Source organism: Ramlibacter aurantiacus (genome assembly GCF_016722895.1).
GTDB classification, from domain to species: Bacteria; Pseudomonadota; Gammaproteobacteria; order Burkholderiales; family Burkholderiaceae_C; genus Ramlibacter; species Ramlibacter aurantiacus.
In genome coordinates, this window is the sequence record NZ_JAEQNA010000005.1 from 166,096 (window position 1) to 219,887 (window position 53,792).

Below are 53,792 nucleotides of genomic sequence, written 5' to 3' on the forward strand. Positions count from 1 at the left end.
GTGGCGTACGAATAGGTGGTGGCCGTCATGTCCATCAGCCATTCGCGCGTGATGGGCTGGCCCGGCAGCAGGGTGGTGCCCCAGCGGAAACCGGGCGAGAAGCCGATCTCGGCGCCCTGCACCTCCATCAGCGCGTCCAGCAGCAGCTGGTCGCCCGAGCCGTTGAAGTTGCCGCGCCGGTACAGCGTGCCCTCGGTCACCGCGAGCTGCTCGGCCAGCCTGGACTCGTAGGGTGCGCGCAGCTTCTGCACCAGCGCGTCCATGGCCGGGTCGGCCGGCAGCATGTTGGCGAACACCGGCAGCAGGCGATAGCGGAAGTCGACCACCCGCTTGTCCTTCACCTCGAAGTCCATCACCGCCAGGAACTTGCCGTTGGAGCCGGCGTTGGTGACCAGCGTCTTGCCGCTCTTGTTGGCGACGACCGAGGCCACCGGCATGCCGTCGTGCGTGTGGCCGCCGAGGATGGCGTCGATGCCGGTCACCCGGCTGGCCATCTTGAGGTCCACGTCCATGCCGTTGTGGCTGAGGACGACGACGACCTGGGCACCCTTGCCGCGAGCCTCGTCGACCATCTTCTGCATGTTGGCGTCCTGGATGCCGAACTCCCAGTCGGCCACCAGGTAGCGCGGGTTGGCGATGGGCGTATACGGGAAGGCCTGGCCGATGATGGCGCAGGGCACGCCGTTGATCTCGCGGATCACGTAGGGCTTGAAGACCGGGTCGCCGAAGTCGTTGGTCTTGACGTTCTGGGCCACGAAGTCGACCTGGCCGGCGAAGTCCTTCTCGATGATCTCCTTCACGCGGTCCATGCCCAGCGTGAATTCCCAGTGGCCGGTCATCACGTCCACGCCGAGCAGCTTGCAGGCGTCGACCATGTCCTGGCCCTTGGTCCAGAGGGATGTGGCCGAGCCCTGCCAGGTGTCGCCGCCATCGAGCAGCAGCGCGCCCGGCCGGCTGGCCTTCATGCGCTTGACCAGCGTGGACAGGTGCGCAAAGCCGCCGACCTTGCCGTATCGCCGGGCCGCTTCCTCGAACCGCAGGTAGGTGAGCGCATGCGCCTCGGCGCTGCCGGCCGGCACCTTGGCCACCTTGAGCAGATGCTCGCCCACCAGGTGCGGCAGCCGTCCCCTCATGTCCGCGACGCCCAGGTTGACGCTGGGCTCGCGGAAGTAGATCGGCTTGAGCTGCGCGTGGCAGTCGGTCATGTGCAGGAACGACACGTTGCCGAACCGGGGCACCTCGTACAGGCCTGCCGAGGCGGTCTGGGCATCGGCCGAAGCCCAGCGCCCGAGCCCCATGCCGGCCACCGAGGCGGCGCCGAGGACCTGCAGGAACTCTCGCTTGGAAAGGTTCATGGTGGACAGGAAGGCGAGCCCGGTCCGGCCCCTCGAGGAGGTGCCGGCCGGTACGCGCGAACGCTTACTTGTTGACGGGCGAGGCGGGGTCGAGCAGCAGCGCCATGATGTGCTTGACCTGCTGCTCGTTCAGGTTGCCCATGTGCCCCGACCGCGGCATGTTGGAACAGGCGTTGTAGGCCTTGGCGTTCCAGATCTTGCCCCAGGTGTATTCGACGATGGGCTTGGCGGCCGGGCTGTTCGGGTCGGTGACGCCGCGCAGCTTGCCGTAGTTGTAGAGGCTGGGACCGATGGTGCCGAAGGAGATTTCCTCCTTGCTGATCTGGTGGCAGTTGTAGCAGTTGCCGCCGTTCACGGAACTGGCGGTGTCGGTCCAGGTCTGGCCGCGGCCGCTTTGCGCGATCTGCTCGCCCTGCTTCCAGTCGCCCAGGAACTTGCCGTCACTGGGCCACTTCACCAGCTTGAGGTTGGCGGCTTCGAGGCGCTTGGCGACCTCGGGGTCCAGCGGCTTGCCGGCCACGTCGGCCGCATTGCAGGCACGCAGCGTCTCGTCGATGGCGGTGACGCGGTCCAGGGTGGCGATGCCCTGGGTGCGGAAGCCGGCCTTGACCATCTCGGCGGCCACGCGGTCGGCGTCGGTGGTGGCCGACGTCCGGGTGGTCGGCTGGGTGTTCGCCTGGCTGTTCGGGCCCCCGGCCATGTGGGACCGGGTGGCGCTGCCGCAGCCGGCCACGACGGCGGCCGCGGCGAGCGACAGGATGATGGCGCTTGTCTTGTTCATGCCCGCTCCTTGGTCAGCGCTTGATGGTGGGGGCCGCGGACTTCGCGCCCTTGGCATTCACACCGAGGTAGGTGGACAACGCGGTGAGCGCGTCGCTGCCGAACTCGGGGTACGGGAAGCGCTGCTGGCGGAAGCAGTCGTTCAGGCGAAGCTGCATGCTCCACATCTGTCCGTTGGACACGCGGTAAGCCGGCCAGGCGGCGAAGCCGACGCCGTCACCGGGGTTCTTGGTGAGGTTGGGCAGGTCCTGCAGGCGGATGCGCTTGCCGTCCTCGCCGTGGCAGGAGGCGCAGGCGAAGTCGTGGGTGCCGCCGCGCATGAAGAACAGGCGCTTGCCGGCTTCGTAGAAGGTGCGCTCCTGCGCGTGGGCCTGCGGCAGGTCGAACGGCAGGCCCTTGGATTGCGCGGCGACATAGGTCGCCAGCGCGGTGACGTTGGCCATCTCGCCGCGGCCGAAAGGCGTCTTGGCGATTTCGGCGGCGTTAAAGCCCTGCAGCCGTTCCATGCAGGAAACCAGGCGCGTCTCGAGGTCCTGCACCTTGCCGGTGTCGGCGAAGTAGCGAGGCAGTTCGACGAACGCACCCTTGACCACGCCCGGGCCCTTGCCCAGGTCGCAGGCCTCGAGGGATGCGTTCTTCGGTCCGCGCTTTTGCTTCCAGAGGTCTTCGCCCTTGGCCTCGAAGAGGTCGGCGGGGTTGCCGTCCTCGAGCATCTTGCGGTATTCCTCGATCGCCTCGGCGCTGCTCTTGGGCTGCTGCTGCGCGCCGGCCAAAGCCGCCGCGCCGCCCAGCACGAGAGCGGCCATTACCTGGGTGGTCCGCATTCGTGTGTCTCCTCTTTGGTTTTGATGGCCGTTGCCGGTATCAGCTGACCGTGGCTTCGTCGGTGCGGGTGTCGCCCTTGTTGTCTTTCCAGGTCACGGCGATCTTGTCGCCGGCCTTGGCGCCCTTGACGGTGAACTGCAGGAACGGGTTCTTGGCCACGGCCGGGCCCCACTCGGCGGTCAGCACGGGCTTGCCGTTGTGGGCGGCGGTGACCTCGGTGATGTGCCAGGCGGGGATGATCTTGCCGGCGCTGTCCTTGCGCTGGCCGGTTTCCATCTCGTGGCTCATGAGGACACGCACGAGGGCGTTGCCGCCCTGGGATTGCGCGCGGATGCGCATCGGGTCTGCCATGGGGTACTCCTTGATCGTTGAATTCAGGACGGGCCGGGATCAGCCGCCGCAGCCGCCGAGCGTGACCTTCACTTCCTTCTTGGCGTAGTGGGCCTTGCCATCGCTGGTGATGGCGACGGCGTAGACGTCGGAGGTCTGGCCCATCTTGGCGCGGGTGGCGACGTTGGCCTCGATGGCGTCGGTCACGTCGAACTTCGCCACCAGCGCGTTCGGGTTCTTCTCGACCAGCACCAGCAGGTGCTTCACGTTGGGCAGCGTGGAGGCCGCCGCCATGGGCACGACCGCGCCGTTCTCGGCGATGTCGGGCGCGGTCAGCGTCACGCTCTTGCTTTCCACCGGCGCTGCGCCGCCGTAGGCCTTGACCGCGTCGGCGATCGTCTTGGCCTCGAAGGCCGACTTGTTGAAAGCGGCCCACGCGAACTGGGGGAACAGTCCGGTGGCGCCCAGCAGGCCGGCAACGGCCAGCGACTGCTTGAGGACTTCACGACGTTGCTGCATTGCTGCTCTCCAAAAAATACTTAAGTCGATACTAATTAATCTTCGCCATTCGAAGATCGGGGGATTCCCTCACCACATGAGATGCTCATCAAGGTGCTGCGCCCGTGGCCAGCCATTCGGCGATCTTGCCGGCTTCGGCCGCGCCGATGGACTGCGGCGGCATGGGGATGTTGCCCCACACGCCGCTGCCGCCTCCGCGGATGCGGCCCACCAGGTAGTCGGCCTTGCCCGCATGCTTGCCGGCTACATCGTTCCAGCTGGGTCCGACCAATTTGCGATCGGGCGAGTGGCAGGCGGTGCAGCTGTTCTTCTGCAGCAGCTCGACCGGCATTTTGCCTGCCGCCGGAGGCGCCGCTTGTGCGACAGCCTGCGCCCTGGCCGGCTGCGCACCGGGCGGACGCGTCGTCTCGGTGCCGCGCTGGGCGCCCACCAGCCGGTTCTGTTCGGCCAGGTTGCCATGCGCGTTGCGCGCGTGGTCCGGCAGCAGCGAGGTGACCTTGGCCTCGACCTTGCAGTTGCTCATGCAGGCCGTGGCCGCCACGTCGGGTTTGGTCGTGCCCTTGAGCTCACCGCCCGGCCAGAGCGCATGGGCGGTGGTCATGCCGTTGCGATTGGGCATGCGCTGCTGCACCTGCGCGATGTTGGCGTCGCTGAGCACGAAGTTGTCCGGGACGATGCCGCCCAGGTTCAGCATGTACGCGGTGACCGCGTACACCTCCTCGGTGCTGAGCGACTTGGGCGCGTCCCAGGGCATGGCGCGGTTGATGTAGTCCCACAGTGTCGACACGGTGGGTACCTTCATGAGGGTGGTCCGGCCCGGGTAGTCGGTTCGCTTGAGGTTGGCCACGCGGCCGGTCTTGATGTCCTCGTCGGTGGTGCCGCCCACCAGCGGGTTGAAGACCTCGTTGGATTCGCCGAAGACGCCGTGGCAGCTCGCGCACTTGCCTTCCCAGACCTCCATGCCCTTGGCCACCGAGCCCGACCCCTTGGGCAGGCCCTGGAAGTCGGGCCGCACGTCGATGTCCCAGGCCTTCACCTCGGCCGGCGTGGCGGCGCGGCCGATGCCGGGAAAGCGGTCCTGGGCCTGCGCGGCCACGGCCACGGCACCCAGTGCCGCGGCGAGCAGCGCCTCACGAAACCTGGACATTCTTCACCTCCCCGCTTTCCTGCACCAGCCACGACTGCACCGCGTTGTTGTGGTAGATCGAGCGCGTGCCGCGCACCTCGCGCAGCTGGCGCAGGGACGGCTGCACGTACCCCGTGTCGTCCATCGCGCGGCTCTGGATGATGGCGGGCTTGCCGTCCCACACCCAGTCGATGTTGAAGCGGGTCAGGCACTTGCTCATGACCGGGTCCTGCAGCCGCGCGGTGCGCCAGTTGCGGCCGCCGTCGACCGACACGTCGACCCGCTTGACCTTGCCGCGGCCCGACCAGGCCAGCCCGGAGATGCTGTAGAAGCCTTTGTCCAGCAGCACCTGGCCCCCGGACGGCGTGGTGACCACGCTCTTGCACTCCTGGATGCTGGTGTACTGGCGGTGCGTGCCGTCGGGCAACAGGTCGACGTAGTGCACGGCCTCGTCCTTGGTGCCCCAGGGCTGGTCGCCCAGCTCCAGCCGGCGCAGGTACTTGACCCAGCTCACGCCCTGCACGCCGGGCACCACCAGCCTCAGCGGATAACCGTTTTCCGGCCGGAGCATCTCGCCGTTCTGGCCGTAGGCCACCAGCACCTCGCCGGAGCGGACCAGGCTCATGGGGATGGTGCGCGTCATCGACGAGCCGTCCGCGCCCTCGGCGAGCACGAAGCGGCCCTTGTTCAGGTCGGCGCCCGCGAGCTCCAGCAGCGTGATCAGCGGCACGCCGGTGAATTCGCTGCACGACAGCATGCCGTGGGTGTACTGGCAGGTCGGCACCGCGACATTGCCCCACTCCATGCCGGTGTTGGCGCCGCACTCGATGAAGTGGAAGCGCGACACCGAGGGCAGCCGCATGATCTCGTCCATGGTGAACACCCTGGGGGTCTTCACCAGCCCGTTGACCATCAGGCGATGCCTGGACGGGTCGATGTCCCACCAGCCCTGGTGGTGGCGCTCGAAGTGCAAGCCGCTCGGGGTGACGATGCCAAACAGCGACTGCAGCGGCGCGAAGGACACGCTCGCCTGCCGGGTCTGCGTCAACCCCGGGCTCTGCCGGCGCTGCACGTTGGCCTCCCACTTGGAGGGCTTGCCATAGCCGTCGGTCACGACCGGCTGGCCCAGGCCCCTGGAGTGCTCGGGCAACTCCAGGATCGCCGGGTCGCCGTCGCCCGGCGTCGCGGCCCTGGCCATGCCGGCCGTGGCGACGCCGGCGGCGGCCGCGAAGGCGCTGCGGATGAAATCGCGCCGGCCTTCGCGCGCTTCGGCGAACACCTGGCGCACGCCCGCCGTGTCGATGAAATTCTCAGGCGCCTTGATCAGCCTGCCCGATGTCTGCCTGGAATCCACGTGTCCTCCTCGTCGCCCGTCCCGGACTGATAAATCATCAGCCGTGAATATAAGGATAGGCGAATGTGAAGGCCCGGCCCCCCCGCCGATGCTCGGGGATTTCCCTTAGCCGGCGGCTGCGCGATTGGCGGTTTCGATCCGCTGGTCCAGGTAGGCGCCGTAGAAATCGGGGTTGCCCACCCCCACCAGGCGCGGGGCCAGCTCCGCCCCGCCCCGGCCCAGGAACAGCAGCGTGGGCGCCACGCGCACGTTCCACTCGCGCACCAGCTGCTCATGCGTCGTGGGGCGGCCCTGCGGGTCGGCCACGGGCGCGGGCAGGTTGAGCTCGATCTGCACCACCGGCTGGCCTTCGGCGCGCAACGGCAGCAGGTACGACTCGCGCACCAGCTTGCAATAGGGGCAGCCTTCCAGGCTGACCATCAGGACCAGCGACTTGCGACGGGCCCCTGCGCGGGCGATCTCGGCCTGCAGCGAGGCCGGTCGTGGCAACGACGGCACGGCGCCCGATGCGCCGGCGCGCAGCGGCCAAAGCGCGGCCGCCGCTGCCGCCACCGAAACGCGCAGGACGGATCGCCGTGTGCCCGCCGGGTTCATGGCACCTGCCGCTCCATCAGCAGGTAGGTGTTGTAGGCGTTCATGCGGTTGGCCGCGCGGAACAGCGGCAGGTGCTCGAAACGCGACCAGTCGGCCCGGGCATAGGCCTCGTCGAAGGGCTCCATCTCTTTCGCCGCCTTGCCCATGGTCTCGCGCAGATAAGCCAGGTAGTCGCGCGTCAGGCGCAGGTCTTCGCGGGCGGTCGTGGACAGGGGGCCGTGGCCGGGCACGACCACCTGGGGTTCCATCTTCAGCAGGGTGTCGAGCGCGGCGATCCATTGCCGGCTGTCGGCCTGGCCGACGAAGGGAATGCGCCCGCGGAACACCATGTCGCCGGCGAACAGGACGCCTTCGGACGCCAGCAGCACGACCAGGTCCTCGGGCGTGTGTGCCGGCCCCACCGGCTGCAGCAGCAGCCGGGTGCCGCCCACGACCAGTTCGCCCGGCCCGTCGATCCACTGGTCGGGCACGACGAGCTCGGTGCGCTCGTCGATCCAGGGCGCGAGGTCCGCCCGCGAGGCGCGCAGGCGCGACGCGGCGGTGTCCGAGTGGATGTACTCTAGCGCCGCCCGGTGCGCCACGATGCGGGCGCCGCGCTTGCGGAACTCCTGCAGACCGTAGATGTGATCGGCGTGGTAGTGCGTGACGACCACGTGCGTGACCGGGCGTGGCGTGACCCGCGCGATCTCGTCCAGCAGCTCGCGCGCGAGCTGCGGCGAACCCAGCGCATCGATGACGACCACGCCCGCCGGCGTGACCACGAAACCGGCGTTGGAGATGAAGTTGCGGTTGGCCGGCGTGCCGAGCGCCGCATCGCCCTGCACGAACCAGGCCGAGGGCGACACCTGCTGGGCCACGACCCTGCGCGGCGCGGCCGCGCCGGCGAACACGGCGCCGGACAGGGTGAGGGCCGCACAACCGGCGGCGATGAGCTTGCAGAACGAGCGCAGGGCCATCGGGACTCCTTGATAAGCCGCGACTGATTTTAGGGGCCCTGGCGGCCGCCCGGAAGGACGGCGCTACTTCAGTTCGGATTCGATGGCGATCTGGGTGCAGACCGCGCGGCAGAGCGTGACGACCCGGTCGTTGATGATGCGGTAGAAGATCTGCACGCCTTCACGCCGCCGGCCGATCACCCCCGCCTGGTAGAGCGTGTTGAGGTGCTGCGACATGTTGGGCTGCGTGGTGTCGATTTCTTCCAGCAGCTGGCTCACGTTCTTCTCGCCGTTGCACAGGCTGCTGATGATCTTCAGCCGCATCGGGGCGGACATGACCCGGAAGATCTCGGCCGCGGTTTCGAACACCTCGTCGGACTCGATGCCGCTGCCGACGTCCTGGACCGCCTGTCGCCTTGCCATATGGGTTCTGCCGTTGCCGCTGGGAATGGAGGCCGTATCGTAGCGGGCGGCCGTCGCACTTGGCCCTCGAGGGTCAAGGCTTGATGTAGGCATATCGTTCGCGCGACTGGAGCTGGCCGATGCGCGCCACCCCCGACGGGGTGAATTCGGCGTCCATGCTGAACTGGTCCTTCTTCAGTTCGCGATTGCGCAGCGTGATCTCGCAGACCTCGAAACGCACGCCGCGGGCCTTGAGCGCGCTCACCAGCGAGGCGTAGTCGATGTTCGGGTTCTTCTTGTCCTTGGCGCCCTCCATCAGGAAGTCGACGCCGTTGGCGTGCGTCACCACCATGATCTTGGTCTCGGGGGCCACATCGAGATGGTTGCGGATGTTGCGAAGGCCCTTGGTGGCCTGGGTCTCGGCGTCGTCGATGTGGTAGACGACCTTGTCCTGTGCGAAGGAGGTGGCCGAGAACAGGAACAGCGCGGCGGACGCCGCCAGCAGGCGCAGGAATCGGGGCATGGGGTTCTCCAATCGGGGGGGGGGCGAGCAGCGTACCCCAGCCGGCAGGGCGACAGGGCCGCGCCATAACCCTGATCGGGGACTTTTCCTATCGATGCGAGGGCGACCGGGACCCAGCCCCGCCACTACACTTTGCAACCACCTGCCGACTCCTGGAGCCCCGCGCTTTCCCGCCGGCCTTCACCACCGACTTGCCCCGATGCACCCCGACCTCGACCCTTCCACGCTGGCCCTGATCGTCGTCTGGGGCGCGCTCATCCTCGGGCTCGTGCTGGGCGTGGTGGCCCAGGCCAGCCGCTTCTGCGTGCGCGGCGCCATCGCCGACTGGGTGGCGTTCCGCGGCCCCGCGCGGCTGGTGTCGTGGCTGCTGGCGGTGGCGGTGGGGGCGGTCTGCGTGCAGGCGCTGGTGAGCGGCCAGTTGCTCGACGCCGGCCGCACGATCTACTGGAGCGAGCGCTTTCCCTGGCTGTCCTACGGGGTGGGCGGGGTGCTGTTCGGCTACGGGATGATCCTGGCCGGCGGTTGTCCGCAGCGCTGCCTGGTCAAGGCCGGCCAGGGCAGCCTCAAGGCCGCGATCACGTTGGTGGTCGTGGCCATCGCGGCGCTGATGACGCTGCGCGGTGCCTTCGCGCCGCTGCGGGTCCATGGGCTCGATGCCTTCGCGCTCACGCTCACCGGGTCGCAAGACCTCGGCGGCGTGCTCGGCCAGGCACTGGGCCTGTCCGCCAACGGCATCCGCTGGGCGGTCGCCGCGGTCGGGGCGGCCACGGTATTCATGTTCGCCTGGCGCCTGCGCTCGCGCCTGGAGCCCGCGCACTGGGTCGGCGGCATCGCCGTCGGCGCGCTGGTCGGTGCGGCGTTCTTCCTCACCGGCACCATCGGCTTCGTGCCCGAGCACCCCGAAACCCTGGAGGCGGCCTGGCTGGGCACGCAATCGAAGCGGCCCGAGGGCCTGTCGTTCTCCGCCCCCATGGGGCACGCGCTCGACCTGCTCACCCTGTGGTCCGACAAGGCCACCGTGGCCACTTTCGGCGTGATGGTGTCGCTGGGCGTGGTGCTCGGTGCGTTCGCCAGCGCCAAGGCGCGTGGCGAGTTCCGGCTCGAGTCGTTCCGCACGCCGCGCGAGTTGCTCGAGCACGTGGGCGGCGGGCTGCTGATGGGGTTCGGCGGTGTCACCGCGCTGGGGTGTTCGGTCGGCAACGGCGTCACCGGACTGGCGATGCTGTCCACCGGGTCCATGCTGGCGGTGCTGGGCATCTCGGCCGGCGCCTGGCTGGCGCTCGCGCAGCAGATGCGGGCAGCGGAGCGGGCCGAGCGCGCAACGGCCGCGCCGGCGCGCGCCTGAGCGCGATGCTTCAAGCCAGGATGCGCTGAAGCAAGTCCGCCAGTGCCTCTGGCGCCGTGACGTGCGGGCTGTGGCTGGCGTCGATCTCGTGGCAGGTCCAGCCCGGCTCCGAACGCGCGCGCTGCGCGAAGGGGCGGAACGAATCCGCCGGGCCGGCACGACGGCAGTAGATGTAGGTGCGCGGCACCGGCTGGCCGCCGGCCAGGCGCACGGGCTGGCGCATGGCGGCCAGCGGGTGCATGACCCGCAGCGGCAGCATCCATTGCGCGTCGGCTGGCGGCGTGTCCGGCGGCAGCGCCTGCGGCGGCACGCGCCAGCCTTCGCCCTGCGCCTGCGCGGCGGCCTCGAAGGCGGCGCGCTGCGCCGGGGGCGCCAGGTCGAACAGGCACTGGCCATCCCGGGGTACGAAGGCGTCGAGGTAGACCACACGGGCGATGCGCTCGCGGGCCCGGTCCTCGACCACCGTGGCGACCATGCCGCCATAGCTGTGGCCGATGAGCACCACGTCCCGCAGGTCTTCGTGGCGCAGCACGCCCAGCACGTCGGACACGTGCGTCTCCAGGTCGACCGCGGGCGAGGCCAGGTGGGCGCGCTCGCCCAGGCCGGTGTAGCTGGGCGTGAACAGCTCGTGGCCCTGCTCGCGCAGGAGCGGGCGCATCTTCTTCCAGCTCCAGCCGGCGGTCCAGGCGCCGTGGGCGACGACGATCGTGGCCACTCAGGGCCTCGCCCTACTCGGGCTTCAGGCGGGACACCCGCACCAGGGTCGCGGCGATCTCGCGCTCGCGCCGGCCGAACTCGGCGAACTCCTCGGGCGTGTTGCCCACCGGCGTGTAGAACTGCGGCGTGAGCACCTGCTCGCGGAACTTGGGGTCCTGCAGGATCTTGCGGACCTCGGCCTGCATGCGGTCGATGATGGGCTTGGGCGTGCCGGCGGCGGCGAACAGGCCGAACCAGGCGCTGGGCTTCAGGTCGAAGCCTTCCTCGGCCAGCGTCGGCACGTCGGGGAGGAACGGCGAGCGCTGCGGCGCCGGCGCGACGATGGCCTTCATGCGGCCCGACTTGATGTGCTGCAGCACGGCGCCGGTGGCCATGTAGGTCATCTGCACCTCGTTGGCGAGGGTGGCCTGGATCACCGGCGCGGCTCCCTTGTAGGGCACGTGCACGATGTCGACGCCCGCGCGGTCCTTGATGTACTCGATGAACATGTGGGCCGTGCTGCCCTCGCCGAAGCTGCCGAAGTTCAGCTTGCCGGGGTTGGCCTTGGCGTACGCCACCATGCCCTTGAGGTCATTGAACGGCACCGACGAGTTGGCCACGATGTGCCCGTCGGCGAACACCAGGTTGGTCACCGGCGCGAGGTCCTTCACCGGGTCGTAGGGCAGGTTCTTCTGCAGCAGCGCGTTGGTCCAGACGCTGCTGCCGGTGGCGCAGAAGGTGTAGCCCGTGGGTTCGCCGCGCGCGCACACGCCGGTGCCGATGGCGGTGTTGGCGCCGGCCCGGTTCTCCACCACGAAAGGCTTGCCCAGCGATTCGCTCAGGCGTTGCGCCAGCGGCCGCACCAGGCCGTCGAGCACGCCGCCCGGGGCATACGGCACGACCAGGGTCACCGGCCTCGTGGGCCAGTCCTGGGCGGGGGGCTGGCCCTGGGCCCAGGCGGTGCCGGCGAACGCGAGGCATAGGGCGGGAAAGAGCGCGAGCTGGCGCAAGGTCTTGAAAGGCATGGTTGTCTCCTCGGAAGAAAGCGTTTCAGGCGCGCGGCGGGATCACCGGCACCAGCAGGTGCGCGTCGAACTCGCCGCCGGTGTGCAGCACATGCTCGCCGGCATTGCGCAGCGGCCCATGGGCCATGGTCGGCCCCATGTGCGCCGGGCCGTAGTCGATGTCCCGGCCCTGCACCACCAGCTGCAGGCTCTCGCCGGCGCGGTACAGCATGCTCGATGGCCAGATCTCGATGTCCACCGGCACGATCTCATCGGGCTGCAGGCGCAGCTCGCGCTGGTGCGCCAGCACCGGCTGGTGCGGCGTGGAGCGTTCGGGGTCGAGCTCGCGGTGCGACACGCGCAGCCAGCCCATGGCCACCGGCCCTTCCTCGAACACCGAGAAAAAGCTCAGCGGCACCTGCCGGCCGTCGGCGTCGAGCTTGTAGACCACGATGAACAGGTCCATGTCGTCGCCTTCGGTGGTCTGCACCCACAGCCGCAGCTTCATGTGCCCGGTGAGTTCGGTGTCCTGCCCGAAGCGGTGCTGGAACACCGCCCGGCCCGCTGCCGGGTCGTAACGGGCCTGCGTCGCGGCATCGAGGCGAGCCGGCCCCAGGCCGCCGCTGGCCGCGTCGAGGTACAGCGGGGTGTACGCGGTGCGGGCGAGCGGCCACTCGGCCTCGGCTCGCATCGGCCCCACGTAGAAGCGCTCGCGGATCTCCAGGTTGACGGTGGGCCAGCCCAGCACCTCGTCGCTGCTTCCCTTGAGGAAGTGATCGAAGAAGGCGCGCTGCTTCTCCACCATCTCGGGCCGCATGAAGTGCTCCCACTTCTTGCGGCCATGCACCTCCAGCCACTTGTGCCTGGACGAGATGCGCTTGAAGCCTTCGAGCGTGCCGCGCGTGTGCAGCCCCTGGTCGGACCAGCTCGCCACCACATAGGCCGGCACCTCGATCATCGACAGGTCGGGCGCCTTGCCTTGCCAGTAGGCGTCGTAGAACGGGTGGCGGCGCCTCATCTCCAGCACGTCCTCGACCAGGCCCTTGGCGTACACCGACTGCTGCAGCCAGCGCGGCATGAACCGGTCCTCGGGGATGCCGCCGTGGAAGGCGCGCTCGCGGTACGAGTCGCTGTAGCCCTCCCACGGGTTGATGGCGGCCAGGTGAGGCGGGCGCAAGGCGGCCACCTGCCACTGCGCGATGGTGAGGTAGGACACGCCCGTGAGGCCGATCTTGCCGGTGCACCAGGGCTGCACCGCCGCCCACTCGATCAGGTCGTAGAAGTCACGCGCCTCGTCGGCGGACCAGAAGGTCGCGTCGCCCCCGGAATTCCACAGCCCGCGCGGATCGACGTGGATGATGGCGTAGCCCATCTGCGTCCAGCGCACCGGATCGGGCGCCTCGAACGAGGTGTACTTCGACATCCATTCGGGCCGCACGCCGCCGTTGTTGGCGAAGCGCTCATACACGCCGCGCGGCGACTGCTTGCCGTACGGCCCCCAGGCGATCAGGGCCGGCACCGGCTGGCCGTGGTCGGGCCGGAACACGTCGATGAAGATCTTCACGCCGTCGCGCATGGGCACGCCCACGTCCCACTCGATCAGCATGCCCTCGTCGCGGGTCTGGCGCCAGCCGTGCTCCCACTTGAGGATCTCGGAAGGGTGCCGTGCGCGGCACCACGCCATCTCGAAGGGCTGGTCGGTCGTCATGTCTTGCTGTGCTTCCGGTTGCGCACGGCCGCCAGCGCGCCGTGCCGGGTCGTGTCCGGCGCATTCTAAGGTGACTTGTCAACTCAACCTGGCCGCGCTTGCGCGCGCCACGCGCGTCATGTAGGATTCACTTAACTTTCATGTTGTGCCCGCTACATCAAAGGCGCGCGCTGGCCAAGGAGACCGGATGACCCACGTCGTGACCGATTCGTGCATTCACTGCAAGTACACCGACTGCGTGGACGTGTGCCCGGTCGACTGCTTCCACGAGGGCCCCAGCTTCCTGGCGATCGACCCCGACGAGTGCATCGACTGCGCGGTGTGCATCCCCGAGTGCCCGGTGGGCGCCATCCATGCCGATTCCGACATCCCCCCGGAGCAGGCGCATTTCCTCGACCTGAACCGCCGCCTGGCGGCGCAGTGGCCGACCCTCACCCGGCGCAAGCCCGCGCTGCCCGAGGCCGAGCGCTGGAAAGACGTGACCGGCAAGCTGGCCACCCTGCAGGACCCTTCCCTCCAACCCCTTGCGGAGATCAAACCATGAGCGCCTTCAACGAAGAACGCGTGCTGAGCGTGCGGCACTGGACCGACCGCCTCTTCAGCTTCACCACCACCCGCGACGCCTCGCTGCGCTTCAGCAACGGCCACTTCACCATGATCGGCCTGCGCGTGAACGAGAAGCCGCTGCTGCGTGCCTACAGCATCGTGAGCCCCAACTACGAGGAGCACCTGGAGTTCCTCAGCATCAAGGTGCCCGACGGCCCGCTCACCTCTCGCCTGCAGCACATCCAGGTGGGCGACACCATCGTGGTCGGCCGCAAGCCCACGGGCACGCTGCTGATCGACTACCTGCTGCCGGGCAAGCGCCTGTACCTGTTGGGCACCGGCACCGGACTGGCGCCCTTCATGAGCATCGTGCGCGACCCGGCCACCTACGAGAAGTTCGATCAGGTGATCCTGGTGCACGGCGTGCGCCAGAAGGACGAGCTGGCCTATCGGGAGATGCTCGAGGAGCAACTGCCCAATCACGAATTCCTGGGCGACCTGGTCACCAGCCAGCTGCGCTACTACCCCACCGTGACGCGCGAGCCCTATCGCAACATGGGGCGCATCACCGAGCTGATGCAGACCGGCAAGCTGTTCAGCGACCTGGGCGTGCCCCCGCTCGACCCCGAGGCGGACCGCGTGATGCTGTGCGGCAGCCCCGAGATGCTGCGAGACCTGAAGCACCTGCTGGAAAGCCGCGGCATGGCCGAGGGCAACACCTCCACGCCCGGTGCGTTCGTCATCGAGCGCGCGTTCGCCGAGCAGTGAGAAATCCCGGGTCGGGGACATTGGGTGCGGGCACAATGCCCGGCTCATCCGCCGCCGTCCGCATGCCTGCCACCGCCCGCACCAAGACCCCGAAAGCCAAGCCGCCGCAGCGAGGCGCCGGCGTGCGCGAGCAGGCCGCGCAGGCCACCCGCGAGACCATCCTGCGGGCGGCCACCCGGATCTTCGCCAAGAACGGGTTCTCGGGCGGTCGCATCGAGCAGATCTCCAAGGCCGCGAAGTCCTACGACCGGATGATCTACTACTACTTCGGCAGCAAGGAAGGCCTGTTCGTCGCGGTGCTGGAGGACATGTACCGGCGCTTCAACGAGGCCGAGGAAAAGCTGGTGCTGCGCGGTGACGACCCCGAGCAGTCACTGAAGGCGGTGATCACCTTCATGTGGGAGTTCTACCAGCGCAACCCCGAGTTCATCACGCTGCTGAACGACGAGAACCTGCACCGCGGCAAGCACATCGGCCGCTCGCTGCGCGCCGCCGAGTTCTCGTCGCCGGCCGTGCGCATCCTGGAGCAGGTGATCGAGGCGGGGGTGGCCAGGCGCGTGTTCCGTGACGACGTGTCGGGACGCGACGTCTACCTGATGATCGCGGCGCTGAACTACTTCTATCTCTCCAACCGCTTCACGTTGTCGGCGTTCTTCGGGGACAAGCTGGACACGCCGGCGGCACTGAAGCACTGGCATGACTTCGTGGTGGATGCGGTGGTGAGGAAGCTGCGGGCCTGAGCCTGCGTCAACGGCGCCCTCCGTCTCGCCAGAACCGGGCCAGCAGCCGGACCGCCTGCGATGGTTCGCCGGGCCGCTCGACAAGCCGCTTCGACAGCACGGGTCCGCCCCAACTCATGTGCGAACCCGCACGGGTGCGAAGCGCCATCGACCATTCCGGGAAGGCCCGCCGCGCGATGGGCTCGTGCGAGGTGAGCTGCAGGTCGGTGTGCAGCGGGTCCTCCAGGATGATCCGGTAGATGTGGTCGATGCTGGCCGGCGGCCCTTCGATGCACTGGGCGAAGGCGCCAGCGCAGAACAGCAGCGCCCCCGTGACCTGGTACTCGCTGTTGCGTGCCTGCGCGCGGACCAGGAGGTGCTGCAACTGCACCGCCAGCGGCTCGCTGACCGCGATCGAGGTGTAGGTCAGCGAAACAAGCGCCATGCTCGGGCCGCTCCCCGGTCAGCGCCCGTCCGGCAGCGGCGCCGGGATGGTGGGGACGTTCCGCGGCGGCACCACCCGGTTGGGCAGCCATTCGACCTCACCAGGGGCGCTCGCGGGTGCGGGCCTTGAGTGCTCCCGCAGGCAGCGCTCCATCAGGCCGCGCACCGACAGGTCCGCGGGCGAAGACTCGCAAAGCCGAAGCACGGGCACCAGCATCACGTCCTCCGAGCAGACCTCCAGCTCGAACGAAAGGCCCTCTCCGAGCTTGGCTTGCAGCACGTCCACCGCCGCCTGCCGACCCAGGCCCGGGAACAGCACCACGAACGAATGCCTGCCCGTGCGCACCGCCAAGCCGCCGCGGCCGCAAGCCTGGCGCAATCGGGTGCCGATCAGGCGCAGCATGCGGGCACGCACGGCCGGCGGGTAGAACGTCTCCAGTTCACGCAGGTCGTCCACCTCGAAATGCGCCAGGGTCGCGGGCCGGGCGCGGTCCGCCAGCAGCAGGGCATCGCCGATCCGGGCCAGCGCCGCGATGGACGCGAGCTGGGTCGAGCGGTCCAGCAGGCCCTCGAACGTCGCCTGCGCCATGGGCGAGCGCGCCGGGCGATCGATGCACCAGAGGGTCACGCAGCCGACCACCGTTCCCGCCACCAGCAACAGGACGGCCGCAGGATCGGACACGCCGAGCTGCCAAAGCCCCCCGGCGAGCGCCGACACCCCCACCACCTGCAGCAGCCTGCTCCTTCCCACGGCCAGCAAGAGCCGGCCGACCTGCCCCTGGGGGGCGACCGATCGGAGCTGGCAAAGCCACGCTTCCATTCTTGACCTCCTTGACAGTCCGGAACAACGGACGAGCTGGAGGGTAGCCATGGCCGTGTCGACGGGGCAGTCCTCCAAAAGCGAACGCGTTCACCTGGCCGGGTGTCCCGTCCCGGCAGGTGGAGCGAGCCGGAGGTCCCGCGCATCACGCGCCGGGGGCGGCGTCGGACACCTGGTCGGCGGTTGAACCCGAGAAGAACCTGCGCACGCAGTCCCGGAAATGTTGCGCCGGCGCCGCAAGCTCCGAATCGGCGAGCACCACCAGCACATGCCGGCTGCTCGGCAGGCGAAAACCAGCGATCTCCACCGGCTCGAAGCCCCGGGCCTTCACGCGCGGCAAGCTCGTGGCCGGCACCACGGCCACCGCATCCAGGGCCCGGGCCAGCGACAGGGCCATCATGGGATCGCTCTCCAGCACCCTCCCGGGCGGCGCAGCGCCCGCGGACCGGAAGGCGGCCCGCAGCCTGGCTTGCTCCTCGCTATCTGGACGGCCCCGGCTGATCCATCGCAGCACGCCCAGCCCTTCGATGGTCGGGTTCGACAGGATCGGATGCCCACGGCGCACCACCGGCACCCGCGCAATGGTGGCCAGCGGCTCGACCACGAAGCCCTCGCCCACGTCCGCCGCCGCGTCGACGATCGCCATCTCGACCGAGCCGTCCTGCACGCGACGGATGGCCGTGGCCGACTCCGCATGCTCCAGCGCCACGCTGACTTCGGGAAAGCTCTCCCGGAAGCTGGCCAGCAGCAAACCGATTTGCAGGTTGGCGACGCCGGCGGTGACGCACGCGCTGACGCGCCCGCCCGGCTCGCCGCGGATCCGCTGCAGATCGGCCTTCAGGCCTGCCACCCGGTGCAGCACGAAGCGCCCTCGCGACAACAGCAGCTCGCCGGCCGGGGTGGGCGTGATGCCGGTGGCCCGGCGGACCAGCAAAGGCAGCCCGGCCGCCTCTTCGAGCGACTGCAGGCTCTTGGCCAGTGCGGCCTGGGTGAGACCGAGCGTGCGCGCCGCTGCCCGGATTCCGCCCGAGTCCACGACCGCCACCAGCGCCCGCAGGTGCTGGATCTTCAGCTCCACGAGATGGCCGGATCGGCGCTGGGCTGCGCGGCCGCCTCACGGATGCACTCGGCGAGGTACGCGCCGGCCGAGGACAGGGGCAGGTCACGCCGGCGCACGAGGGCCAGGTGCAGAGGCTCGGGCGCGAGCGGCGGCAGCTCGACGCTGGCCAGGCTGCCGTCACCCAGTTCGTCCAGCAAGGCGTCGGGCCAGACGCTCAGGGCGTCGCTGTCACGCAGGATCTGCAAGGCCATGAAGTAGTCCGACTGGTGGACCCGCCGCGGCCTCGCCACGCCGGCCTGGTCGAACAGCCCCAGGAACTTCTCGGTCCCGCCAGGCGACCGGCCACCGCTACAGACCCATTCCTGGGCATGCAGCGCGCCGGTGCCGCCGTGCCGAAGAGGATGGGCTCGGCGAGTCACGATGGAGCGGGCGTACGAGCCCACCGGCTCGTGCTGGAATTCGTCTTCCCTGGACGGCGGCACGTCGTCGACCACGGCGAAGTCCAGCTGCCCGCTGCGCAGGCCGGCGATGGCGTCCACGCTCGACGGGTCGTAGAGGCTCAGGCGGGTGTCGGGAAACCGGGCGTAGAACCACCGGACCGCCTGCGGCAGCGCCGTGCAGCCCAGCGGCTGCGCCACCGCCACCGCCACCTGCTGGCGACGCTGGTCCGCCAACTGCTGAAGTTCGACAGCGGCGGCATCGACGCCGGCCACGACCGCGCGGGCCGAGGCGAGGACCACCTCGCCGGTGGGCGTGGCCGTCAGGCGCCCTTCGCGCCGGTCGAACAGGGGCTCGCCGATGGCGGCCTGCGCTTCCTGCAGGGACCTCGTCAGCGCCGACTGCGTGATGCCGGTCGCGCGGGCCGCGGCCCGGATGCTTCCCTGATCGCCCACTGCGAGCAGCGATCGGAAGTGATGTAGTTTGAGATCCATGGAACCGCTCGGACATCGGGCACCGGCCAGAGTTCCGGGGTGATCGGGGATAAAGGGCGGCCAGTATCCCCGAAGTCCGTTCCGCCGCAGGACCCGCCTCGTGAGCGACTGGTTCCGCGGCCAGGGCGGCTCCTGCTGGATCGCTTGAACCGGCCCGGCGCCCGAGGTAGATTGGCCGCGTCACCCGCATGCCCGATCGACCAGACACACCTTTCGCCGTGCTCTATCTGCACGATGGACACGAGGCCGCTGCCTGCGCGACGGCCGACATCCTGACCATGCACGGCTACACCGTGCACACGGCGCGGCCAGGCGAGGAATGGAAGCAGGCACTGGCGACGTTCGTTCCCGACTGCGTGCTGCTGGAACTGCCCGCGGGGCAGGCCACGCAGGTCTGCCGGTCGCTGCGGAACCACGCCGGTTGCGAGCGCTCGCGATTCATCGCGGTCTGCGACGACGGTGACGAGGCGGCCCTGCAGGGCGAAGGCATCGCGCGGGTGCTCCCGTCCCGCGCCAGCACCCGGGAGTTGCTGCGGGCCCTGCGGCCGTGAGCTTGGCGCGCCGATCGCCGGCCGCTCGGAAGCTGTGGATGAATTCGGCGCGTCCGGGAAGCTTCTCAGCGCAACCCGTCCTTGCCTTGGATCTCGCTCACCTGCAACCCACCCACCCGCGCCAGCGGCCGTCCGCTGTCCGTCACCACCACCGCCACCACGATCTCCTGCGGGCGCGGCGCATCGTTCACCCGCGCCTCCATCGCGTCGAAGTGGCTGCGCACGAACGCTGCGTCCTTGTGCCCCAGGGGCACGTCGACGGCCGTGCCCAGGCCGCCGCGCTTCTTGCTCGAGGGCACCAGGGCCGCGCCCTTTTCCACCGCCTGGCGCAGGGGCGCCCCCAGCTTGGGGTGCAGGATCGCCGCCGCATGCTCCAGCTCGCCGCCCTCGCCGACGATGGCCGCCTTGCCGTAGCTGTGCGCCTGGCCGGGGACGATGCCCAGCGCCTTGACGCACTTCTCGCCGAGCAGCCCGCCCAGCTCCTCGCCGATGGTGATCAGCTCGTCGAGGTTCTCGCTGTAGCGCCCGGCGTACGGGTTCTCGATGACGGCCATGGCCAGGGCCTTGCGCGTGGGCGGCTCGACCGGGCGGCCGGCCTCCAGGCGCGTCTCCTCGACCTGGACGATGAGTTTGCGGATCTTGGCGTTCATGTCTGTTTCCTCGAATCGTTGGTTAGCGCAGGCCGTCCCACTGCTTGATGTCCTGGGCCTTCAGGCCGCCCACCCGCGCGTGCACGCGCGGCCCGGTGCTCATGGCCAGGATGAACACCACCTCGTCGGCGGCGGGCGACCCGGGCACGCGCACCTCGATGGCGTCGAAGTGGCTGCGCACGTAGGAGGCGTTGATGTGGGTGAGCGGCACGTCCAGGCCGGCTCCGGGCGGGCCCACCTTCTTGGTCGAGGCCACGATGGCCAGGCCGTTGCCCGGCTGTCCCTTGGTCGAATCGCCACGGCCGGCCTTGTAGGCGGCGGCATCCCCCTTCCACCCCAGCAGATCGCGCATGGCATAGCCGCCCGGCACGTGCCACAGCGCCCCGTGCTCCAGCTCGCCCGCGGCGCCCACGATGGCGCCCTTGCCGTAGCCCTCGATGACCTCGGGCGCAACTTCCATGGCATCGCACAGGCGGCGCGCCATGGTCACGCCCACGGCGTCGAGCTCGGCCATCATGGGCAGGATGTCGGGCTCGTAGCGGCCGGCATAGGGGTTGGTCATCACGATGGCGATGGCGCCGCGACGCAGCGGCTTGGGCGCCGGGGGGCCGAACTCGTGGTGGATGTCCTCCACATGGGTGAGGACGCGGCGGATCTCGATCAATGGTGGGCTCATGCGGGTCTCGTGTCGTTGTTCGATCAGGCAGCCAGGCCCTGCGGGGCCTGCCGCTCCAGCAGCGGAGCGGGCGCGGTGTCGTCGGTGGCGACCCAGCCCTGGCAGACCAGGACGGCCGAATGGATGATGCCGGCTTCGCGAAGCTCGCGCGCGCAGCGGATGCCCGAAGCCAGCGCGTCCTGCACCGTTTGCGTCGGCAGCAGCGGCACGTCCACGGTGACCAGGCGGTCACCGAGGTCGGTGTCGTCCTTCAGGCTGGTCGCGGGCTGGCGCAGGATCCGCGGATGCGGCGCATCGACGGCATTGGCGATGAGGGTGGCGGCGGCGTCGGCCGCGGAAGCCGTGGCCGCGCGCACGGTCACGCTGTCGGCGATGCCCATGGAGAAGCTGCGCCCGCGCCAGCCGCTGGTGGCGACGCCGCGCACGGGATCATCCGCGCGCACCTCGAAGGCCCCGTCGATCGGCAGGCCGCCGCCGACGAGCTGTGACGGATCGAAGCGCGCCAGGTCGGCGAACAAGCCAATGCGCAAGACCTGTCCCGGTGCCAGGTGCAGCGCCACGTCGCCGCCGTTGTTGATCCAGGCGCGCGTCATGCCAGGCCGCTGGTAGAACGCCACCAGTTCCTCGGCCACGGAGCCCGCGACCGCGGCCATGGGCGTGATGAAACGCGGCAGGAAAGGCAGGCAGGCCTGCCACATGCGCCGGGCCACCGCGCCCCGCGGCATGCGCGTCGCGTCCACCGGCTGGCGCAACAAGGCCAGCTCGGCCACCAGCTCGGGCAGGATGCCGCCGAAGCGCGCCCAGGCCGCCTCGTGCGCGGCCTGCACAGCGCCCGGCTCGCCCTCCGCGCCCAGCACGATGTCGATGGGCCCGTGCTGCAGGTGCCATCGCCCATCGGGCAGGCTGTTGCGGCTTGCTTGCATGGGCGCCTGGCCTCAGCCGAGCATCGGGGGCGCGCCCAGGGCCCAGCCGTTCAGCGGCGAGGCCGGCTCGATGCGACGCCCCTGCGGCGCCCCGTCGTTGTGCCAGGCGCCGCGTGCCAGCACCTCGGCCAGGGGCTTCACGTACTCCATGTGGCCGCCGAGCGCGCGGTAGTCCTGCAGCCGCATGCTGAACTCGATGGGCGCGACCAGCGCCGGCGTGGGCACGGTGCCGAAGCTGTGGTCCGGCATGCGCAGCACGTCCACCATCAGCGTGATGCCGCCACCGGGCCACAGGTAGGCCGGCGCGCCACCGCAGGTCACGTTGACCAGCGAGTGCTTGATGGCATTGGTCAGCTGCACCGGGTTGTCGGTCACGCCCGCGCGCAGGCTGCCGCCGGCCCCGCCGACGAAGAGCACGCTGGTCAGCGACGGCTCGCAGTTCTCGCCGATGCGGGCCACCGTGGCCGCGACCGCCGGCGGCATGGGCGCCTGCCGCGGCACCAGGTCGTCGTCCAGCACGAACCAGGCGGCGTGCTCGCCGGTGGTCGAGGTCATCAGCAGTCGCAGGCCCGGCCATGCCACGTCGGGGTCCCAGCTTTCGATGATGCTCATGGGGTCCTGCAGGTCGGTGCCGCCCCAGCCGGTGCCGGGGTTGGCCACCTGGAAGTAGCGGCCGGGCGTGGACTTGCGCCCGCGGATCTGGATGCCCGAAGGCCGCATGTCCAGGCAACGTCCGGCCTGGTGCTGGGTCAGCACGCCGGTGATGTGGTCGTCGACCACCACCACCTCGTCGGTCTGGCCGAAGAACTGCTTGGCGAAGATGCCCACGGTGGCCGAGCCGCAGCCCACGCGCATGCGCTGTTCGGGCACGCCGTTGACGATGGGCGCCTTGCCCGCCTGCACCACCACCTGGGAGCCGCCGTCGATGGACAACTCGGCCGCCTGCTTGTTGGCCAGCAGCGCCATCACGTCCATGGTCATGCGGCCTTCCTTCTTGCTGCCACCGGTGAGGTGGTGCACGCCGCCCAGCGAGAACATCTGCGAGCCGTACTCGGCCGTGGTCACGTGGCCGACCACCTCGCCCTTGAAGCGGATGTTGGCCTGCTCGGGACCGAGCCAGCGGTCGGTGTCGATCTTCAGCTTGAGGCTGCAATAGCTGAAGATGCCCTCGGTGACCACGGTCACCAGGTCCACCCCGTTCGCCTGCGAGGACACGATGAAGGGCGCGGGCTTGTAGTCGGGGTAGGTGGTGGAGGCGCCGATGCCGGTGACGAAAAGCTCGTTCTCGCCGGCGGCCGTGGCCTCGTCCGTGGCGGGCTGCGAAGCGGCGTCGGAAGAGGCCGGCGCCGTGTCGCCGGGGGCGGGGATCGCGAACGGGACCACGCGGGGGTCGATCGCCTCGGTCGTGCGGCGCAGCAGCACCACGGGGTCGACCCGCACCAGCACGCCCGCGCTGTTGGCATAGCGGTCGCAGGCGCCGGTCTTGCCGGGCGAGATCTGGCACAGCACCGGGCAGGCGTTGCACTCGATCTTGTCGCTGGCCATGCGCTCGTTGCGCGGTGCCGCGCGCTCGAGCACCACCGGCGCCCCGGGATCGGCCAGTCCATCGGTCTTGGTGTGTTCAATCATCTGTGACGCTCCATGCGCGGCATCGGCCCGCCGCTCGATGAATGTAGTATCCACTGAACCAACGTTATGTGTCCACTACATCGGACGATGATCCGGGAAGACCCCGGGGCGGCGCTTGCGACGTCCGGGACGCGCATGTAGGATTCTCTACAAAATCTTCAGCAACTGTTTAAACCGCCAACTGGAGCACAGCCATATGGCAGAAGTCACGAGCACGGGCAAGTCCGGCAAGGTCGTCATCCGCAACATCGGGCTGCTGCTGTCCGGCGACATCGACGCCCCCATCCTGGAGGCCGACACCCTGGTCGTCAACGATGGCCTCATCAGCGCCGTGGGCCGCGAAGCCGATTGCGACACCAGCGAGCCCGACGTGCTGATCGACGCGCGCCGCACCTGCGTGGCTCCGGGCCTGATCGACAGCCACGTGCACCCGGTGTTCGGCGACTGGACGCCGCGGCAGAACCAGCTCGGCTGGATCGAGTCGACGCTCAACGGCGGCGTGACCACCATGATTTCGGCCGGCGAGGTGCACCTGCCCGGACGGCCCAAGGACATCGTCGGGCTGAAGGCCCTGGCCATCACCGCCCAGCGCGCCTTCGACAACTTCCGGCCCGCCGGCGTCAAGGTGCTGGCCGGCGCGCCCGTGATCGAGCAGGGGATGGTCGAGCAGGACTTCAAGGACCTGGCCGAAGCCGGGGTGTCGCTGCTGGGCGAGATCGGCCTGGGCTCGGTCAAGTCGGCGCAGGAGGCGGCGCCCATGGTGGCCTGGGCCCGCAAGTACGGCATCCAGAGCACCATCCACACGGGAGGCCCGTCCATTCCAGGTTCGGGCCTGATCGACAAGGACGTGGTGCTGGAGTCCGACGCCGACATCATCGGCCACATCAACGGCGGCCACACCGCCCTGCCCGAGCGGCATGTGTGCGAGCTGTGCGAGCGTTCCTCCCGCGCGATCGAGATCGTCCACAACGGCAACGAGAAGATCGCCATCGCCGCCGCCCAGATGGCGCTGCAGCTGAAGTGCCCGCACCGGGTGATCCTGGGCACCGACGGCCCCGCCGGATCGGGCGTTCAGCCGCTGGGCATGCTGCGCATGATTTCGCTGCTGTCCAGCCTGGGCAACATCCCGGCCGAGCTGGTGTTCTGCTTCGCCACCGGCAACACCGCGCGCATCCGCAACCTCAACTGCGGCTTGATCGAGGTCGGCCGCGCCGCCGATTTCGTGTTCATGGACAGGGCCCAGCACACCGCGGGCCGCACGCTCCTGGAGAGCGTGCAGCTGGGCGACATCCCGGGCGTCGGCATGGTGATGATCGACGGCATCGTGCGCTGCGGCCGCAGCCGCAACACGCCGCCCGCGACCGAGGTGCCGGTGGTGGAGTGATCCCCCCCGAAGCGCCTTCGGCGCCTCCCCCCAGGGGGCGCAACCAGCGGCCCGGCGAAGCCGGTTCCGCGGTTGCCGCTGGAGGGGGCCTACCGCTGCGCGGTGGCCTGGAGGGGGCCCTTCGACAGGCTCAGGACAGGCCTATCGCTGCGCGGTGGCCGGGAGGGGCCGGGCTCGCCGGGCGGTCAGCCGGGGAATCCGTATACCGCGCGAGGGTTGTCCACCAGGATCTGCTTGCGCGTGGCGGCGTCCGGCACCCATTCGGCCAGCAGGTCGAACAGGTCGCCGTCATTGGGCATGGCACGGCCGTTCATGTTGACGTGCGGCCAGTCGGTGCCCCACAGCAGGCGCTGCGGCGCGTGCTTCACCAGCGCCTGCGCCAGCGGGGTCACCGAGGCATACGGAAAGTCCTCCGCCGTGCAGCGCATCGGCCCCGACAGCTTGACCCAGACCCGGCCGGTGTCCAGCAGTCTCAGCAGGCACTCGAAGGCAGCTTGCGCGGTGCCGCCCGCGGCGGGTACCGCGGCGAAGTGGTCGAGCACGATGTCGTTGGGCAGCGCGAGCAGCTGATCGGCGTAGCGCGGCAGGTCGTCGCCGCTGGGATAGAACTGCACATGCCAGCCGAACTCGGCGATGCGGGCCGCGACGCTGGCCGACAGGCGCGGCAACGCGCCGTGGTGGCCGTCGCTGACGAAGCGCGCACCGCGCACGCCGAGCCGGTCCAGCCGGTGCAGGTGGTCTCGCGTCACGTCATCGGGCAGCAGGGCAACGCCGCGGAAGCGGTCCGGGAAGACGGCCAGCACGCCTTCGAGGTGCCGGGTGTCCGGGCCGTACCCGCCACCGCTGACCACCACCGCGCCGGCCAGGCCGAGCGTGTCCTGCAGGGCGATGTTCGTCTGCGGCAAGGCGTCCTGCGAGATGTAGCGGCTGCCCGGGTGGAAGGGGTAGCGGCTGGCCGGACCGAACAGATGCACATGGCAGTCGATGGCACCGGTCGGCGCCTGCAGGGCCGGCTTCCTGGGGTGCGGGTCGGGCGGCTGCGTGACGGGCGGTTGGCTGGGTCGCTCCGGCTTCATCGCTCAATTGGCCTTGATGTCGGACTTGCGAACCAGCTGCGCCCACTGCTTCAGCTCAGTGTCGATCAGCTTCTCGAACTCGGCCGGCGTGTTGGCCACCGGCACCACGCCGTCGGACTCGAAGCGGCGTAGCACCTCGGGGTCGGCGACCGCCTTGCGCAGGCCCTGGTGCAGCGTGTCGACCACCTCGCGCGGCGTGCCGGCCGGCGCGATCACGCCCATCCAGAGGATGCCCTGGTAGCCGGGAAGCCCGGACTCGGCCACCGTGGGCACCTCGGGCATCAGCGGCGAGCGCTTGAGGCTGGCGATGGCCAGCGGCTTGAGGCGGCCCGAGCGGATGTGGCCGGCGGCGGTCGCGATGGTGTCCATCTTCAGCCCCACCACGCCGGACAGCAGGTCGTTCATCGCCGGCGCCGCGCCCTTGTACGGCACGTGCGCCACCTGCAGGCCCAGCTGCTGCAGCAGCAGTTCCATGGTCACGTGCGGCAGCGTGCCGTTGCCGGCCGAGGCGTAGTTCAGCTTGCCCGGGTTGGCGCGCGCGTAGCGCACGAAGCCGGCGAAGTCGTTGTAGGGCTGCTCGGCATTGGCCACCAGCAACTCGGGGATCTCGGCCACCAGCGACACCGGCGCCAGGTCGCGCCGGGTATCGAAGCCCAGCTTGTCATTCAGCGCCGGATTGATCGTGTGGTTGGGCGTGGTGAACAGCAGCGTGTAGCCGTCGGCCGGCGCCTTGGCCACCCGCTGGGTTGCGATGGCGCCCCCAGCGCCGGGCACGTTCTCGATGACCACGGTGGTCCCCAGCGCCGGGCCGAGCTTGTTGCCCAGCGTGCGGGCCACCGCGTCCACGGTGCCGCCGGCGGGAAAGGGAACGATGAGGCGCACCGGCTTGTCGGGATAGGCGGCCCAGGCGGGCAGGCTGGTGCCGGCGAGAAGCGTCGCGGAGAGCGCAAGCAGGCTGCGCCGGGAAAGTGTCGTTCGCATGGGGGTGTCTCCATCGGATGCTGCGGCAGGCCCGGATGTCGCCTGCGCCGGTTCCGATGATGCGAGCAGCGCCGGGTGCGCGTGATGAAAGTTTTGGCGCGATCGATGAAGCGGATTCAGCCGGCACGCGCCCCAGGCCCGCTCATGCGGTCGTTCGCACTTGCGTCCACGCCTGCCGCACCCAGGCGGCGATGGCGGCGTTCTGCCCGATCAGCGAGAAGCGCGCGTTCAGCGCGTAATCGGGCAGCGTGATCATCTCGGTGGTGATGTAGCGCAGCCGGGAACCGGGCTGCCCGGCGTGGTGGGCCAGCACCTTTCGCACCACCTCCTTGGTGGGCTCCAGCGCGTGCGCGTGCCAGGGCGAATGCCATTCGCCTTCGGCCGGGCGGGTGAACGGGTACAGGATGCCGCGGCCGGGGTCGCCGGCGCGCACCGGCTTGCTCGGGAACTTGGGCAGCGCCGCGACCGGCTTCTCCGGGTCGTGCGGCGCCCAGATGTTGCGAGGACCGTTGGGGGCCACCGAGCGCACCTGCACCCAGCGCACGATGCCCATGGCCAGCCACTGCTCGACCAGGTTGCCGCGCTCGAACGGATCGATCACCAGGCGGCCCGAGGCCACCGCCTCGCGGATGCCGGAGATGTCGAGCTCCTCGTCGTTGCCGATCTTGAAGATCACGTGGCTGTAGTCCAGCGTGAAGTTGAAGGGCACGCCGCGCCGGCGCACCGCCTCGGCCACCGGGACGATGCGGCGCGGGTCCTCGCTCCACATGTTCACGTGCAGCTCGAACGTGGGTTCCACGCCGTGGCGCATGCCCTCGTCATAGCAGCGCAGGTAGCCCTCGACGATCTCGGCGTCGCTGACCGGCCGGCCCGACGCGTCGCGCGCGTAGATCATCATGTTGTGGGTGGTGGCGCCGACGCGCGCCGAGATCTCCAGGTTCTGCGCCATGCGCGCGTCGTCGGTGCCCAACTCGTAGAACCAGCTGGTGGTGTGCACCGGCAGGCTGTAGGCCTCGATGCAGCGCTGGAAGGTGTCCACCTGGTCCGGCAGCGGCAGGCGGTCGAAGTGGTCGAACACGCCGCATCGCTTGACCAGGCGGAACTGCTCCTCGATGGAAGGCTCGGCCAGTGACACCGGGCGATCGATGCTCGAGTCCTGCACGCCCCGGCCGTTGCAGCCGATGGGCGGCAGGCGGGTCGTGTCGATGGGAGTGGGGGCGATGAAGGTCATACCTCGAGATAAGCCTTGCGGACCTCGTCGTTGCGCATCAGCTCCTGCATGGTCCCGGTGAACTTGACCTGGCCTTTTTCCAGCACGTAGGCGCGGTCGCTGACCAGTTGCGCGAAGTGCGTGTTCTGCTCGGACAGCAGCACCGTGAGGCCCTGCTTCTTGAGCTCGGTGATCATCTGGGCCATCTGCTCGACGATCACCGGCGCGATGCCTTCGGACGGTTCGTCCAGCAGCACCAGCCCCGGGTTGCCCATGAGCGTGCGCGCCACGGTGAGCATCTGCTGCTCGCCCCCGCTCATCTGGCCGCCGGGCCGGTCGGGCATCTCGCCCAGGTTGGGGAACAGGCGGAACAGCTTCTCGGGCGTCCAGGTGGGTGCGCCGGGTCGCGGCGGGCGGCGCCCGATGTCCAGGTTTTCCAGCACGGTGAGGTCGCTGAAGACGCGGCGGTCTTCCGGCACGAAGCCCACGCCCATCCGGGAGATCTTGTAGGGCGGCAGGCGGGTGATGTCTTCGCCGCGGTAGCTGACGCGGCCCTGCACGCGGTCGAGCATGCCCATGATGGCCTTGATGGTGGTGGACTTGCCGGCGCCGTTGCGGCCCACCAGCGCCACCACCTCGCCCTGCCCCACTTCCAGGTCGACGTCGAACAGGATGTGCGCCTTGCCGTAGAAGGCGTTGAGCTGCTCGACCTTGAGCACGGTATCGGTCATGCAAGCACCTCCTCGCCCTGGGCCTCGAAGCTCTTGCCCGAGCCGAAGTACACCTCCTGCACGCGCGGGTTGGCCCGCACCTGCGGCGGCGTGCCTTCCGCGATCAGCTTGCCGCGCGCCAGCACCACGGTGCGGTCGGCGTAGGCGAAGACCACGTCCATGCTGTGCTCGGTGAAGAGCACGGCCATGTCGCGTTCGGTGACCAGGCGCTTGGTCAGCGCCATGAGCTCGTTGCGCTCGCGCGGACCCATGCCGGCGGCGGGCTCGTCCATCAGCAGCAGGCGCGGCCGGTTGGCCAGCGCGATCGCCAGTTCCAGCCGCTTGATGTCGCCGTAGGCCAGCTCGCTGCAGGGCCGGTGCGCCTGGCCCGCCATGCCGATCGAATCGAGCAGCGACAGGGCCTCGTCGCGGCAGAAGGCACTCGCCGGTTTCCACATGTGGTACAGCCGCCGCTCGCGCGAGAGCAGCGCCATCTCGACGTTCTCGACCACGGTCATGGAGTGGTAGGTGGCCGCGATCTGGAAGGTGCGGCCCACGCCCATGCGCCAGATCTCGCGCGGCTTGGCGCGGGTGATGTCGCGCCCCTCCAGCCAGACTCGGCCGGCGCTCGGGTGGTGCTGGCCACTGAGCATGTTGAAGCAGGTGGACTTGCCGGCGCCGTTGGGCCCGATGATGGCCACCAGCTCGCCGGTGTTCACCTCGAAGCTCACGTCCTGCACGGCGACGAACGCGCCATAGGTCTTGGAGATGCCCTCCACTTTCAGCATGGGATTCATGAGGCGGCGGCTCCGTTGGGCGGCAGCGCGGCGTCGGTGCGCGCGGGCACGATGGGTGGCGAGGGAGGCGGCGCCGCCGCGGGGCGGCGCTCGCGCTCGGCGAAGAAGCGCTTGAGCGTTCCGATGATCCCTTCGGGGAACAGCAGCACCAGCAGCAGGATGGTGATGCCGATGGCGGCGCGCCAGTACTCGAAGGTGCGCGCGGCCAGGTCCTGCAGCCAGGTGAACACCGCCGCGCCCACCACCGGACCGGCGATCGTGTTGATGCCGCCCAGCATGATCATCACGATGCCGTCGAAGGAGCGGCCCACCGAGATGGTCTCGGGCGAGATGCTGCCCTTGGAGAAGGCGAACAGCGCGCCGGCGTAGCCGCACACCAGGCCCGACAGGATGAAGGCGGTCCACTGAACGGCCTTGGTGTCGATGCCGATGGCCTCCGAGCGCAGCACCGAGTCACGCGCCGCGCGCAGCGCGTAGCCGAAGGGCGAGAACAGCATCTTGCGCAGCAGCCAGGCGGCGAAGGCGGCGATCACCAGCGTCAGCAGGTAGTAGTGCGTCTTGTCCGCCAGCCAGTCCGACGGCCAGATGCCGGTCATGCCGTTGCTGCCGCCGGTGACGTCCTCCCACTGGAACACCACCGACCACACGATCTGCGCGAAGGCCAGCGTGAGCATGGCGAAGTACACGCCCGACAGGCGCACGCTGAACCAGCCGAAGACCACCGCCGCCAGCCCGGCGAACACCGGCCCCAGCAACAGGCTCGCCTCCATCGGCAGGCCGGCGGACTTCAGCAGGAAGGCCGCGCCGTAGGCGCCGATGCCGAAGTAGGCGGCGTGGCCGAAGGTGTGCAGCCCGCCGGGGCCGGCGATGAAGTGCAGGCTCACCACGAACAGCGCCGCGATCAGGATGTCGGTCATCAGCACCGGCGCGTAGGGCATCTGCTGCCCCAGCGTGGCGATGGCGATCAGGGCCACCGCCACCAGCGCGGTGGTGACCTTGAACGAGGTGTTGGCGCGCTCCAGCGGCGTCTCGCCGGCGGACGACTGGCGCGAGCTGGCCGCGGGCCGGCCCAGCAGGCCCCAGGGCCGCACAACCAGCACGGCGGCCATGATGAGGAACTCCACCACCAGCGTGAGCTTGGAGAAGTTGACGTCGATGCCGGCGATGCTCATCGTGCCCAGCCCGGTGCAGACCGCCTTGGCGCCGGCGATGATGATGGCGGCCAGGAAGGCGCCGGGGATGCTGCCCATGCCGCCGACCACCACCACCACGAAGGCGTCGCCCAGGGCCTGCAGGTCGAGGAACAGGCTCGCCGGCTCGCGCGGCAGCTGCATCGCGCCGCCCAGCCCGGCCAGGAAGGAGCCCAGCGCGAACACGGCGGTGAACAGCACCTTCTGGTTCACGCCCAGCGCGCCGACCATCTCGCGGTCCTGTGTGGAGGCGCGGATCAGCCGCCCGAAGCGCGTGCGGCTCATGAGGAGCGTGAGCGCCAGCAGCATGGCCGGCCCCACGAAGATCAGCAGCAGGTCGTACGAGGGCAGCTTGCTGCCGAACAGCTCGACCGAACCGGACAGCCCGGGTGCGCGCGGGCCCAGCAGGTCCTCGCTACCCCACAGCCAGAGCGCGGCGTCGCGCAGCACCAGCACCAGCGCGAAGGTGGCCAGCAGCTGGAACAGCTCGGGCACCTTGTAGAGCCGGCGCAGCAGCAGCATCTCGACCAGCGCGCCCAGCACGCCCACGGCCACCGCCGCCACCAGCACCGCGCCCCAGAACCCGAGCACGGTGCTGCCCAGTCGCTCGGCCATCGTGTAGGCCGTGTACAGCCCCAGCATGTAGAACGAGCCATGGGCGAAGTTCACGATGCGGGTGACGCCGAAGATCAGCGACAGCCCCGCCGCGAGCAGGAACAGGGTGGAGGCGCTCGCCAGCCCGTTGATCAGGAGGGCGAGCCATTCGGAAAGTGACATAGGCGTGGGGCGGGATGGGCCGGTGGGGACGCGCAGCCGTGCTTACTTGGCGCCGGCCGCCCGCATCTGCTTGACCTCGGCGTCGGTGGGCTGCAGCTTGCTGCCGTCGATGTACGACGCCTGGGTCATGTAGGCCTTGCCGTTGCGCTTGCCGGTGCGGCCCACGAAGATGCCGAAGGTGGCCTGGTTGTCCTGCGGGCGGAAGGTCATGGTGCCGAACGGCGAGTCGAAGCTCATGCCCTTGAAGGCGGCGCTCAGCTTGTCCGGGTCGGTGCTGCCGGCTTTCTTGATGCCCGCGGCCAGCGCCTTCACGGTGGCATAGCCGATGACGGAGTTCAGGCGCGGATAGTCCTTGTACTTCTTCACGTACGCGTCATAGAAGGCCTTGTGCTCGGGCAGGGTGACGGTCTCGTACGGATAGCCGGTGACGATCCAGCCCTCGGGCGCGTCGTCCTTGAGCGGGTCGAGGTACTCGGGCTCGCCGGTCAGCAGGCTCACCACCTCGCGCTTGGCGAACAGGTCGCGGGTCTTGCCCTCACGCGCGAACTTGGCCAGGTCGACCCCGAACAGCACGTTGAAGATGGCGTCGGGCTTGGCGGCTTCGAGCGCCTGCACCACCGCGCCGGCGTCGATCTTCCCCAGCGGCGGCGACTGCTCGGCGACGAACTCCACGTCGGGCTGCAGCTTCTTCAGCTGCTCCTTGAAGGTGGCGACGGCGGCCTGGCCGTACTCGTAGTTGGGGTAGACCAGCGCCCAGCGCTTCTTCTTCAGCGCCGCCGCTTCGGGCACCACCGAGGCGGCCAGGGCGTGGGTGCCGGCGCGCAGGCGGTAGGTGTAGTCGTGGCCGCTTTGCCAGACGACCTTGTCGGTCAACGGTCCCGAGGCCAGGAAGAACACCTTGCGCTGCTTGGCGAAGTCGGACACGGCCAGTCCCACATGCGACAGCGTCACGCCGGCGAGCACGTCGACCTTCTCGCGCGTGAGCAGTTCCTCGGCCATGCGCACCGCATCACCGGCGTTGGCGCCGTCGTCGCGGAACACCGTCTCGAGTTTCTTGCCCAGCACGCCGCCGGAGGCGTTGATTTCCTCCTGCGCCATCTCCCAGCCCTTGCGGTAGGGCTCGGCCAGGGCGGCGAGCGTCTTGTAGCTGTTGATCTCGCCGATCTTGATCACGCCCTGGGCGCTGGCCAGGCCCATGTGCAGGGCGCTGGCGGCCAGCAAGGCGGCGCAGGCAGTCTTCTTCAGGAAGCGCATTCGGGACTCCTAGTCGGGGGTGGGAAAGGGTTCAATCCAGGTTCAGGCCGCCACGGCGGTGGCCGCGGGCGTGGCGGCCGCCGGCACGGCCACGGCCGCTTCGGCGGCTTCGGCCGCGAGCATCTGGTCGACGATGCGGCGCATGCGGGTGTTGGAGGCGTCGAGGGCGATCTTCACGGGCTTGACGTCCGGCAGCTTGGCCTCGTTCTCCTGGATGGCCTCGAGGATGCGCTTGTCCTCGTTGAAGGCCATGCGCAGCCCTTCGATGAGCTTGCGGTCCTGCCCGGCATCGGCCGGGATGTTCTTGATGCACAGCCAGTGCTGCACGCAGGTGTCGTGGTCCACGGGCGTGATGAAGTGGCAGGCGAACATCTGGATGCAGTCGCCGCGGTTGCCATCGGGCGCGCCGGTGCCGGTGAGGGCCGAGCCGAAGTCGATGTAGGCCACGCAGGGCGCGAGGTAGTGATAGAAGTGCCAGCGGTCGACGTTGCCGTCGAAGGCCTTCAGCCCCTGGAAGATCGGGATCAGCGGCGAATCCATGACCCAGCGCCAGGTGACGACCTCGGAGCCCTTGGAGTCGAAGTGCACCGGGATATCGCCGCTCTGCACGTTCGACAACGTGGTCAGGTGCACGAAGGCCACGTGCGTGGGGTCGCACAGGTTGTCGGCCAGGTTGAGGTAGTTGGCCTTCATGTGCAGCGAGTCGCCCTCCACATAGCTCCACCCGGCGGCGCTGTACTGCGGCAGGCTGAAGACCTTGGAGGTATCGGCCTTCTCAGGCTCACCCATCCAGACCCACCACATGCCCATGCTCTGGTGCGTGGGGTAGGCCCGCACGCGCATGGCGGCCGGCGGCTTCTCCTGCAGCGGCACGCGCACGCAGGCGCCGCGTGAATCGAAGGTGACGCCGTGATAGCCGCACTCGATGGCATCGTCATCCCGAAGCCGCCCCTTGGACAGCGGCAGCAGGCGGTGCGGGCACACGTCACGCAGCGCGGCCACCTGGCCGTCGGAGGTGCGGTAGACGACCAGGTCTTCGCCGATCACCCGGCGGCTGACCAGGCTGCGATCGACGTCGCGATTCCAGGCCAACGGGTACCAGGCGTTCCTGATGAACTCATGCATGGACAAACTCTCCTTGTCACCGATCCAGCAAGTACCGGGCCAGGCGCCGGATTGCTGTTTTAAGTGTCCACTTTAAAGATGGAGAACGCACTTTACAGCCGGTCCCCGAGGGGGCTGGGAGCGGGTATTCCCGCACCCTCGGCGTGCGGTCGCGCAGTGCCATGCCGTGGCTTGGTGCGCGGGGCACCAAGCTCGTGAACAGGAGAGGCGGATAGGCGCGCGGCTGCCGCTGCCGCGTGCGGGTGATCAGGCGCGCAGGGAGGCCAGAAGGGTCTGGCTGATGTGCGCTTCCCACGCGCGGCAGCGCTCGGGCTCCATCATGTCGGCGCGCAGCCAGTGCGAGATCGTGTACGAATTGGCGACGTAGAAAAACCCCAGCGACATCATCGTCATGAGCGTGAGGCTGGCGTCGACGTCGAGGCGGAACAGGCCCTGCGCCTGGCCCTGCTTCAGGATGTTTTCCAGCAGCGCGATCAGCGGCAGCGACTTCTGCCGGATCGCGCGCGACTTCTTGATGAAGCGCCCGCGCAGCAGGTTCTCGTTCATGATGATCCGGATGATCTGCGGTCGCGAGACGTACAGGTTCCAGGTGTGGCCCACCAGCTCGCGGATGCCCTGCACCGGGTCGCCGTCGGGCACCACGAAGTTGCCCTCGGCCTCGATCATCTCGGCGTAGGCGGCCTCCAGCGTGGTCTGGTAGAGCCGCTCCTTGTTGCCGAAGTAGTAGTACAGCATGCGGTCCACCGTCTTGGCCCGGCTGCTGATGCGGTCGATGCGGGCGCCGGCGAAGCCGAACTCCGAGAACTCGTGCATGGCCGCCTCGAGGATGCGCGCCTGCACTTCCTCGGGGCTTCGCCTCGTGCGGGCCGCGGTGCGGGTGGGGCCGCCGTTGCCGGCCTTGGCCGCCTTGACGGGCGTGGCGGACTTTGCGGGCTTGGCAGCATTGGCCGCCTTGCGGGCCGGCTTGCCGGCCCCCGCGGTCGATCGGGTCTTGCGGGCTGCTGCCCCTGTCTTGCCGCGCGGTGCGGCGGCACTCTCAGCGGTGGTCTCGGATGGGGCCGCCGTCTGGTTCTTGGGCATGCTGGACAAATCGGGTTGGGCGATCGTGCGGGGGCACGGCGTGGCGCCGGCGATGGTAACCCGCGCCCCCACGGCCCGACGCCGATGCCCGACGCCGTCGCCTGATCAGGCCTGGCCCGACAGCCGCTGCACGATGCGGCGCGCGCGGTTGGCGCCGACATCGACGTGGATGTCGATCCACTCGGCCCTCGGGCCGAACGCTCGGATGTTCTCCCACTGCGCCTCGATCACGAGGCGGTCCTCGTCGAAGGTGAAGCGGGTCTGGTCCACCACCTCCTGGGAGGTGTCGGGCATGTCGGGATGCTGGTTGCTGGACATGCTCCAGAAGTAGTGGCAGGTCTCCTGGGTTTCCGGTGTGATGCCGTGCAGGCCGCGCATGTGGAAGCCGTGGCGCTGCGGGTCCTCCAGCGAGGCCGTGCCGGGAAGCGCGGCGCCGGTCCAGATGCGCAGGTGCGAGACGTGGAATTCGATCTCCTGCCAGCGGTCGCAGGCCGCGCCGAAGGGCCAGGCCGCGAGGTAGGTGGGCGGCGGCACGGAGCCGGGCATGTGGCGCACCACCTTCACGGTGTCGCCCTCGGCGGTGACCTTCATCGGCGCGTTCATGTGCAGCCGGGCGTTGCCGCCGATGGTCTTGAGGTGCACGTAGCCGAGGTGGCTCAGGTCCATCAGGTTGTCGTGGATCAGTTGCCAGGGCGCGCGGTAGTGGTAGTGGCCGCCGCCCCACTTGTAGTCGGGGTGGTCGTGCCAGGGATAGTCGGGTGCTTCGCGGGTGGGCGCCCCCCCCTCCTGCGCCGGCATCCAGATCCACAGCAGCTGGTTCTTCTCGACCAGGTGGTAGGAGCGCACCCGCGCCTTGGCGGGCACCCGATCCTGGCCAGGGATCTCCAGGCACTGGCCGTCGGGCGCGTAGAGCATGCCGTGGTAGCCGCAGCGCAGGCCCGTGGTCTCCAAGGTGCCGCAGGACAGCGGCAGCGTGCGGTGGCAGCAGCGGTCCTCCAGCGCGGCGACCTGCCCGTCTGCCGTGCGGAACATGACCACCTTGTCGTTCAGGAAGGTGCGGCCCACCGGCTTGTCCGAGAGCTCGGAGCCGAAGCCGGCCATGTACCACTGGTCACGGGGGAACGACGCGATCCCGCTGGTGGCGGGAATGGACGGCAGGGGCAGGGTCACGGCATTCATGTGGGGCTCCTTCGGATGGATGGACTTCAGAGGTCGGGGTCCTCGTCGACCTCGCGGGACGGACGGCGGCGGCGCGCCGCTGCCTCCGGGAAATGCTTTTCGATGTAGGCCTGGGTGGCGGCCTCGACCTGCGGCAGGTTCTCGTGCAGCCGCTTGAGCAGCGACAGGAACTGCTCGGCTTCCTCGGGCTCGAGCACCGACAGGAAGGCGCGCTCGCGCTCCAGGGCCACCTGGCGGATCTCATCGTGCAACGCGCGTCCTTCGGGCGTGAGCACGGCCAGGCGCACGCGCCCATCGTTGGGGTCGAGTTCGGTGCGCAGGCAGCCGCGCTCCTGCAGCGCCTTGAAGCTGCGGCTCACGGTGCCCTTGTCCATGCCGATCACCCGCGAGACGAATTGCGCGGTGACCGAGCCATGCAGGGCCAGCAGCACCAGGCACCGCCAGCTTTCGATGCCGATGCCGAACAGCGACAGGTAATGCTGCGAGGCCCCGCGCGAGAGCTTGTTCGACACCCAGGTGAGGTAGGCCGGCACATAGCGGTCGAGGTCGATCACGGCGCGGCCGCGAGCCGGTGCCCGGCGGCCCGGCTGGGGGCTGCGGGCGGCGGGCCGGCGCGCATTGGTCGGCGGATTGGCCGACGGAAGGGAAGGTCGGGGACGGGTCATGAGGGTCACTGTACGCAGCCTCCTCAATGCACGGCCAGGCCGACCCAGCGCTCGAGTGTTTCGGTGTCCTCGCGCAATTCGGCCGCCGGCGCCGCATGGACCACGGTCCCATGGTCCAGGACCAGCGCGCGGTCGGCATAGCCCAGCACCTCGTCCACCTGCTGCTCGACGATCACGACCGGTATCGACAGCTCGTCGCTCAGGCGGCGGAACACCCGCAGCAGGTCCTGGCGGATCAAAGGCGCGAGACCCTCGAGCGGTTCGTCCAGCAGGATCAGTCGGGGCTGGCCCAGCAGGGCGCGGGCGACCGACAGCATCTGCTGCTCGCCGCCCGAGAGCTGGCCGCCGCCGTTGCGCCGACGTTCGGCCAGTCGCGGGAACAGCGCGTAGGCGTCGTCCAGCGCGGCGCGCGGACGCCGCTTGAGGCCTGCGACCAGGTTTTCCTCGACGGTGAGCGACGGGAAGATGTCGCGCGTCTGCGGCACGTAACCGAGGCCGCGCTGGGCGCGCTGGTGCGGCGTGAGCCGGCCGATGTCCTCGCCCATGAAGACGATGCGCCCGTCGCGCAGCGGCACCAGGCCCATCACCGTGCGCAGCGCGGTGGTCTTGCCGACGCCGTTGCGGCCGATCATGGCCACGCGTTCGCCGGCCGTCACCTGCAGCGACAGATGGTCCAGCACCGTGGTGGGTCCGTAGCCGGCGACCACGCCCTCGAGTTGCAGCATGGGGGAGGTCATGCAGCGATCTCCGAAACCCTGCGAATCAGCCGGTATGCAGGCACGAAGTAGCCGAACACCAGGGCCACCGCGGAACCGGCTTGGCCGGGCCGCTGGTGGCGCCCGCTCGAGGAGGAGGCGGCGAAGCCGCTTCGGGGGTGTTTCATGAGTTCCCTAGGTAGGCGGCCCGCACCTTCGGGTCGCGGCGGATGTCCTCGGGCGTGCCCTCGGCCAGCACCGCGCCCTCGGCCAGCACCAGGATGCGGGTGGCGAAGCGGAACACCAGGTCCATGTCGTGCTCGATGATCAGCACGCCCAGCTCGCGCGGCAGCGCATCCAGCGCGGCCAGCAGGCGGGTGCCGTCGCCTTTGGGCACGCCCGCCATCGGCTCGTCCAGCAGCAGCACGCGCGGGCGCAGCGCCAGCGCCAGCGCCATCTCCACCAGCCGCTGCTCGCCGTAGGCCAGGCGCTCGGTGGGCGTGGCCGCTTGCTCGCGCAGGCCGAAGCGCGCCAGCAAGGCACCGGCCTCGTCCTGCAGCGCCGGGTAGGCGTCGATGCTGCGCCAGGCGCGGCCGGTGAGACCCTCGCGCTCGAACAGGGCCAGTTCGACCTGGCGCTGCACCGGGAAGTGCGGTGCCAGCGTGGTGATCTGGAAGGTGCGGGCCAGGCCGGCTCGCACGCGCTGCGCCTGGCTGCGCGTGGTGACGTCCTCGCCGCGCAGGCGAATCTGCCCGCCGTCGGGCGCCAGCACGCCGCTGACCTGGTTGACCAGCGTGGTCTTGCCGGCGCCGTTGGGGCCGATCAGCGCCAGCCGGTCGCCTTCGTGGATCGAGAACGACACGCCCCGGGTGACGTGCAGGCCACCGAAGCGCTTGTCCAGCGACTCGACTTCCAGCAGCACGGTCATCGGGTCACCTCCCCGAGGCGGCGGCGCAGCCAGGCCCAGGCTTGCCGGGGCGGCATCAGCACCACAACCATCAGCAGCGCGCCGACCACGAACAGCCAGTGGTAGGGGTTGATCGACGCGGCCGTGTGGTGCAGCAGGGTGAAGACCGTCGCGCCCACCAGCGCCCCGGTGAGACGCCCGGCGCCGCCGAGGATCAGCATCACCAGCACCTCGGCCGACAGCGCGAAGGACAGGCTGTCCAGGCCCACCACCGCCGTGGTCTGCGCCGACAGCGCGCCGGCCGCGCCGGCCATCGCGCCGGCGATGGTGTAGATGGCCAGCAGCCTTCCGAACACCGGCGTGCCCAGCGCCGCCATGCGCGCGCGGTTCTCGTGGATGCCGCGCACCGCCAGGCCGAAGGGTGAATCGACGATGCGGCGGGCCACGTAGAACAGCACCACCAGCACGGCCAGCGTGTAGAACGCCGCCACCCGGCCCTCGAGGTCGAAGGCGAAAAGCCCGAGCACCGGCGCCATGACGAATCCCGACAGGCCGTCGTCACCGCCGGTCCAGTCGCGTGCCTTCTGCGCCAGGCTCAGGACGATCTGCGCGGCGGCCACCGTGAGCATCAGGAAGGTGAAGCCCTGGTAGCGCAGCACGAAGGCGCCCGAGGCCAGCGCCAGCAGCGCCCCGGCCGCGATGCCCACGGCCAGGCCGGCCAGGGGGTCGGCCATGACCTGGAGCGCGAAGATGCCGGCCGCGTACGCGCCGACGCCGAACATCGCGGCGTGGCCCAGCGTGGCCAGCCCGGCGATGCCCACCAGCAGGTCGAGCGAGAGCACGAACAGGGCCGTGATGAAGATGCGCGTGAGCAGGCCCAGCTGCTCGGGCATGAGCGCGGTGGCCGCCAGCCCCAGCACCCCCAGCACCAGCGGCGCGCGCCAGGCGGGAGCGCAGCGCGGCGCGCTGCCCGTTTCGGCGGCCGCGCGGCGGCGCCAGGGAAGGACGATGGCATTCATCGCGTGAGCACTCCGTGGGGTCGCCAGGCCAGCAGCAGCGCCATGGCCAGGAAGAAGAACAGGCTGCCCCAGTCCGAGGCCAGGTACTTGCTGGCGGTTTCGATCACGCCCAGCGAGACCGCCGCCACCAGGGAGCCGGCGATGCTGCCCATGCCGCCGACGGCCACCACCACCAGCACCAGCACCAGGTACTTGAGCGCGTAGTACGGCTCCAGCGGCATCAGCTCGGCGCCCAGCACGCCGCCGAAGCCCGCCAGCGCGGCGCCGGCGGCGAAGGTGGCGCACTGCACCAGTCGGATCGGGATACCGAGCGTCGAGGCCGTGCCGCTGTGATCCACCGCGGCACGCAGCCAGACGCCGAAGCGGGTGCGCGCCACCACCCAGGCCGCGGCCGCCGCGACGGCGAAGCCCGCGCCGATCACCAGCAGCCGCTGCGCCGGCAGGGTGCGAAAGCCCAGGTCCACCGACCCCGACAGCGCCGGCGGCAGTGGGATCAGCTGCACCTGCGGACCCACCAACGCATTGGTCGAGGCGATCAGCACGAAGGTCAGCCCGATGGTGAACAGCACCTGCTCCAGCTCCGTGCGGCGGTACAGGTGGCGCAGCACGGTGGCCTCGAGCAGCGCGCCCAGCGCGCCGGTGGCCGCGATGGCCAGCGGCACGGCGGCCCAGAAGCTCCATCCGGCCTCGCGCACCAGCAAAGCCGCCAGGTAGCCTCCCACCATCGCGAAGGCACTGTGGCTGAGGTTCACGAAACGCATCAGCCCCAGGGTCACGGACAGGCCGACCGCGATGACGAACAGCACCATGCCGTAGGCCAGCCCGTCGATCAGGATGTTGGACAGAAGGATCACGGCCGTCGCCTGGCGTTGCGCTTACTTGGCGGCGTCCAGCCCGAAGTCCGGCTGCGGACCGAAGCTCTGGACTTCCTTGTTCACCAGCTGCATGCCCTGTTTCTCGACCTTGCGCAGGTACACGTTCTGCGTGATGTGGCGAGTCTTGGGGTCGATGCGCACCGGGCCGCGCGGGCTCTCCCACTGCAGCCCGCGGGCGGCGGCCAGGGCCTTGGCGCCGTCGCGCTTGCCGCCGGTGGCTTCGATCATCTTGTGGATGACGTGCATGCCGTCCCAGGCGCCCACCGAGGCGTAGTTGGCGACCACGTTCGCATCGCGCTTCTTCAGGGCCTCGACGAACTGCTTGTTGGCCGGCGATTCGTGCGCCCCCGAGTAGTGGAAGGCGGTGGTCAGGCCGATGGCGCCGTCACCGAACTTCTGCAGGTCGAACTCGTCGGTCTCGGCCGTGCCCAGGAACTGCACGCCGGCCTTGGCCAGGCCGTTCTCGTTGTAGGCCTTGACGAAGCCCAGGTTGGGCGGCCCGCCGGGCAGGAAGGTGTACACGGCCTGCGCGCCGCTGGCCTTGATGCGCTGCACGAAGGGGCCGAAGTCGGTGGTGGCGATGGGCATGCGGATGGTCTCGACCACCGTGCCGCCCTGCTTGCCGAACTCGGCCTTGAAGGCAGCCTCGGCATCGAGTCCCGGGCCGTAGTCGGTGACGGCCGTCACCACCTTCTTGAGGTTCTGCTTGGCCGCCCACTGCGCCAGCGGCACCGTCACCTGCCACAGCGTGTAGCTGGTGCGCAGGAAATACTCCGACTTCTCGGTGATGGACGAGGTGGCCGCGTTGAAGATGACGGTGGGCGTCTGCGATTGCTGGATCAGCGGCGCCACGGCCAGCGCGTTGGGCGTGAACACGAAGCCGCCGAGGTAGTCCACCTTGTCCTTGACGATCAGCTCCTGCACCAGCGCGCGGGTCTGGCCCGGGTTGGGGCCGCCGGTGTCGCGGTAGATGAACTCGACCTCCTTGCCGGCGAGCTTGCCGCCCTGGCTGGCGACATAGGCCTCGGCCCCGGACTTGAACAGCGCGCCGTAATGGGCGAACGGCCCCGAGAAAGGCCCGACGATGCCGACCTTGATGCTCTGCGCCTGCGCCTGCGCAGGCAGGACGGCCAAGCCGCAGGCGGCGAACAGGGCGCTGGTGATCGCGCGGCGCGAGAAGGACATGTCGTCTCCTGGTGTGGTCTGGAGCCGCGATTATTGTTGGTAAGGCAACCAGTTGCTAGGGCAACGAGATCGGGGTTTTCCCGTGCCGGGCCACGCGGTCGCTGGCGCCGCGCCCACACGTCCATCGCCCTCTTGGAAGTCCTGATGCGCTCCGACCTGCCGGTGGCGCAGACCACGAGACCGGATCGGCGGGGCCGCCGCAGCGGATCGGCGGCTGCTGCCCGGTGCCCCTGCGCGTGGGGCACCGGGGGGTCACTGCGACGAAGCACATGCGACAACGCCGAAGCGTTGTCGAGGTGGCCTACATCGCCCCGATTTCCTGCTTGAAGAACGCCAGCGTCCGCTCCCAGGCCTGGCGGCCGGCGGCCGCGTCGTAGCGGGGCGTCGTGTCGTTGTGGAAGCCGTGCTGCGTGCCCGGGTAGGCGTGCACCTCGAACTTCACGTTGGCCGCGCGCAGCGCCGCCTCGTATGGCGGCCAGGTGGCGTTGACGCGTTCGTCGATGCCGGCCTGGTGCACCTGCAGCGCCGCCTTCACCTTGGCCGCGTCGGCCGGCGCCGGCGCCGGGCCGTAGAAGGCGACGCCGGCGTCCAGTTCCGGCAGGCGCGTGGCGAGCTGGTGCACGATGCCGCCGCCGTAGCAGAAGCCCACCGCGCCCAACCGGCCGGTGGCGTCGGTGCGCTGCTCCAGCCAGCGGGCGCTGGCCAGGAAGTCCTCGCGCGCCTTGCCCTGGTCGAGCTTGGCGAAGGCCTCGCGCGCCTTGTCCTCGTCGCCGGGGTAGCCGCCCAGGGGCGTGAGGGCATCGGGGGCGAAGGCCATGAAGCCCTCCAGCGCCAGCCGGCGGGTGACGTCCTCGATGTGCGGATTGAGGCCGCGGTTCTCGTGGATCACCAGCACGGCCGGCAGCTTGGTGGTGCCGGCCGACGCCGGGCGCGCCAGGTAGCCCTTGACGCTGCCGTTGCCCTGCGGCGAAGGCACGGTGGCCGTCTCGGTCTTCAGGCGCGCGTCATCGGGCTTGACCTGCTGGCCCATCGCGAAATTGGGGCTGAGGGCGGCCAGCAGGCCGGCGGCGGTCATGCCTGCCTTGGCGAAGCCGCGCGCCTGCTCGAGAAAGCCGCGCCGGTCGATGTGGCCATGCACGTAGGCGTCGAAGAGGATCAGCAGGTCGGGGTCGAAATCCTGCGCAGTGAGGCGTTGGGTCATGGAGTCTCCACTCGTTCTTGGATCGCCGGAACCGGGGGATGCCGTTCCGGCCGCGGGAGGTTACCGGCGGGCTTCGCGCGGACCCGATGAATGCTTGAGTTCTCGGACGACCCGGCAGGGATTGCCGGCCGCGAAGACGTCGGCCGGCACGTCGCGGGTGACCACGCTGCCGGCGCCGATCACCGCCCGGTCGCCGAGGCGCAGGGCGCATGGCGCATGCGCGGGCGGCGACAATTTGCGGCATGCCGTCCCCTTCGCTCTCCGCGTCCGCCCCGGCCGACGCCGCGCCGGCCCCTCCGCGCGATCCCCTGCACTACCCGTTCGAAGCCCCCGCCCCGGCCACCGCCGTCGAGATCGCCCCGGGCGTGCGCTGGGTGCGCATGCCCCTGCCCTTCGCTTTGGACCACATCAACCTGTGGACGCTGGACGACGACGGCGGCTGGGCCATCGTCGACACCGGCGTCTGCAGCCCGGAGACCACCGCCGGCTGGACCCGCATCCTGGCCGAGGCCGGCAACCCGGCCGTGAGCCGCGTGTTCGTCACCCACATGCACCCCGACCACGTGGGCACCGCCGGCTGGCTCACGCGCCGCCACGGCTGCCGGCTGTGGATGACGCGCGGCGAGTACCTGCAGTGCCGGGTGCTGGTGTCGGACACCGGGCGCGAGGCACCCGCCGAGGGCGAGGCCTTCTACCGCCGCGCCGGCTGGGACACCGCGGCCATCGAGACCTACCGCGCGCGCTTCGGCAACTTCGGCAAGCACATCCACTCGCTGCCCTCGAGCTTCCGGCGGCTGGTCGACGGCGAGGAGATCCGCATCGGCCGGCACCCCTGGCGGGTGATCGTCGGACGCGGCCATTCGCCCGAGCACGCCTGCCTCTACAGCCCCGACCAGCGCATCCTGGTCTCCGGTGACCAGGTGCTGCCGCGCATCTCGTCGAACGTGTCGGTCTACCCCATGGAGCCGGACGACGACCCGATGAGCGACTGGTTCGAGTCCATCGCCCGCATCCGCGCCCAGGTGCCCGACGACGTGCTGGTCCTGCCGGCGCACGGGCTGGCGTTCCGCGGCTTGCACGCGCGGCTGGACCGCCTGCGCCAGGGGCAGGACCAGGCGCTGCAGCGGCTGCGTGAACGGCTGCGCCAGCCGCAGCGGGCGGTGGACGTGTTCGGCGCCCTGTTCGCACGGGCCATCACCCCCGACAAGCCCCAGCTCCTGAGCATGGCCACCGGTGAGAGCCTGGCCTGCCTGAACTACCTGCGCGGGCGCGGCGAGGCCGTGTGCGACACCGACGCCGATGGCGTGAACTGGTGGCGCACGCCGGCGAGCGTGGGCGCGGCCGACAATCACCGGCCATGAGGACGGTGCATCTCTCCCGCTGGCATGAGTTCGTCGAGCATACGGACCAGCTCGAAGGCTGGGCCTTCCGCGGACAGCATTCGCCGCACTGGCCGCTGGTGAGTTCGCTCACGCGCCGGCTGCGCGAGTTCTGTCCCGACCAGCGCCTGTGGCCGCTGCGCGAGGCGCGCGCCATGCGCGTGTTCCGGCGCAAGGCGCACATCCACCTGCACGACCGCACGGCGCTCGACGACGAGCTGCGCTGCCTGGCGCTGATGCAGCACCACGGCTCGCCCACCCGGCTGCTGGACTTCACCAAGTCGCCCTTCGTGGCCGCTTTCTTCGCGCTGGAAAGCGCCACCGAGGACGTGGTGGTCTACGCGCTGAACACCCCCGCGTTGTGGAACCTCAGGCCGCGCTTCGACCCGTCGCTCGACCGCGACCGCATCGACCCCCGCCTGCCCGGCAATTTCGAGCGCTACTTCGCGAGCAACCAGCTGCCGGTGCTGTGGTTCGGCGAGCCCACCGAGATGGACGGGCGACTGATGGCGCAGTCGGGCCTGTTCGTGGTGCCGGGCACGCTGGAGCTGTCGCTGGACGCCATCCTCGAGGCGTACGGCGACTCGGACGAGCTGCTCCAGCGCTTCGTGCTGGCCGGCGGCATGCGCGCCGAGGCCATGCGCGCGCTCTACCGCATGAACATCACCTACGCCACGCTATTTCCCGACCTGGTCGGCCTGGCCCAATCGCTGCGCTACGAACTCGAAGCGATCTGGCCGCGCCTGATCGAGGAGTACGAGCAACACACGGTGCCCGGTGAGCGCGCCTGAACGCCGCGAGGACGGCTGGCGCACCCTGGCCATCACCACCGCCGTGCAGGCCCTGGCCTCCACGGCGGTGCTGGCGTTGCCGGCGATGGCGCCCGCCGTGGCGCAGGCCCTGGGCATTTCCGCGGCCTATGCCGGCGTGTACATCGCCATCGTTTACCTGGGCGCGATGCTGGCCAGCCTGGCGGGTGGACCCATCGTGAGCCGCTTCGGCGCGATCCGCGCCAGCCAGTTCTCGCTGGGAGCCGCCGCCCTGGGCCTGGCGCTGTGCGCGGCCGGCTCGCTGCCGGGCATCGCGCTGGGCGCCTGGCTGATCGGGCTGGGCTATGGGCCGATCACGCCGGCCAGCTCGCACCTGCTGATGCGCACCACGCCGCCGCACCGCATGTCGCTGGTGTTCTCGATCAAGCAGACCGGCGTACCCCTGGGCGGCGTGCTGGCCGGCGCCCTGGTGTCGGGCCTGCTGCTGTGGCTGGGGTGGCAAGGCGCACTGCTGGCGGTGGCCGGGGGCAACCTGCTGGGGGTGGCGCTGTCCCAGCCGCTGCGCCGCTCACTGGACGCGGACCGCGAGCCCCGGCACCGCCTGGCGCTGGGCAACCTGGCCGGGCCCGTGCGATTGGTGCTGGGCCATCGGTCCCTGCGCATGCTGGCTGGCTGCTCGTTCGCGTTCTCGATCGTGCAGATGTCGCTGAGCACCTATCTCGTGACCTACCTGAACGCCGCGATGGCCTGGGGGCTGGTCGCCGCCGGACTCGCCCTGTCGATGGCGCAGGCCGGTGGCGTCGTGGGCCGGGTGTTCTGGGGCTGGGCGGCCGACCGGTGGCTGGGCGCCCGGCGCATGCTCACCGTGCTCGCCGTGCTGATGGGCGCAGCCACGCTGGCCATGGCCCTGCTGGCGCCGGGCGTGCCGGCCGTGCTGGTGAACGCGCTGCTGCTGGTGCTCGGCGCCTCGGCGATCGGCTGGAACGGCGTCTACCTGGCCGAGGTCGCGCGCCAGGCGCCGCCCGGCCAGGCGGGACTGGCCACCGGCGGCACCCTGGCCATCACGTACCTCGGCGTGGTGCTGGGGCCGATGGCGTTCGGCGCGCTGTCGTCGCTGCTCGGAACCTATCGCGCCGGCTTCGCCGGACTCACCGTGGCCTGCGTGTTGTGCACCTGGGCGTTGCTGCGAAGCGGCGCGCCGGCGGACTCGAAGCCGGCGTCCTAGGACTTGTCGGCGGACTTGTCGGCGGACTTGTCGACCGGCTTGTCGAGGCGCTCGGCATCCTCGCTTTCCTTGACGATGCCGGCTTGGCGCACGCCTTGCTCGCGCGATTCCTCCAGGCCGCGGGCCTGGGCGCCGTCCTCGCTGCCGCCTTGCAGAGGCAGGTCGCGCTCGACGACCGGACGATGGATGTCACCACTGTTCTTCTCGTTGGGCATGGGGCTCTCCTGTGGGTGGGTCGAGGCCCAATCTAGCGCCGCGCCCGCCCTCGGCCGGTAGGAGGATGCCGCCCCTTTCGCGGCGACTCGCCCGGCGACGCCGCCGCGCCCACCGTGACATGCGTCTCGAACCGGTCCGAGGGCCCCAGCAACTGCTGGTACTCGATCGGCCGGCCCCCGGCGTCGTAGCCGATCCGCTGCACATCGACCAGGGCCGAACCCACCTCCACCTGCAGCAGCTGCGCGATGCCCGGCGTCGCCAGGCGGGCGCGGGTGACCAGCTCGATGCGGCCGTAGTGCGCGCCCGCGCGCCCGAGCAGCTCGGACAGCGGAGTCGAGCGGAAATCGGCCCGCGTGAAACTGCGGCCCAGCTCCGGCGGCAGGAAGACGGTGTTGTGCACCAGCGGCAGGCGGCCCATGACACGCAGCCGCACCACCCGCAGCACCTGCGCATCGGCCTCGAGCTGCAGGCTGCTGCGCACCTCGGCGCTGGCCGGCACCCAGCCGAATTCCTTGAGCACGTGCCGGCTCAGCGCGCGCCGCTGCGCCACCTTGTCGAGGTAGCTGGCGATCGGCGTGGGCAGCGCCAGCACCGGCGGCGCCTCGCGCACGAAGGTGCCGCGCCCGTGCCGCTTCTCGATGAAACCCTGCTGCCGCAGCGACTCGAGCGCCCGGCGCACCGTCACGCGCGAGACCCCGTGCTCGGCGCACAGCGACTCCTCGGTCGGCAACTGCGCGCCCGGGGCGTAGCGGCCGGCGGCGATGCCGTCCTTGATCAGGGTCGAAAGCTGGTGGTGCAGCGAAACGAGGCGCTCGCGGGCGGCGTTGTCCATGCCCCGGATTGTCGCGGCCGGCGGCGCCCGGCATGAGTTGTATTATCTCGAATACAACTTTCCAGGAGACTCCGATGCAGCTGCCCCGCACCGACCGCCGCACCCTGCTGGGCGCCGCCGGCGCCCTCGCCCTCCTCGCCTGCCTGCCGGCGCGCGCCCAGGCCTCGCGCGGCGCCTTCCGCCCCACCCGCACCGTGCGCCTGGTCTCGCCGCTGCAGGCCGGCGGCGCCACCGACGCCGTGATCCGCCCCATTGCGCAGAAGCTGGCGGACCTGTGGGGGCAACCGGTGGTGGTGGAGAACAAGCCCGGCGGCGGGACCATCCTGGGCACGCAGGCCGTGGTGCAGTCGGCGCCCGACGGCCACACCTTCGGCGTGGTGGTGAGTTCCATCACCATCAATCCCAGCCTGCGCAGCGACCTGCCCTACGACACCTTCAAGGACATCACGCCCATCACCCAGATCGGCAACATCACCAACGCGCTGGTGGCCCACCCGTCGGTGCCGGCGAGCAACGTGAAGGAGCTGATCGAACACGCGAAGGCCCACCCGGGCCAGCTCTCGTGGGCCTCGCTGGGGGTGGGCACGGCGGGCCACATCACCGGCGAACTGATGGCCAGGCGCGCCGGCATGCAGGTCACGCACGTGCCCTTTTCCGGCAGCAGCGGCGCCTATCGCGAGCTGCTGCCCGGCCGCGTGCATTACGGCTTCGTCGTGCTCGAATCGGCGCTGCCGCACATCAAGGCCGGCAAGCTCAAGCTGCTGGCGCTCACCGACCCGCGCCGCAACAAGCTGCACCCGGAGATGCCGCTGCTGGACGAGACGCTGCCGGGCCTGGGCTTCGCCAGCGTGTTCGGCCTGATCGGGCCGGCCAACCTGCCGCCGGGCGTGCTCACCGCCCTGCACGCCGACATCGTGAAGGTGCTGCAGGACCCGGAGATCGCGGCCCAGCTGGAGCGGCAGTCGATGGCCGTGGACGGCTCCACCCCCGCCGAGTTCGCGGCCATCATCCGGCGCGAGGTCGAGCACTGGAAGAAGGCCGTGAAGGAGTCCGGCGCGAATGTCAACTGAGGGCACGCTGTTCGAGAAGCTCTGGCAGCGGCACGTGGTGGCCGAGCTGGGCGACGGCTTCGCGCTGCTGCACGTCGACCGCCACGTCGTGCCCGACTTCAACGGCAATGCCTTCACCCACCTGCGCCGGCGCGGCCTGAAGGTGCGCAACCCCGAGTTGACCTTCGCCTCGGCCGACCACTCGGTCTCCACCGAGCCGCAGCTGGCCGACCCCACGCAGCAAGGCAACCCGCACGTGGCGCAGCTGCGCGCCGACACCCGCGAGTTCGGCGTGCGGCTGTTCGACATCGGCCAGCCGGGCCACGGCATCGTCCACGTCATCGCGCCCGAGATGGGCCTGGTGCTGCCCGGCCTGACGGTGGCCATCGGCGACAGCCACACCTGCACCCACGGCGCCATGGGCGCGCTGGCCTGGGGGGTGGGACAGGGCGAGCTGCTGCACATCCTGGCGACGCAGACCTGCATGCAGCGCAAGCCGCGCACGATGCGTGTGAACCTGCAGGGCCGGCTGCCCGACCACACCAGCGCCAAGGACCTGGTGCTGCACCTGATCGGGCAGCTGGGCGTGTCGGCCGGCAACGGCTTCGCCGTCGAATACGCGGGCGAGGCGGTGTGCGCGCTGCCGATGGAGGGGCGCTTCACGCTGTGCAACATGTCGGTGGAATGGGGCGCACGCTACGGCCTGGTCGCGCCCGACGACACCACCTTCGAGTGGCTGGCCGGCCGCCCCTACGCACCCAGCGGTGCCGCCTGGGATGCCGCGCTGGCCGACTGGCGCCAGCTCGCCGGCGACGCCGACGCCCGTTTCGACCGCGAGGTGACGCTCGACGTCTCGCGGCTGGTGCCGCAGGTCACCTGGGGCAACAGCCTGGACATGGTGCTGCCCGTCGACGGCCGCATCCCCGACCCGGCGCAAGAGCCCGACCCGGCCCGGCGCGCCAGCCTGCAGGCCTCGCTGGACTACATGGGCCTGCGGCCCGGCCAGGCCCTGCAGGGGCTGCCGGTCCAGCGCGTGTTCATCGGCTCGTGCACCAACTCGCGCCTGGAGGACCTGCGCACCGCAGCGGCCGTGGTGCGCGGGCGCCGGGTCGCGCCTGCCGTCACCGCCTGGGTCGTGCCCGGCTCGGAGAACGTGCGCCGGCAGGCCGAGGCCGAGGGGCTGGACCGGGTCTTCACCGACGCCGGCTTCCAGTGGCGCCGGCCGGGCTGCTCGATGTGCCTGAGCGCCAACGGCGACACCATCGGCCCCGGCGAGCGCGCGGTCTCCACCGCCAACCGCAACTTCGCGGGACGCCAGGGGCCGGGCAGCCGCACGCACCTGGCCAGCCCCGCGCTAGCGGCGGCTTCGGCCTGCGCAGGCCACATCACCCACCCCGCCAGGCTCCCGGAGGTTGCGGCATGAACGCGCTCGTGCGCCTGCACGGGGTGGCCGCGGCGCTGCCGCAGCCCGACATCAACACCGACCTGATCGCACCGCTGGTGCGTGGCGGCCCGGGCGGGGGGCAGCCGGTGGGCATCCGCAGCCCCGAGGAGCTGGCCTCGCGCCTGTTCGGGCCCTGGCGCTGGCAGGCCGACGGCAGCGAGAACCCCGACTTCATCCTGAACCGCCAGCCGTGGCGGCAGGCCCGCTTCCTGGTGGCGGGGCCGAACTTCGCCTGCGGCAGCTCGCGCGAGACGGCCGCAACCATGCTCAAGGCCTTCGGCATCCGCTGCGTCATCGCACCCAGCTTCGGCCAGATCTTTCACGACAACTGTTTTCGCAACCACATGCTGCCGCTGGCGCTGGACGCTCAGCTGGTGGACCGCCTGGTGCAGCGGGCGCTGCAAGCCGTGCCCTTCCAGCTCGACCTGGCCGCCGGCACGCTGGCGGTGCCGGGCGAGCCGGTCATTCCGGTGCGGCTGCCCGCCTTCCGGCGCGACATGCTGCTGTCCGGCCAGGACGAGCTCGACCTGAACCTGCGGCGCGAGCCGCAGATCGCGGCCTGGCAGGAGCAGGCCTGGCGCCGCCGCCCCTGGGAGCATCTGCTTCCATCCAAAGAATCCTGATTCACCCGGGCTTGCCGAATCGGCCGTTCAGCGCTTTGATGAGGCTCCGATCGACCCCAGGAGCCGCCATGCGCCATCACCCCGGCCTGACCACGCGAACGATCCTCTTTGCCCTGCTCGCCCTGTCCGGCACGGGGGGGTGGGCCCAGGTGCCGCCGCCCGCCGCCGCGGTGCGCAGCTTCGGCCCGTCGGAGCCGATCCCGGACCGGTACATCGTCACCTTCACGCCCCGGGTGGCCCAGCCTGCGATCGAGGCGGCCCGCCTGGTCGGCGCCGCCGGGCCCGGGGCGCAGCTGCACCACGCCTACGCCCACGCCATCCGGGGCTTCGCCGCCACCCTGCCGCCGGCGGCGGTGCAGGCGCTGCAGCGCAACCCGCTCGTCCAACGCATCGAGCGCGACCAGACGGTGCAGGTGACGTCGCAGCAAAGCCCCGCCACCTGGGGCCTGGACCGGCTCGACCAGGCCGGCCTTCCGCTCGACAGCATCTACCGCTACAGCCGGACCGGTGCGGGCGTGCATGCCTTCGTCATCGATTCCGGAGTCCGCGGCGACCACAGCGAGTTCACCGGACGGCTGCTGCCGGGCTTCACGAGCATCACCGACGGGCGCGGCACCGAGGATTGCAACGGGCACGGCACGCACGTGTCGGGCACCGTGGGCGGAACCACCTGGGGCGTGGCCAAGCAGGTCAGCCTGGTGCCGGTGCGGGTGCTCGATTGCCGGGGCTCGGGCTCGTGGAGCGGCGTGATCGCCGGCATCGATTGGGCCGCGGGCAGCCTCTTGCGGCCCGCGGTGGCCAACCTGTCGCTGGGCGGCGGCAAATCCGCGAGCGTCAACGAGGCGGTGCAGGGCCTGGTGGCCAGCGGCGTCACCACCGTGGTGGCTGCCGGCAACAGCAATGCCGACGCCTGCAACTACTCGCCGGCCAGCACGCCCCAGGCCATCACCGTCGGCGCGACCACTTCCACCGACGCCCGCGCCTCCTACTCGAACTGGGGCGCCTGCCTCGACCTCTTCGCGCCGGGCAGCGGCATCACCTCGGCCGGCTCCGGCAGCCCCACGGCTTCGGCGGTGCTGAGCGGCACGTCCATGGCGTCCCCGCACGTGGCCGGCCTGGCCGCGCTGGTGCTGGAGGCGCAACCCGACGCCCCGATAGAGGCGGTGTTCCTGACCCTGCAGGCCTTCGCCACCCCGGACAAGATTCCTTCGCCCGATGCCAGCCTGCTGCAACCCCTGGCCCGGGCCGAGCCGGTGGCGCCCGACGCGTCGCTGCCGACCGTGACGGTGGGATCGATCCAGGGCAGGTCCGAAGCGGCGAGCAAGAGCCAGTGGCGCGCCATCGCCACCGTGACGCTGGTGTCACCCACCGTGACCGCGCCGAGCGCGGCCCTGGCCAACGTGGTGGTCAGCGGGCGCTTCGACAGCGGCTCGGGCACCTGCACCACCGACCCGAGCGGCAGTTGCAGCATCCGCAGCAGCGGCATCAAGTCGAACGTCTCCATGACCCGGTTCAGCCTGACCGGCGTGAGCGGCAGCTCGGTCAACTACGCACCGGGCGGCACCGTGCAGATCACCATCCACAAGCCCTGACCCCGGCGCAGAGCCCGGCTCCACGCCTCGCGAGGTCATCACGTCGCGCCCGGCCCGGGGCCGGCTGCTATCGTCGGCCATGCCTGCCCCCTTACGAGGCCCTGCGATGAAGTTGTTCGCCGCCGTGTTGCTGGCCCTGCTGGCCGGCCTGTTGATCGGCCTGTGGCTGGGGCGCGGCGGCGGCCAGGCGATCACCACCCGCCTCCAGCAGGCGCTGGTCGGACAGACCTCGTTCCTGCCGCCGCCGGACGCACTGGCCCAGCAGATCCGCCGCGACCGCGTGGCCTTCTTCCGGGCTTCGCCGGCACGCGCCGAGGTGGTGATGCTGGGGGACTCGCACTCCGAAAACGGCCCCTGGTCCGAGCTCTTCACGGGCACGACGGTGCTCAATCGCGGAATCGGCTGGGACAGCAGCCAGGACGTGCTCGACCGGCTGGACGAGGTGATCGCGCGCAAGCCGGCCACGGTGTTCCTGCTGGTCGGCATCGTCGACCTGCGTTACGGCCAGGAGCCGGAAGCGGTGGCGGCACGGATCCGAACCATCGCCTCACGGCTGCGCGAAGCGGGCATCCGCACGCGGGTGCAGAGCGTGCTGCCGGTGGCGGCCCGGCTGAACGAACCCACCAACGAGCGGGTGCGGCGGCTCAACGAGCTGCTTCGCCCCGACCCCGATTTCGTGGACCTGCACCCGGTGCTGGTCCAGGGCGGCGCGCTGGACCCCGGCCTCACCCGCGACGGGGTGCACCTGACCCCGTCGGCCTACGTCGCCTGGTCGCGCCACATCGAGCCGCTGCTGCCGAGCCGCTCGAACTGAACGCCCGCTTCAGGCCGGTGCGTAGCGCGCGTTCTCCGGCTTGAGCTCGATCTCCGAGCCGTTCACGCGCAGGGTGCGGTCGCGCGCCACGTCCACCAGCCGGCCGTCGGCCAGCCGGTATTCCACCTGCCCGGTGGACTCCCAGCTCTCCAGCCCGCCCGCGCCCTCGGCGCGGGCCAGGCGGTCGTAGGCGCAGACCTTGTACGCCTGGCCGTCCGACCCGGTGGCCGCGAAGGACTCGAGAAATTGAAGGCGCAGATCCATGGTGTTCCTCCTGAACTTGATCTGGGAAGCGGAGCCGGTGCGGCCCCCACGGACCGACCATCGTACGGAAATCGGCGCCAAAGCGAAGCTCAGCCAGCCGCGTTCCAGGCGTCGATGAAGCCGCGCGTGATCGCCTCGGCCGGCAGCTCCCGTACGCCGCTCGCGTTCTGGCCGGACCACAGCGGCGTGAAGCCATCCAGCCCGCGCGCTTCGGCCGCCGCGCGCAGCGGCGCCACGGCAGCCGTGGCCAGCGGAAAGGCGGGGGCCCGGTCACTGAGGGGGCCGAGCTCGCGCATGAGGCGGTTGACGATGCCGCGGGCCGGCCGGCCGCTGAAGAGATTGGTGAGCGCCGTGTGGCGCGCCGCCGCCGAGCGCAGCGCCGCCCGGTGCAGCGGCCCGGTGAGCGCCTCGGGCGTGCAGAGGTAGCTGGTGCCCACCTGCACCCCGGCCGCGCCGAGCGCGCGCGCCGCGGCCACGCCGGCCGCGTCGGCGATGCCGCCGGCCGCGATCACCGGCAGCTGCACAGCCGCCACCACCTGCGGCAGCAGGGCGAACGTGCCCAGCTGCGTGCTGAGGTCGTCGCTGAGGAACATGCCACGGTGCCCGCCCGCCTCCAGGCCCTGCGCGATCACCGCGTCGACGCCCTGCGCCTGCAGCCACAGGGCCTCGTCCACCGTGGTGGCCGACGACACCACCAGGCTGCCGAGACCCTTCACGCGGTCCAGCAGCTCGGGCGTGGGCAGCCCGAAATGGAAGCTCACCACCTCGGGCTTGAACTCGGCCAGCACCTCGGCGGCCTCGGCGCTGAAGGGCGAACGACCGGGCCCGCCGGCGGGCACGACCTCGAGGCCGAGCTCTCGATAGAACGGTGCCAGGGCCTCGCGCCAGGCCGCTTCGCGCCCGGCGTCCGGCTCGGGCGGCCGGTGGCAGAAGAAGTTGACGTTGATGGGCCCGCGCGTGGCCTGCCGCAGCGCCGCGAGCTGGGTGCGCAGGCCGGTGGCGTCGAGCATGGCGGCGGGCAAGGAGCCCAGCGCACCGGCGTTGCTCACCGCGGCGGCGA

58 protein-coding genes (2 of these 58 only partly in view) are annotated in these 53,792 nt (G+C 70.2%); 14 read left to right on the top strand and 44 right to left on the bottom strand.

Annotated features, from left to right (window positions below):
• From soxB to JI739_RS14710, 11 genes are all read right to left on the bottom strand, one after another.
• Positions 1–1,355, bottom strand: the 5' portion of a protein-coding gene (gene soxB / locus JI739_RS14660; RefSeq protein ID WP_201684668.1) for a thiosulfohydrolase SoxB. The gene continues 379 nt to the left of window position 1, outside the view; 1,355 of the gene's 1,734 nt are visible here — the first part of the coding sequence; the start codon lies at positions 1,353–1,355; the stop codon falls past the left edge of the window.
• Positions 1,356–1,419: 64 nt separating this feature from the next.
• On the bottom strand, positions 1,420–2,136 hold the full coding sequence (soxX, locus tag JI739_RS14665; protein WP_201684669.1) for a sulfur oxidation c-type cytochrome SoxX: 717 nt from the start codon (positions 2,134–2,136) through the stop codon (positions 1,420–1,422).
• A gap of 13 nt (positions 2,137–2,149) precedes the next feature.
• The gene (soxA, locus tag JI739_RS14670; protein ID WP_201684670.1) at positions 2,150–2,959 is read right to left on the bottom strand and encodes a sulfur oxidation c-type cytochrome SoxA; all 810 of its coding nucleotides are present in this window, start codon (positions 2,957–2,959) and stop codon (positions 2,150–2,152) included.
• 40 nt (positions 2,960–2,999) lie between these two features.
• A complete protein-coding gene (soxZ, locus tag JI739_RS14675; protein WP_201684671.1) occupies positions 3,000–3,311 on the bottom strand; it encodes a thiosulfate oxidation carrier complex protein SoxZ in 312 nt (103 codons plus the stop codon).
• A 39-nt stretch (positions 3,312–3,350) separates the two neighbouring features.
• Positions 3,351–3,809: a thiosulfate oxidation carrier protein SoxY gene (soxY, locus tag JI739_RS14680; protein WP_201684672.1), complete on the bottom strand. Its 459-nt coding sequence runs from the start codon at positions 3,807–3,809 to the stop codon at positions 3,351–3,353.
• A gap of 88 nt (positions 3,810–3,897) precedes the next feature.
• Positions 3,898–4,956 carry a c-type cytochrome gene (locus tag JI739_RS14685; protein ID WP_201684673.1) on the bottom strand — a complete coding sequence of 353 codons (1,059 nt, stop codon included), beginning with the start codon at positions 4,954–4,956 and terminating at the stop codon, positions 3,898–3,900.
• Positions 4,940–6,289 carry a sulfite dehydrogenase gene (gene soxC, locus JI739_RS14690; RefSeq protein WP_354003733.1) on the bottom strand — a complete coding sequence of 450 codons (1,350 nt, stop codon included), beginning with the start codon at positions 6,287–6,289 and terminating at the stop codon, positions 4,940–4,942. Before soxC ends, JI739_RS14685 begins: the two co-directional genes overlap by 17 nt.
• A 105-nt stretch (positions 6,290–6,394) precedes the next feature.
• Positions 6,395–6,883 carry a thioredoxin fold domain-containing protein gene (locus tag JI739_RS14695; protein WP_236589657.1) on the bottom strand — a complete coding sequence of 163 codons (489 nt, stop codon included), beginning with the start codon at positions 6,881–6,883 and terminating at the stop codon, positions 6,395–6,397.
• Entirely contained in the window at positions 6,880–7,839 is a 960-nt protein-coding gene (locus tag JI739_RS14700) for an MBL fold metallo-hydrolase (RefSeq protein WP_201684674.1), read from the bottom strand. Before JI739_RS14700 ends, JI739_RS14695 begins: the two co-directional genes overlap by 4 nt.
• A 63-nt stretch (positions 7,840–7,902) precedes the next feature.
• The gene (locus JI739_RS14705; RefSeq protein ID WP_201684675.1) at positions 7,903–8,241 is read right to left on the bottom strand and encodes an ArsR/SmtB family transcription factor; all 339 of its coding nucleotides are present in this window, start codon (positions 8,239–8,241) and stop codon (positions 7,903–7,905) included.
• A gap of 73 nt (positions 8,242–8,314) precedes the next feature.
• Positions 8,315–8,743, bottom strand: coding sequence for a DsrE family protein (locus JI739_RS14710; RefSeq protein WP_201684676.1), 429 nt, complete (start codon positions 8,741–8,743; stop codon positions 8,315–8,317).
• 199 nt (positions 8,744–8,942) lie between these two features.
• On the opposite strand from JI739_RS14710, the gene JI739_RS14715 reads away from it, so the two are divergent.
• Positions 8,943–10,088, top strand: coding sequence for a YeeE/YedE family protein (locus JI739_RS14715; protein WP_201684677.1), 1,146 nt, complete (start codon positions 8,943–8,945; stop codon positions 10,086–10,088).
• 10 nt (positions 10,089–10,098) lie between these two features.
• On the opposite strand, the gene JI739_RS14720 is transcribed toward JI739_RS14715, so the two are convergent.
• Genes JI739_RS14720 through JI739_RS14730 form a run of 3 tightly spaced genes read right to left on the bottom strand, consistent with a single transcriptional unit; the run spans position 10,099 to position 13,496 of the window.
• Positions 10,099–10,803, bottom strand: coding sequence for an alpha/beta fold hydrolase (locus tag JI739_RS14720; protein WP_201684678.1), 705 nt, complete (start codon positions 10,801–10,803; stop codon positions 10,099–10,101).
• A gap of 13 nt (positions 10,804–10,816) precedes the next feature.
• Complete coding sequence (locus JI739_RS14725) at positions 10,817–11,809, bottom strand: Bug family tripartite tricarboxylate transporter substrate binding protein (RefSeq protein ID WP_201684679.1); 993 nt, start codon at positions 11,807–11,809, stop codon at positions 10,817–10,819.
• 25 nt (positions 11,810–11,834) lie between these two features.
• Entirely contained in the window at positions 11,835–13,496 is a 1,662-nt protein-coding gene (locus tag JI739_RS14730; protein WP_201684680.1) for a CocE/NonD family hydrolase, read from the bottom strand.
• 187 nt (positions 13,497–13,683) lie between these two features.
• On the opposite strand from JI739_RS14730, the gene fdxA reads away from it, so the two are divergent.
• From fdxA to JI739_RS14745, 3 genes are all read left to right on the top strand, one after another.
• The gene (gene fdxA, locus JI739_RS14735) at positions 13,684–14,040 is read left to right on the top strand and encodes a ferredoxin FdxA (protein ID WP_201684681.1); all 357 of its coding nucleotides are present in this window, start codon (positions 13,684–13,686) and stop codon (positions 14,038–14,040) included.
• Positions 14,037–14,810, top strand: a complete 774-nt coding sequence (locus JI739_RS14740; protein ID WP_201684682.1) for a ferredoxin--NADP reductase — start codon at positions 14,037–14,039, stop codon at positions 14,808–14,810. Before fdxA ends, JI739_RS14740 begins: the two co-directional genes overlap by 4 nt.
• Positions 14,811–14,872: 62 nt before the next feature.
• The gene (locus JI739_RS14745) at positions 14,873–15,550 is read left to right on the top strand and encodes a TetR/AcrR family transcriptional regulator (protein WP_201684683.1); all 678 of its coding nucleotides are present in this window, start codon (positions 14,873–14,875) and stop codon (positions 15,548–15,550) included.
• A gap of 7 nt (positions 15,551–15,557) precedes the next feature.
• On the opposite strand, the gene JI739_RS14750 is transcribed toward JI739_RS14745, so the two are convergent.
• The 4 genes from JI739_RS14750 to JI739_RS14765 form a co-directional block, all read right to left on the bottom strand.
• The gene (locus JI739_RS14750) at positions 15,558–15,974 is read right to left on the bottom strand and encodes a BLUF domain-containing protein (RefSeq protein ID WP_201684684.1); all 417 of its coding nucleotides are present in this window, start codon (positions 15,972–15,974) and stop codon (positions 15,558–15,560) included.
• A gap of 18 nt (positions 15,975–15,992) precedes the next feature.
• On the bottom strand, positions 15,993–16,793 hold the full coding sequence (locus JI739_RS14755) for a GGDEF domain-containing protein (protein ID WP_201684685.1): 801 nt from the start codon (positions 16,791–16,793) through the stop codon (positions 15,993–15,995).
• 145 nt (positions 16,794–16,938) lie between these two features.
• Complete coding sequence (locus JI739_RS14760) at positions 16,939–17,871, bottom strand: LysR family transcriptional regulator (protein ID WP_201684686.1); 933 nt, start codon at positions 17,869–17,871, stop codon at positions 16,939–16,941.
• On the bottom strand, positions 17,862–18,785 hold the full coding sequence (locus JI739_RS14765; RefSeq protein WP_201684687.1) for a LysR family transcriptional regulator: 924 nt from the start codon (positions 18,783–18,785) through the stop codon (positions 17,862–17,864). Before JI739_RS14765 ends, JI739_RS14760 begins: the two co-directional genes overlap by 10 nt.
• 218 nt (positions 18,786–19,003) lie before the next feature.
• On the opposite strand from JI739_RS14765, the gene JI739_RS14770 reads away from it, so the two are divergent.
• A complete protein-coding gene (locus tag JI739_RS14770) occupies positions 19,004–19,336 on the top strand; it encodes a response regulator transcription factor (protein WP_201684688.1) in 333 nt (110 codons plus the stop codon).
• 65 nt (positions 19,337–19,401) lie between these two features.
• Here the strand turns inward: JI739_RS14770 and JI739_RS14775 are convergent, their stop codons facing one another.
• Genes JI739_RS14775 through JI739_RS14790 form a run of 4 tightly spaced genes read right to left on the bottom strand, consistent with a single transcriptional unit; the run spans position 19,402 to position 23,214 of the window.
• Complete coding sequence (locus JI739_RS14775; protein ID WP_201684689.1) at positions 19,402–19,986, bottom strand: amino acid synthesis family protein; 585 nt, start codon at positions 19,984–19,986, stop codon at positions 19,402–19,404.
• Positions 19,987–20,008: 22 nt separating this feature from the next.
• Entirely contained in the window at positions 20,009–20,650 is a 642-nt protein-coding gene (locus tag JI739_RS14780) for an amino acid synthesis family protein (RefSeq protein ID WP_201684853.1), read from the bottom strand.
• A 35-nt stretch (positions 20,651–20,685) separates the two neighbouring features.
• A complete protein-coding gene (locus JI739_RS14785) occupies positions 20,686–21,585 on the bottom strand; it encodes a UPF0280 family protein (RefSeq protein ID WP_201684690.1) in 900 nt (299 codons plus the stop codon).
• 12 nt (positions 21,586–21,597) lie between these two features.
• Complete coding sequence (locus JI739_RS14790; protein ID WP_201684691.1) at positions 21,598–23,214, bottom strand: 6-hydroxynicotinate reductase; 1,617 nt, start codon at positions 23,212–23,214, stop codon at positions 21,598–21,600.
• Between the two features lie 196 nt (positions 23,215–23,410).
• Here JI739_RS14790 and JI739_RS14795 point away from each other — a divergent pair, with 196 nt between their 5' ends.
• Positions 23,411–24,598, top strand: a complete 1,188-nt coding sequence (locus JI739_RS14795) for an amidohydrolase family protein (protein ID WP_201684692.1) — start codon at positions 23,411–23,413, stop codon at positions 24,596–24,598.
• A 185-nt stretch (positions 24,599–24,783) separates the two neighbouring features.
• Here the strand turns inward: JI739_RS14795 and JI739_RS14800 are convergent, their stop codons facing one another.
• From JI739_RS14800 to JI739_RS14880, 18 genes are all read right to left on the bottom strand, one after another.
• Positions 24,784–25,674: an amidohydrolase family protein gene (locus JI739_RS14800; protein WP_201684693.1), complete on the bottom strand. Its 891-nt coding sequence runs from the start codon at positions 25,672–25,674 to the stop codon at positions 24,784–24,786.
• 3 nt (positions 25,675–25,677) lie between these two features.
• Positions 25,678–26,655, bottom strand: a complete 978-nt coding sequence (locus JI739_RS14805) for a tripartite tricarboxylate transporter substrate binding protein (RefSeq protein ID WP_201684694.1) — start codon at positions 26,653–26,655, stop codon at positions 25,678–25,680.
• A gap of 142 nt (positions 26,656–26,797) precedes the next feature.
• Positions 26,798–27,886 carry an apurinic/apyrimidinic endonuclease family protein gene (locus JI739_RS14810; RefSeq protein ID WP_201684695.1) on the bottom strand — a complete coding sequence of 363 codons (1,089 nt, stop codon included), beginning with the start codon at positions 27,884–27,886 and terminating at the stop codon, positions 26,798–26,800.
• Complete coding sequence (locus JI739_RS14815) at positions 27,883–28,596, bottom strand: ABC transporter ATP-binding protein (protein WP_201684696.1); 714 nt, start codon at positions 28,594–28,596, stop codon at positions 27,883–27,885. Before JI739_RS14815 ends, JI739_RS14810 begins: the two co-directional genes overlap by 4 nt.
• A complete protein-coding gene (locus tag JI739_RS14820; RefSeq protein ID WP_201684697.1) occupies positions 28,593–29,372 on the bottom strand; it encodes an ABC transporter ATP-binding protein in 780 nt (259 codons plus the stop codon). The genes JI739_RS14815 and JI739_RS14820 overlap by 4 nt, the downstream gene beginning before the upstream one ends.
• Complete coding sequence (locus tag JI739_RS14825; protein WP_201684698.1) at positions 29,369–31,339, bottom strand: ABC transporter permease; 1,971 nt, start codon at positions 31,337–31,339, stop codon at positions 29,369–29,371. The genes JI739_RS14820 and JI739_RS14825 overlap by 4 nt, the downstream gene beginning before the upstream one ends.
• Before the next feature lie 42 nt (positions 31,340–31,381).
• Positions 31,382–32,593 carry an ABC transporter substrate-binding protein gene (locus JI739_RS14830; RefSeq protein WP_201684699.1) on the bottom strand — a complete coding sequence of 404 codons (1,212 nt, stop codon included), beginning with the start codon at positions 32,591–32,593 and terminating at the stop codon, positions 31,382–31,384.
• Between the two features lie 42 nt (positions 32,594–32,635).
• On the bottom strand, positions 32,636–33,718 hold the full coding sequence (locus tag JI739_RS14835; protein ID WP_201684700.1) for a Rieske 2Fe-2S domain-containing protein: 1,083 nt from the start codon (positions 33,716–33,718) through the stop codon (positions 32,636–32,638).
• A 246-nt stretch (positions 33,719–33,964) separates the two neighbouring features.
• Complete coding sequence (locus JI739_RS14840; protein ID WP_201684701.1) at positions 33,965–34,798, bottom strand: TetR/AcrR family transcriptional regulator; 834 nt, start codon at positions 34,796–34,798, stop codon at positions 33,965–33,967.
• 105 nt (positions 34,799–34,903) lie between these two features.
• Complete coding sequence (locus tag JI739_RS14845; protein ID WP_201684702.1) at positions 34,904–35,977, bottom strand: Rieske 2Fe-2S domain-containing protein; 1,074 nt, start codon at positions 35,975–35,977, stop codon at positions 34,904–34,906.
• A 26-nt stretch (positions 35,978–36,003) separates the two neighbouring features.
• Entirely contained in the window at positions 36,004–36,642 is a 639-nt protein-coding gene (locus JI739_RS14850; protein WP_201684703.1) for a MarR family winged helix-turn-helix transcriptional regulator, read from the bottom strand.
• Positions 36,643–36,665: 23 nt separating this feature from the next.
• Entirely contained in the window at positions 36,666–37,379 is a 714-nt protein-coding gene (locus JI739_RS14855) for an ABC transporter ATP-binding protein (RefSeq protein ID WP_201684704.1), read from the bottom strand.
• Positions 37,376–37,525, bottom strand: coding sequence for a hypothetical protein (locus JI739_RS24480; RefSeq protein ID WP_236589660.1), 150 nt, complete (start codon positions 37,523–37,525; stop codon positions 37,376–37,378). The genes JI739_RS14855 and JI739_RS24480 overlap by 4 nt, the downstream gene beginning before the upstream one ends.
• Positions 37,522–38,265: an ABC transporter ATP-binding protein gene (locus tag JI739_RS14860; RefSeq protein ID WP_201684705.1), complete on the bottom strand. Its 744-nt coding sequence runs from the start codon at positions 38,263–38,265 to the stop codon at positions 37,522–37,524. The genes JI739_RS24480 and JI739_RS14860 overlap by 4 nt, the downstream gene beginning before the upstream one ends.
• The gene (locus JI739_RS14865; RefSeq protein ID WP_201684706.1) at positions 38,262–39,263 is read right to left on the bottom strand and encodes a branched-chain amino acid ABC transporter permease; all 1,002 of its coding nucleotides are present in this window, start codon (positions 39,261–39,263) and stop codon (positions 38,262–38,264) included. Before JI739_RS14865 ends, JI739_RS14860 begins: the two co-directional genes overlap by 4 nt.
• Positions 39,260–40,117: a branched-chain amino acid ABC transporter permease gene (locus JI739_RS14870; RefSeq protein ID WP_201684707.1), complete on the bottom strand. Its 858-nt coding sequence runs from the start codon at positions 40,115–40,117 to the stop codon at positions 39,260–39,262. Before JI739_RS14870 ends, JI739_RS14865 begins: the two co-directional genes overlap by 4 nt.
• 21 nt (positions 40,118–40,138) lie before the next feature.
• A complete protein-coding gene (locus tag JI739_RS14875) occupies positions 40,139–41,323 on the bottom strand; it encodes an ABC transporter substrate-binding protein (RefSeq protein ID WP_201684708.1) in 1,185 nt (394 codons plus the stop codon).
• Positions 41,324–41,624: 301 nt separating this feature from the next.
• Entirely contained in the window at positions 41,625–42,524 is a 900-nt protein-coding gene (locus JI739_RS14880) for a dienelactone hydrolase family protein (protein WP_201684709.1), read from the bottom strand.
• Positions 42,525–42,766: 242 nt separating this feature from the next.
• Between JI739_RS14880 and JI739_RS14885 the strand changes: the two genes are divergently transcribed.
• The 3 genes from JI739_RS14885 to JI739_RS14895 are packed head-to-tail and all read left to right on the top strand — an operon-like array spanning position 42,767 to position 45,898.
• Positions 42,767–43,885 (top strand): MBL fold metallo-hydrolase, encoded by a 1,119-nt coding sequence (locus JI739_RS14885; protein WP_201684710.1) that lies wholly within the window; start codon positions 42,767–42,769, stop codon positions 43,883–43,885.
• On the top strand, positions 43,882–44,694 hold the full coding sequence (locus tag JI739_RS14890; protein WP_201684711.1) for an FRG domain-containing protein: 813 nt from the start codon (positions 43,882–43,884) through the stop codon (positions 44,692–44,694). Before JI739_RS14885 ends, JI739_RS14890 begins: the two co-directional genes overlap by 4 nt.
• On the top strand, positions 44,681–45,898 hold the full coding sequence (locus JI739_RS14895) for an MFS transporter (protein ID WP_201684712.1): 1,218 nt from the start codon (positions 44,681–44,683) through the stop codon (positions 45,896–45,898). Before JI739_RS14890 ends, JI739_RS14895 begins: the two co-directional genes overlap by 14 nt.
• Here JI739_RS14895 and JI739_RS14900 read toward each other — a convergent pair.
• On the bottom strand, positions 45,895–46,113 hold the full coding sequence (locus tag JI739_RS14900; protein ID WP_201684713.1) for a hypothetical protein: 219 nt from the start codon (positions 46,111–46,113) through the stop codon (positions 45,895–45,897). The two genes, JI739_RS14895 and JI739_RS14900, sit on opposite strands and share 4 nt — an antisense overlap.
• A gap of 32 nt (positions 46,114–46,145) precedes the next feature.
• Entirely contained in the window at positions 46,146–46,946 is an 801-nt protein-coding gene (locus JI739_RS14905) for a GntR family transcriptional regulator (RefSeq protein ID WP_201684714.1), read from the bottom strand.
• A gap of 74 nt (positions 46,947–47,020) precedes the next feature.
• Between JI739_RS14905 and JI739_RS14910 the strand changes: the two genes are divergently transcribed.
• From JI739_RS14910 to JI739_RS14930, 5 genes are all read left to right on the top strand, one after another.
• Positions 47,021–48,016 carry a Bug family tripartite tricarboxylate transporter substrate binding protein gene (locus tag JI739_RS14910; protein ID WP_201684715.1) on the top strand — a complete coding sequence of 332 codons (996 nt, stop codon included), beginning with the start codon at positions 47,021–47,023 and terminating at the stop codon, positions 48,014–48,016.
• The gene (leuC, locus tag JI739_RS14915) at positions 48,006–49,418 is read left to right on the top strand and encodes a 3-isopropylmalate dehydratase large subunit (protein WP_201684716.1); all 1,413 of its coding nucleotides are present in this window, start codon (positions 48,006–48,008) and stop codon (positions 49,416–49,418) included. The genes JI739_RS14910 and leuC overlap by 11 nt, the downstream gene beginning before the upstream one ends.
• Complete coding sequence (leuD, locus tag JI739_RS14920) at positions 49,415–50,062, top strand: 3-isopropylmalate dehydratase small subunit (RefSeq protein ID WP_201684717.1); 648 nt, start codon at positions 49,415–49,417, stop codon at positions 50,060–50,062. Before leuC ends, leuD begins: the two co-directional genes overlap by 4 nt.
• A gap of 68 nt (positions 50,063–50,130) precedes the next feature.
• Entirely contained in the window at positions 50,131–51,654 is a 1,524-nt protein-coding gene (locus tag JI739_RS14925) for a S8 family peptidase (RefSeq protein WP_201684718.1), read from the top strand.
• Positions 51,655–51,760: 106 nt separating this feature from the next.
• On the top strand, positions 51,761–52,468 hold the full coding sequence (locus JI739_RS14930) for a GDSL-type esterase/lipase family protein (protein WP_201684719.1): 708 nt from the start codon (positions 51,761–51,763) through the stop codon (positions 52,466–52,468).
• A 9-nt stretch (positions 52,469–52,477) separates the two neighbouring features.
• Here JI739_RS14930 and JI739_RS14935 read toward each other — a convergent pair whose 3' ends face one another.
• Together JI739_RS14935 and JI739_RS14940 are read right to left on the bottom strand one after the other, a co-directional pair.
• Positions 52,478–52,732, bottom strand: a complete 255-nt coding sequence (locus JI739_RS14935; RefSeq protein WP_201684720.1) for a hypothetical protein — start codon at positions 52,730–52,732, stop codon at positions 52,478–52,480.
• Positions 52,733–52,821: 89 nt separating this feature from the next.
• Positions 52,822–53,792, bottom strand: the 3' portion of a protein-coding gene (locus JI739_RS14940; RefSeq protein WP_201684721.1) for an NAD(P)H-dependent flavin oxidoreductase. The gene runs 79 nt beyond the window's last position; only the last 971 of its 1,050 coding nucleotides appear in the window; the start codon falls outside the window, past its right edge — the gene reads right to left on this strand; it ends in the stop codon at positions 52,822–52,824.

Coding starts and splice junctions, on each gene's coding strand:
- soxX (WP_201684669.1), bottom strand. CDS start 2,136: ATGAACAAGACAAGCGCCATCATCCTGTCGCTCGCCGCGGCCGCCGTC.
- soxA (WP_201684670.1), bottom strand. CDS start 2,959: ATGCGGACCACCCAGGTAATGGCCGCTCTCGTGCTGGGCGGCGCGGCG.
- soxZ (WP_201684671.1), bottom strand. CDS start 3,311: ATGGCAGACCCGATGCGCATCCGCGCGCAATCCCAGGGCGGCAACGCC.
- soxY (WP_201684672.1), bottom strand. CDS start 3,809: ATGCAGCAACGTCGTGAAGTCCTCAAGCAGTCGCTGGCCGTTGCCGGC.
- JI739_RS14685 (WP_201684673.1), bottom strand. CDS start 4,956: ATGTCCAGGTTTCGTGAGGCGCTGCTCGCCGCGGCACTGGGTGCCGTG.
- JI739_RS14695 (WP_236589657.1), bottom strand. CDS start 6,883: ATGAACCCGGCGGGCACACGGCGATCCGTCCTGCGCGTTTCGGTGGCG.
- JI739_RS14700 (WP_201684674.1), bottom strand. CDS start 7,839: ATGGCCCTGCGCTCGTTCTGCAAGCTCATCGCCGCCGGTTGTGCGGCC.
- JI739_RS14705 (WP_201684675.1), bottom strand. CDS start 8,241: ATGGCAAGGCGACAGGCGGTCCAGGACGTCGGCAGCGGCATCGAGTCC.
- JI739_RS14710 (WP_201684676.1), bottom strand. CDS start 8,743: ATGCCCCGATTCCTGCGCCTGCTGGCGGCGTCCGCCGCGCTGTTCCTG.
- JI739_RS14715 (WP_201684677.1), top strand. CDS start 8,943: ATGCACCCCGACCTCGACCCTTCCACGCTGGCCCTGATCGTCGTCTGG.
- JI739_RS14725 (WP_201684679.1), bottom strand. CDS start 11,809: ATGCCTTTCAAGACCTTGCGCCAGCTCGCGCTCTTTCCCGCCCTATGC.
- JI739_RS14730 (WP_201684680.1), bottom strand. CDS start 13,496: ATGACGACCGACCAGCCCTTCGAGATGGCGTGGTGCCGCGCACGGCAC.
- fdxA (WP_201684681.1), top strand. CDS start 13,684: ATGACCCACGTCGTGACCGATTCGTGCATTCACTGCAAGTACACCGAC.
- JI739_RS14740 (WP_201684682.1), top strand. CDS start 14,037: ATGAGCGCCTTCAACGAAGAACGCGTGCTGAGCGTGCGGCACTGGACC.
- JI739_RS14745 (WP_201684683.1), top strand. CDS start 14,873: ATGCCTGCCACCGCCCGCACCAAGACCCCGAAAGCCAAGCCGCCGCAG.
- JI739_RS14750 (WP_201684684.1), bottom strand. CDS start 15,974: ATGGCGCTTGTTTCGCTGACCTACACCTCGATCGCGGTCAGCGAGCCG.
- JI739_RS14755 (WP_201684685.1), bottom strand. CDS start 16,793: ATGGAAGCGTGGCTTTGCCAGCTCCGATCGGTCGCCCCCCAGGGGCAG.
- JI739_RS14765 (WP_201684687.1), bottom strand. CDS start 18,785: ATGGATCTCAAACTACATCACTTCCGATCGCTGCTCGCAGTGGGCGAT.
- JI739_RS14775 (WP_201684689.1), bottom strand. CDS start 19,986: ATGAACGCCAAGATCCGCAAACTCATCGTCCAGGTCGAGGAGACGCGC.
- JI739_RS14785 (WP_201684690.1), bottom strand. CDS start 21,585: ATGCAAGCAAGCCGCAACAGCCTGCCCGATGGGCGATGGCACCTGCAG.
- JI739_RS14790 (WP_201684691.1), bottom strand. CDS start 23,214: ATGATTGAACACACCAAGACCGATGGACTGGCCGATCCCGGGGCGCCG.
- JI739_RS14795 (WP_201684692.1), top strand. CDS start 23,411: ATGGCAGAAGTCACGAGCACGGGCAAGTCCGGCAAGGTCGTCATCCGC.
- JI739_RS14800 (WP_201684693.1), bottom strand. CDS start 25,674: ATGAAGCCGGAGCGACCCAGCCAACCGCCCGTCACGCAGCCGCCCGAC.
- JI739_RS14805 (WP_201684694.1), bottom strand. CDS start 26,655: ATGCGAACGACACTTTCCCGGCGCAGCCTGCTTGCGCTCTCCGCGACG.
- JI739_RS14810 (WP_201684695.1), bottom strand. CDS start 27,886: ATGACCTTCATCGCCCCCACTCCCATCGACACGACCCGCCTGCCGCCC.
- JI739_RS14815 (WP_201684696.1), bottom strand. CDS start 28,596: ATGACCGATACCGTGCTCAAGGTCGAGCAGCTCAACGCCTTCTACGGC.
- JI739_RS14820 (WP_201684697.1), bottom strand. CDS start 29,372: ATGAATCCCATGCTGAAAGTGGAGGGCATCTCCAAGACCTATGGCGCG.
- JI739_RS14825 (WP_201684698.1), bottom strand. CDS start 31,339: ATGTCACTTTCCGAATGGCTCGCCCTCCTGATCAACGGGCTGGCGAGC.
- JI739_RS14830 (WP_201684699.1), bottom strand. CDS start 32,593: ATGCGCTTCCTGAAGAAGACTGCCTGCGCCGCCTTGCTGGCCGCCAGC.
- JI739_RS14835 (WP_201684700.1), bottom strand. CDS start 33,718: ATGCATGAGTTCATCAGGAACGCCTGGTACCCGTTGGCCTGGAATCGC.
- JI739_RS14840 (WP_201684701.1), bottom strand. CDS start 34,798: ATGCCCAAGAACCAGACGGCGGCCCCATCCGAGACCACCGCTGAGAGT.
- JI739_RS14845 (WP_201684702.1), bottom strand. CDS start 35,977: ATGAATGCCGTGACCCTGCCCCTGCCGTCCATTCCCGCCACCAGCGGG.
- JI739_RS14850 (WP_201684703.1), bottom strand. CDS start 36,642: ATGACCCGTCCCCGACCTTCCCTTCCGTCGGCCAATCCGCCGACCAAT.
- JI739_RS14855 (WP_201684704.1), bottom strand. CDS start 37,379: ATGACCTCCCCCATGCTGCAACTCGAGGGCGTGGTCGCCGGCTACGGA.
- JI739_RS24480 (WP_236589660.1), bottom strand. CDS start 37,525: ATGAAACACCCCCGAAGCGGCTTCGCCGCCTCCTCCTCGAGCGGGCGC.
- JI739_RS14860 (WP_201684705.1), bottom strand. CDS start 38,265: ATGACCGTGCTGCTGGAAGTCGAGTCGCTGGACAAGCGCTTCGGTGGC.
- JI739_RS14865 (WP_201684706.1), bottom strand. CDS start 39,263: ATGAATGCCATCGTCCTTCCCTGGCGCCGCCGCGCGGCCGCCGAAACG.
- JI739_RS14875 (WP_201684708.1), bottom strand. CDS start 41,323: ATGTCCTTCTCGCGCCGCGCGATCACCAGCGCCCTGTTCGCCGCCTGC.
- JI739_RS14880 (WP_201684709.1), bottom strand. CDS start 42,524: ATGACCCAACGCCTCACTGCGCAGGATTTCGACCCCGACCTGCTGATC.
- JI739_RS14885 (WP_201684710.1), top strand. CDS start 42,767: ATGCCGTCCCCTTCGCTCTCCGCGTCCGCCCCGGCCGACGCCGCGCCG.
- JI739_RS14890 (WP_201684711.1), top strand. CDS start 43,882: ATGAGGACGGTGCATCTCTCCCGCTGGCATGAGTTCGTCGAGCATACG.
- JI739_RS14900 (WP_201684713.1), bottom strand. CDS start 46,113: ATGCCCAACGAGAAGAACAGTGGTGACATCCATCGTCCGGTCGTCGAG.
- JI739_RS14905 (WP_201684714.1), bottom strand. CDS start 46,946: ATGGACAACGCCGCCCGCGAGCGCCTCGTTTCGCTGCACCACCAGCTT.
- JI739_RS14910 (WP_201684715.1), top strand. CDS start 47,021: ATGCAGCTGCCCCGCACCGACCGCCGCACCCTGCTGGGCGCCGCCGGC.
- leuC (WP_201684716.1), top strand. CDS start 48,006: ATGTCAACTGAGGGCACGCTGTTCGAGAAGCTCTGGCAGCGGCACGTG.
- leuD (WP_201684717.1), top strand. CDS start 49,415: ATGAACGCGCTCGTGCGCCTGCACGGGGTGGCCGCGGCGCTGCCGCAG.
- JI739_RS14925 (WP_201684718.1), top strand. CDS start 50,131: ATGCGCCATCACCCCGGCCTGACCACGCGAACGATCCTCTTTGCCCTG.
- JI739_RS14930 (WP_201684719.1), top strand. CDS start 51,761: ATGAAGTTGTTCGCCGCCGTGTTGCTGGCCCTGCTGGCCGGCCTGTTG.
- JI739_RS14935 (WP_201684720.1), bottom strand. CDS start 52,732: ATGGATCTGCGCCTTCAATTTCTCGAGTCCTTCGCGGCCACCGGGTCG.